This window comes from Variovorax sp. S12S4, from assembly GCF_023195515.1.
Classification (GTDB): Bacteria; Pseudomonadota; Gammaproteobacteria; order Burkholderiales; family Burkholderiaceae_C; genus Variovorax.
Genome location: NZ_JALPKR020000002.1, coordinates 2,229,025 through 2,283,970 on the forward strand (window position 1 = coordinate 2,229,025; position 54,946 = coordinate 2,283,970).

At 67.3% G+C, this 54,946-nt stretch carries 54 protein-coding genes and 1 pseudogene (2 of these 55 running past the window's edge); 24 read left to right on the forward strand and 31 right to left on the reverse strand.

Going from position 1 to position 54,946, the window contains the following annotated elements; translation table 11 throughout:
• Positions 1–39, forward strand: partial view of a glutathione synthase gene (gshB, locus tag M0765_RS11010; protein WP_258503676.1) — the 3' portion only. 921 nt of this gene lie to the left of the window's left edge; the window shows 39 of its 960 coding nt (coding positions 922–960); its start codon lies off the left edge, out of view; the stop codon is at positions 37–39.
• Positions 40–48: 9 nt separating this feature from the next.
• On the opposite strand, the gene M0765_RS11015 is transcribed toward gshB, so the two are convergent.
• From M0765_RS11015 to M0765_RS11035, 5 genes are all read right to left on the reverse strand, one after another.
• A complete protein-coding gene (locus tag M0765_RS11015) occupies positions 49–1,335 on the reverse strand; it encodes a PepSY-associated TM helix domain-containing protein (RefSeq protein WP_258503677.1) in 1,287 nt (428 codons plus the stop codon).
• A 1-nt stretch (position 1,336) separates the two neighbouring features.
• Positions 1,337–3,547: a TonB-dependent receptor gene (locus tag M0765_RS11020; RefSeq protein ID WP_258503678.1), complete on the reverse strand. Its 2,211-nt coding sequence runs from the start codon at positions 3,545–3,547 to the stop codon at positions 1,337–1,339.
• A gap of 106 nt (positions 3,548–3,653) precedes the next feature.
• Positions 3,654–4,421: a class II glutamine amidotransferase gene (locus M0765_RS11025; protein WP_157611715.1), complete on the reverse strand. Its 768-nt coding sequence runs from the start codon at positions 4,419–4,421 to the stop codon at positions 3,654–3,656.
• A gap of 50 nt (positions 4,422–4,471) precedes the next feature.
• Complete coding sequence (locus tag M0765_RS11030; RefSeq protein ID WP_258503681.1) at positions 4,472–5,611, reverse strand: ABC transporter substrate-binding protein; 1,140 nt, start codon at positions 5,609–5,611, stop codon at positions 4,472–4,474.
• A gap of 71 nt (positions 5,612–5,682) precedes the next feature.
• The gene (locus M0765_RS11035; RefSeq protein WP_258503682.1) at positions 5,683–7,110 is read right to left on the reverse strand and encodes an MFS transporter; all 1,428 of its coding nucleotides are present in this window, start codon (positions 7,108–7,110) and stop codon (positions 5,683–5,685) included.
• Between the two features lie 189 nt (positions 7,111–7,299).
• On the opposite strand from M0765_RS11035, the gene M0765_RS11040 reads away from it, so the two are divergent.
• Positions 7,300–8,739 carry a zinc-binding metallopeptidase family protein gene (locus tag M0765_RS11040; RefSeq protein ID WP_258503685.1) on the forward strand — a complete coding sequence of 480 codons (1,440 nt, stop codon included), beginning with the start codon at positions 7,300–7,302 and terminating at the stop codon, positions 8,737–8,739.
• 24 nt (positions 8,740–8,763) lie between these two features.
• Here M0765_RS11040 and M0765_RS11045 read toward each other — a convergent pair whose 3' ends face one another.
• The 6 genes from M0765_RS11045 to M0765_RS11070 form a co-directional block, all read right to left on the reverse strand.
• Positions 8,764–8,988: a cysteine-rich CWC family protein gene (locus M0765_RS11045; RefSeq protein WP_258503686.1), complete on the reverse strand. Its 225-nt coding sequence runs from the start codon at positions 8,986–8,988 to the stop codon at positions 8,764–8,766.
• A 5-nt stretch (positions 8,989–8,993) separates the two neighbouring features.
• Positions 8,994–10,250 (reverse strand): 6-phosphofructokinase, encoded by a 1,257-nt coding sequence (locus tag M0765_RS11050; protein WP_258503687.1) that lies wholly within the window; start codon positions 10,248–10,250, stop codon positions 8,994–8,996.
• 47 nt (positions 10,251–10,297) lie between these two features.
• Positions 10,298–11,461 (reverse strand): acyl-CoA dehydrogenase family protein, encoded by a 1,164-nt coding sequence (locus tag M0765_RS11055; RefSeq protein WP_258503688.1) that lies wholly within the window; start codon positions 11,459–11,461, stop codon positions 10,298–10,300.
• A gap of 7 nt (positions 11,462–11,468) precedes the next feature.
• The gene (locus M0765_RS11060) at positions 11,469–12,275 is read right to left on the reverse strand and encodes an enoyl-CoA hydratase-related protein (protein WP_258503690.1); all 807 of its coding nucleotides are present in this window, start codon (positions 12,273–12,275) and stop codon (positions 11,469–11,471) included.
• On the reverse strand, positions 12,275–13,453 hold the full coding sequence (locus tag M0765_RS11065) for an acetyl-CoA C-acetyltransferase (RefSeq protein WP_258503692.1): 1,179 nt from the start codon (positions 13,451–13,453) through the stop codon (positions 12,275–12,277). The genes M0765_RS11060 and M0765_RS11065 overlap by 1 nt, the downstream gene beginning before the upstream one ends.
• Before the next feature lie 130 nt (positions 13,454–13,583).
• Entirely contained in the window at positions 13,584–13,904 is a 321-nt protein-coding gene (locus M0765_RS11070) for a DUF2917 domain-containing protein (RefSeq protein WP_258503694.1), read from the reverse strand.
• Positions 13,905–13,986: 82 nt separating this feature from the next.
• On the opposite strand from M0765_RS11070, the gene M0765_RS11075 reads away from it, so the two are divergent.
• Entirely contained in the window at positions 13,987–14,922 is a 936-nt protein-coding gene (locus M0765_RS11075) for a LysR substrate-binding domain-containing protein (protein ID WP_258503696.1), read from the forward strand.
• A gap of 23 nt (positions 14,923–14,945) precedes the next feature.
• Here M0765_RS11075 and M0765_RS11080 read toward each other — a convergent pair whose 3' ends face one another.
• Complete coding sequence (locus M0765_RS11080) at positions 14,946–15,452, reverse strand: fasciclin domain-containing protein (protein ID WP_258508209.1); 507 nt, start codon at positions 15,450–15,452, stop codon at positions 14,946–14,948.
• A gap of 663 nt (positions 15,453–16,115) precedes the next feature.
• On the opposite strand from M0765_RS11080, the gene M0765_RS11085 reads away from it, so the two are divergent.
• Positions 16,116–16,898, forward strand: coding sequence for a hypothetical protein (locus M0765_RS11085; protein WP_258503697.1), 783 nt, complete (start codon positions 16,116–16,118; stop codon positions 16,896–16,898).
• Here M0765_RS11085 and M0765_RS11090 read toward each other — a convergent pair whose 3' ends face one another.
• Both M0765_RS11090 and M0765_RS11095 read right to left on the reverse strand, forming a co-directional pair.
• Entirely contained in the window at positions 16,899–17,549 is a 651-nt protein-coding gene (locus tag M0765_RS11090) for a L,D-transpeptidase (protein WP_258503698.1), read from the reverse strand. It lies immediately after the preceding gene.
• Between the two features lie 7 nt (positions 17,550–17,556).
• Positions 17,557–17,856, reverse strand: a complete 300-nt coding sequence (locus tag M0765_RS11095; RefSeq protein WP_258503699.1) for a proteophosphoglycan ppg4 — start codon at positions 17,854–17,856, stop codon at positions 17,557–17,559.
• 371 nt (positions 17,857–18,227) lie between these two features.
• Here M0765_RS11095 and M0765_RS29205 point away from each other — a divergent pair, with 371 nt between their 5' ends.
• Both M0765_RS29205 and M0765_RS29210 read left to right on the forward strand, forming a co-directional pair.
• On the forward strand, positions 18,228–19,085 hold the full coding sequence (locus tag M0765_RS29205) for a hypothetical protein (protein ID WP_342456001.1): 858 nt from the start codon (positions 18,228–18,230) through the stop codon (positions 19,083–19,085).
• Positions 19,086–19,099: 14 nt separating this feature from the next.
• Positions 19,100–20,074 (forward strand): hypothetical protein, encoded by a 975-nt coding sequence (locus tag M0765_RS29210; protein WP_342456002.1) that lies wholly within the window; start codon positions 19,100–19,102, stop codon positions 20,072–20,074.
• A 31-nt stretch (positions 20,075–20,105) separates the two neighbouring features.
• On the opposite strand, the gene M0765_RS11105 is transcribed toward M0765_RS29210, so the two are convergent.
• Together M0765_RS11105 and M0765_RS11110 are read right to left on the reverse strand one after the other, a co-directional pair.
• Positions 20,106–22,280: a malate synthase G gene (locus M0765_RS11105; RefSeq protein WP_258503701.1), complete on the reverse strand. Its 2,175-nt coding sequence runs from the start codon at positions 22,278–22,280 to the stop codon at positions 20,106–20,108.
• A 189-nt stretch (positions 22,281–22,469) separates the two neighbouring features.
• Positions 22,470–23,210 carry an IclR family transcriptional regulator gene (locus M0765_RS11110; protein WP_258503703.1) on the reverse strand — a complete coding sequence of 247 codons (741 nt, stop codon included), beginning with the start codon at positions 23,208–23,210 and terminating at the stop codon, positions 22,470–22,472.
• Positions 23,211–23,410: 200 nt separating this feature from the next.
• Between M0765_RS11110 and M0765_RS11115 the strand changes: the two genes are divergently transcribed.
• The 5 genes from M0765_RS11115 (at position 23,411) to M0765_RS11135 (ending at position 29,014) form a co-directional block, all read left to right on the forward strand.
• Complete coding sequence (locus M0765_RS11115) at positions 23,411–24,289, forward strand: hydroxymethylglutaryl-CoA lyase (protein ID WP_258508217.1); 879 nt, start codon at positions 23,411–23,413, stop codon at positions 24,287–24,289.
• Positions 24,282–25,472 (forward strand): CaiB/BaiF CoA transferase family protein, encoded by a 1,191-nt coding sequence (locus M0765_RS11120; protein WP_258503705.1) that lies wholly within the window; start codon positions 24,282–24,284, stop codon positions 25,470–25,472. The genes M0765_RS11115 and M0765_RS11120 overlap by 8 nt, the downstream gene beginning before the upstream one ends.
• 51 nt (positions 25,473–25,523) lie before the next feature.
• Entirely contained in the window at positions 25,524–26,456 is a 933-nt protein-coding gene (locus tag M0765_RS11125; protein ID WP_258503707.1) for a LysR family transcriptional regulator, read from the forward strand.
• A 64-nt stretch (positions 26,457–26,520) separates the two neighbouring features.
• Positions 26,521–26,973 (forward strand): DUF2214 family protein, encoded by a 453-nt coding sequence (locus tag M0765_RS11130; protein ID WP_258503708.1) that lies wholly within the window; start codon positions 26,521–26,523, stop codon positions 26,971–26,973.
• Between the two features lie 7 nt (positions 26,974–26,980).
• A complete protein-coding gene (locus M0765_RS11135; RefSeq protein WP_258503710.1) occupies positions 26,981–29,014 on the forward strand; it encodes a fused MFS/spermidine synthase in 2,034 nt (677 codons plus the stop codon).
• A 77-nt stretch (positions 29,015–29,091) separates the two neighbouring features.
• Here the strand turns inward: M0765_RS11135 and M0765_RS11140 are convergent, their stop codons facing one another.
• Positions 29,092–29,472: a PsiF family protein gene (locus tag M0765_RS11140; protein ID WP_126748769.1), complete on the reverse strand. Its 381-nt coding sequence runs from the start codon at positions 29,470–29,472 to the stop codon at positions 29,092–29,094.
• 132 nt (positions 29,473–29,604) lie between these two features.
• Here M0765_RS11140 and argS point away from each other — a divergent pair, with 132 nt between their 5' ends.
• From argS to rpoN, 6 genes are all read left to right on the forward strand, one after another.
• Entirely contained in the window at positions 29,605–31,290 is a 1,686-nt protein-coding gene (gene argS, locus M0765_RS11145) for an arginine--tRNA ligase (protein ID WP_258503713.1), read from the forward strand.
• A 7-nt stretch (positions 31,291–31,297) separates the two neighbouring features.
• On the forward strand, positions 31,298–32,044 hold the full coding sequence (locus tag M0765_RS11150; protein ID WP_258503714.1) for an SPOR domain-containing protein: 747 nt from the start codon (positions 31,298–31,300) through the stop codon (positions 32,042–32,044).
• A 164-nt stretch (positions 32,045–32,208) separates the two neighbouring features.
• Entirely contained in the window at positions 32,209–32,856 is a 648-nt protein-coding gene (locus tag M0765_RS11155) for a thiol:disulfide interchange protein DsbA/DsbL (protein ID WP_258503716.1), read from the forward strand.
• Positions 32,857–33,007: 151 nt separating this feature from the next.
• Entirely contained in the window at positions 33,008–33,727 is a 720-nt protein-coding gene (lptA, locus tag M0765_RS11160; RefSeq protein ID WP_258503718.1) for a lipopolysaccharide transport periplasmic protein LptA, read from the forward strand.
• On the forward strand, positions 33,724–34,518 hold the full coding sequence (lptB, locus tag M0765_RS11165; protein ID WP_258503720.1) for an LPS export ABC transporter ATP-binding protein: 795 nt from the start codon (positions 33,724–33,726) through the stop codon (positions 34,516–34,518). Before lptA ends, lptB begins: the two co-directional genes overlap by 4 nt.
• Positions 34,519–34,535: 17 nt before the next feature.
• Positions 34,536–36,131, forward strand: a complete 1,596-nt coding sequence (rpoN, locus tag M0765_RS11170) for an RNA polymerase factor sigma-54 (protein WP_258503722.1) — start codon at positions 34,536–34,538, stop codon at positions 36,129–36,131.
• Between the two features lie 27 nt (positions 36,132–36,158).
• On the opposite strand, the gene M0765_RS11175 is transcribed toward rpoN, so the two are convergent.
• The gene (locus tag M0765_RS11175; protein WP_258503724.1) at positions 36,159–36,800 is read right to left on the reverse strand and encodes a LysE family translocator; all 642 of its coding nucleotides are present in this window, start codon (positions 36,798–36,800) and stop codon (positions 36,159–36,161) included.
• A 104-nt stretch (positions 36,801–36,904) separates the two neighbouring features.
• Here M0765_RS11175 and M0765_RS11180 point away from each other — a divergent pair, with 104 nt between their 5' ends.
• On the forward strand, positions 36,905–38,155 hold the full coding sequence (locus M0765_RS11180) for a THUMP domain-containing class I SAM-dependent RNA methyltransferase (RefSeq protein ID WP_258503725.1): 1,251 nt from the start codon (positions 36,905–36,907) through the stop codon (positions 38,153–38,155).
• 23 nt (positions 38,156–38,178) lie between these two features.
• On the opposite strand, the gene M0765_RS11185 is transcribed toward M0765_RS11180, so the two are convergent.
• Positions 38,179–38,769, reverse strand: a complete 591-nt coding sequence (locus M0765_RS11185; RefSeq protein ID WP_258503726.1) for a surface-adhesin E family protein — start codon at positions 38,767–38,769, stop codon at positions 38,179–38,181.
• On the opposite strand from M0765_RS11185, the gene M0765_RS11190 reads away from it, so the two are divergent.
• Positions 38,762–39,166 carry a putative toxin-antitoxin system toxin component, PIN family gene (locus M0765_RS11190; RefSeq protein ID WP_258503728.1) on the forward strand — a complete coding sequence of 135 codons (405 nt, stop codon included), beginning with the start codon at positions 38,762–38,764 and terminating at the stop codon, positions 39,164–39,166. The genes M0765_RS11185 and M0765_RS11190 overlap by 8 nt on opposite strands.
• 10 nt (positions 39,167–39,176) lie before the next feature.
• On the opposite strand, the gene M0765_RS11195 is transcribed toward M0765_RS11190, so the two are convergent.
• Complete coding sequence (locus M0765_RS11195; RefSeq protein ID WP_258503729.1) at positions 39,177–40,094, reverse strand: hypothetical protein; 918 nt, start codon at positions 40,092–40,094, stop codon at positions 39,177–39,179.
• On the reverse strand, positions 40,091–41,788 hold the full coding sequence (locus M0765_RS11200; protein WP_258503730.1) for an FMN-binding glutamate synthase family protein: 1,698 nt from the start codon (positions 41,786–41,788) through the stop codon (positions 40,091–40,093). Before M0765_RS11200 ends, M0765_RS11195 begins: the two co-directional genes overlap by 4 nt.
• Positions 41,789–41,844: 56 nt before the next feature.
• Here M0765_RS11200 and M0765_RS11205 point away from each other — a divergent pair, with 56 nt between their 5' ends.
• The gene (locus M0765_RS11205) at positions 41,845–42,627 is read left to right on the forward strand and encodes a UPF0149 family protein (RefSeq protein WP_258503731.1); all 783 of its coding nucleotides are present in this window, start codon (positions 41,845–41,847) and stop codon (positions 42,625–42,627) included.
• Positions 42,628–42,652: 25 nt separating this feature from the next.
• Here the strand turns inward: M0765_RS11205 and M0765_RS11210 are convergent, their stop codons facing one another.
• From M0765_RS11210 to M0765_RS11225, 4 genes are all read right to left on the reverse strand, one after another.
• On the reverse strand, positions 42,653–42,946 hold the full coding sequence (locus M0765_RS11210) for a GNAT family N-acetyltransferase (protein WP_258508218.1): 294 nt from the start codon (positions 42,944–42,946) through the stop codon (positions 42,653–42,655).
• An 18-nt stretch (positions 42,947–42,964) separates the two neighbouring features.
• A complete protein-coding gene (locus M0765_RS11215; RefSeq protein WP_258503733.1) occupies positions 42,965–43,459 on the reverse strand; it encodes a nuclear transport factor 2 family protein in 495 nt (164 codons plus the stop codon).
• 99 nt (positions 43,460–43,558) lie between these two features.
• Entirely contained in the window at positions 43,559–44,086 is a 528-nt protein-coding gene (locus tag M0765_RS11220) for a CinA family protein (protein WP_258503734.1), read from the reverse strand.
• Complete coding sequence (locus M0765_RS11225) at positions 44,080–44,664, reverse strand: phosphatidylglycerophosphatase A family protein (protein ID WP_258503735.1); 585 nt, start codon at positions 44,662–44,664, stop codon at positions 44,080–44,082. The genes M0765_RS11220 and M0765_RS11225 overlap by 7 nt, the downstream gene beginning before the upstream one ends.
• Positions 44,665–44,800: 136 nt before the next feature.
• Here M0765_RS11225 and M0765_RS11230 point away from each other — a divergent pair.
• Positions 44,801–46,278, forward strand: a pseudogene (locus M0765_RS11230) (MFS transporter).
• A 16-nt stretch (positions 46,279–46,294) separates the two neighbouring features.
• On the opposite strand, the gene M0765_RS11235 reads toward M0765_RS11230, so the two are convergent.
• Together M0765_RS11235 and M0765_RS11240 are read right to left on the reverse strand one after the other, a co-directional pair.
• Positions 46,295–47,998 (reverse strand): FAD-dependent oxidoreductase, encoded by a 1,704-nt coding sequence (locus M0765_RS11235; protein ID WP_258503736.1) that lies wholly within the window; start codon positions 47,996–47,998, stop codon positions 46,295–46,297.
• Positions 47,999–48,014: 16 nt separating this feature from the next.
• Entirely contained in the window at positions 48,015–49,028 is a 1,014-nt protein-coding gene (locus M0765_RS11240; protein WP_258503737.1) for a Bug family tripartite tricarboxylate transporter substrate binding protein, read from the reverse strand.
• Positions 49,029–49,128: 100 nt separating this feature from the next.
• Here M0765_RS11240 and M0765_RS11245 point away from each other — a divergent pair, with 100 nt between their 5' ends.
• Positions 49,129–50,025, forward strand: coding sequence for a LysR family transcriptional regulator (locus M0765_RS11245; RefSeq protein WP_258503739.1), 897 nt, complete (start codon positions 49,129–49,131; stop codon positions 50,023–50,025).
• A gap of 75 nt (positions 50,026–50,100) precedes the next feature.
• A complete protein-coding gene (locus tag M0765_RS11250) occupies positions 50,101–50,811 on the forward strand; it encodes a DUF3053 domain-containing protein (RefSeq protein WP_258503740.1) in 711 nt (236 codons plus the stop codon).
• Here the strand turns inward: M0765_RS11250 and thiL are convergent, their stop codons facing one another.
• Entirely contained in the window at positions 50,812–51,771 is a 960-nt protein-coding gene (gene thiL / locus M0765_RS11255) for a thiamine-phosphate kinase (protein WP_258503742.1), read from the reverse strand. It abuts the gene before it with no gap.
• Positions 51,772–51,816: 45 nt separating this feature from the next.
• Positions 51,817–52,443, reverse strand: a complete 627-nt coding sequence (locus M0765_RS11260; RefSeq protein ID WP_258503744.1) for an isochorismatase family protein — start codon at positions 52,441–52,443, stop codon at positions 51,817–51,819.
• Between the two features lie 104 nt (positions 52,444–52,547).
• Here M0765_RS11260 and M0765_RS11265 point away from each other — a divergent pair, with 104 nt between their 5' ends.
• The gene (locus M0765_RS11265) at positions 52,548–53,525 is read left to right on the forward strand and encodes a GlxA family transcriptional regulator (protein ID WP_258503746.1); all 978 of its coding nucleotides are present in this window, start codon (positions 52,548–52,550) and stop codon (positions 53,523–53,525) included.
• A gap of 21 nt (positions 53,526–53,546) precedes the next feature.
• Here M0765_RS11265 and M0765_RS11270 read toward each other — a convergent pair whose 3' ends face one another.
• Both M0765_RS11270 and M0765_RS11275 read right to left on the reverse strand, forming a co-directional pair.
• Positions 53,547–54,782, reverse strand: coding sequence for a YbdK family carboxylate-amine ligase (locus tag M0765_RS11270; protein WP_258503748.1), 1,236 nt, complete (start codon positions 54,780–54,782; stop codon positions 53,547–53,549).
• Positions 54,779–54,946, reverse strand: the end of a protein-coding gene (locus M0765_RS11275) for a cation:proton antiporter (protein ID WP_258503750.1). The gene runs 1,104 nt beyond the window's last position; 168 of the gene's 1,272 nt are visible here — the last part of the coding sequence; its start codon lies beyond the right edge, outside the window; its stop codon occupies positions 54,779–54,781. Before M0765_RS11275 ends, M0765_RS11270 begins: the two co-directional genes overlap by 4 nt.

Here is a 54,946-nt window from a genome sequence, read left to right on the forward strand (position 1 = left end):
GATGCGCTCGAGGCGCACCTGGCCGCGGCAGTTTCCTAGGTCTTTCTTTCAGCGCGGCGCCGGGGTGCCGAGGTGGTGCGGCTGTGCCGCCACTTCGCGCTGCCGCCGTGTCTGCAGCAGCCGCGCGCGCCGCTTGCGCCACCAGATCACGATGCCCGTGACGGACAGGCCCGCCACCACCAGCCCCATGAGCGACATCAGGATGCGTCCCGGCAGTCCCAGGATGCGCCCGCCGTGCAGCGGCAATTGCAGCTGCGCGAACACATCGGCTGCCGTGCCGTGCCATGGCCGGTTGCTGCTGATGACGCGGCCGTCGCGGCCGTCCAGGTAGAGGTTCGACAGGCCCATGCCGTCGCTGTCGTCGTGCGAGGCGTGGTCGAAGAACGACACGTTGTAGAAGCCGCCGCGCTGGTTGTAGAACACACCACCCAGCGGCGTGGTCCAGCCGCGCCGGCGCGCCTCGGCCTCGGCGTCGGCAACGATCTGGCGGAAGCCGATCGCGGGTTCGATGCGCGTGCCCAGCGGCGCGAGCGGCACCAGCGACGACGGCCCGGGCGTGGTCTTCGACACCAGCGACAGCATCGGGTGGAAGATCTCCTTGTAGAGATTCAGCGAGAACGAGGTGAAGGCGACGATGATGATCAGCGCCCACAACCACAGCCCGCCCGCACGGTGCAGGTCGAAGTTGAGCTTGTAGCCGCCGGCCGCCCAACGCACGGCCCAGGCCGGCTTCCAGCGCCGCCACCATTCGAGCGCGGCGCGGTGCTCGGGATGCGCGGCCTGCCGCTGGCGCCGCGGCGTGGTGAGGTACAGCGCAAAGAAGCTGTCGAGCAGCCACACCAGCGCCACGCCGCCCATGATCCAGTAGCCCAGCCGGTCGGTGCCCCAGACGGCCGGCACGTGCAGCATGTAGTGCAGCTTGCGCAAGAAGGGCATCAGCGTTTCGGGCTTGAGCGAGATCGCGGTCGAGTCGCGCCGGCCGCGGATCTCGGCCGTCACGGGATCGACGTACACGCGGTTGTAGCCGAGTTGGTAGGGCTTGCCGGTGGCGGGGTCGGTGCGCGGCTGCACGAAGTAGCCGGCCGCATGGCCTTCCTCGAAACCGAGCGGCATGTACGCGACCCGCGCGCGCGGGTCGTCGGCCTCCACCGCCGCGGCCAGCTCGAACGGATCGCGGAACGGCCCGCGCGATTCGGTGTCGTAGAGCTCGCTGTTGAGCCAGCCGTCGATCTCGTGGTCCCACGAGATCACGGCGCCGGTCAGGCCCGAGACAATGAGGAACAGTGCAACCGCGAGGCCCGCCCAGCGGTGCACTGTCGTCGCAAAGGCGCGCATCTCAGAAGTCGATGGTGCCGCTCACCGCAAAGGTGCGCGGTGCGCCGAGGACCAGGTAGTTGGAGCCTTGCGTGCCGCCCACCGACGCCCAGTACGACTTGTTGAACAGGTTGTCGATGCGCGCGCGCAGCGTGAGCGCGCGGCCGTTGCCCAGGTCGACCAAGTAGCGTGCGCCGATGTCGAAGCGCGTCCAGCCCGGAATCTGCTGCGTGTTGGTGGCGTTGGCGTACTGCTTGGAGGTGTAGAGCAAACGCGCGTTCAGCGACAGGTTGCGCACACCCGGCACGTCCCACTCCGCGCCCAGGTTGGCTTGCTGCTTGGCCACGCCGATGGCCGAGCGGCCATCGGTGGCGCCGCCTTGCGTGTCCTTCTGCTTGGCGTCGATCAGCGTCAGGCCGCCCAGCAGGCGCAGGCCCTTGGCAGGCTGGCCGAACACCGAGAATTCGAGGCCCTGGTTGCGCTGCTTGCCGTAGAGGCCGTAGGTCTGGCCCTCGTACTGGTAGGTCGGCTGGTCGGTGGTGAAGAAGGCAGCGCTCGCACCGATGGTGCCTCCGTCGTACTTGACGCCGACTTCCTTCTGCTTGGCCTGGTAGGGCGCGAACACCTCGCCGGCGTTGGTGACCGGACGGCTGTTGACCGTGCCGGGCGCCACGTTGCCCTTGACGAGGCCTTCGATGTAGTTCGCGTAGACCGAGGTGCTCGGCGTGACCTTGAACACGATGCCGGCCACCGGCGTGGTCTTGCTCTTGTCGTAGGTGCTCGTTTCCTTGATCGTGTTGTAGGCGAAGCTGGTCTGCTCGATGGTCTGGCGACGCACGCCGAGCGTGACCAGCAGGCGGTCGTCCATGAAGGACATGGTGTCGGCCACCGCAACGCTCGAGGTCTCGATCTTGTCGGTCAATCGCGGGTCTTCCAGCGTGTTGCCGGTGAAGCTGTTGGCCACCGGGAACGGCGACGCGTACGGCGCGTAGATGTTGTTGCGGATCCGGTCGCGCGAGATCGTGTAGGCGTTGTCGCGGTCGTTGCTGTATGTGGCGGCCGAAGCCACCACGGTGTGCTTCACCGGCCCGGTCACGAAATTGCCGCGCACACCGATCTCGGCGGTGCCGATGCGGTCCTTGCGCGTGTTGCTGAAACGCGTGCCGCTGGTGTTGCCGAACGCGTCGGCGAGCGTCGGGTTCGCCAGCACGTTGTCTTCGTCGCTGCGGCGTACGCCGCCCGCGGCCCAGGCCGTGATGTTGTCGGTGATGTCGACTTCACCGCGGAAGGTGGCGAACTTGTCCTTTTCCTTCGAGTAGGTCCAGGGCTGCGCAAAGTTGGTGCTGGCGTCGGGCGCGCTGGGGATCGGCAGCGTCGACGAGGGCGTGAGGCTCGGGCGGCCGTCCTTCAGGTCGTAGTCCTGGTAGCCGAAGTCGGCCGACAGGCGCACGTTGCGGTTGCGCCAGTCCAGGCCGACGGCAAAGGCGCTGAGCTGCTGGCTCTCTTTATGGACGCCGGTGCCGCCTTCGCGGCGCACGGCGTTCACGCGAACGCCCAGGCTGTCGTCGGGGCCGAAGCGCCGCGCCAGGTCGAGGTTCACGTAGCCCTGTCCGCCGGTCTGCACGCCGAAGCCGACGCGCGTGATCGGCTCGTTGGACGCGCGCTTGGGCAGCAGGTTGATCGCACCGCCGATGCCGCTGCCGCCGGGCGCCGCGCCGTTCAGGAAGGTGTTGGCGCCGCGGAACACTTCCACGCGCTCGAAGAATTCAGAAGCGATGTACTGGCGCGGCAGCATGCCGTACAGGCCGTTGTAGGCGACGTCGTCCGAGTACACGGGGAAGCCGCGCACCACGTAGAGCTCCTGGAAGTTGCCGAAGCCGCGCGCCTGGCGCACCGACGGGTCGTTGAGCAGCACGTCGGCAACGCTCTTCGCCTGCTGGTCCTGGATGAGCTCGTTGGTGTAGTTGGTGCTCGAGAACGGCGTGCTCATCATGTCCTGGGTGCCCAGGATGCCGACGCGCCCGCCGCGCGCCACCTGGCCGCCGGCGTAAGGCTTGGTCAGGCCTTCGGCCGAGGCGTCGGCGCTGGCTTCGACGGTGACGGTGCCGAGGGTGCCGGCGGCTTCAGCCGGCGCGGCGGTCTGGGCCGTAGCGGCCAGGGCGTGAATTGCGAGCAGCGTGGCGGCCGCGGTCGGGCGCAGGCTGGCGCGCAGGAAAGAGGAGGAAGAAGACATTGAAAGGTTCGAAAGGGGCGCAAATGAGAACCATTATTGTTACCCCGCCGAACCGGTTTGCCGATACTTTCTCTCAATGTTGCGAAAAAGTGTCAGTAGAAACGCCTCAGTGCCCGAAGCGCTGCCCGTCCACGAACACGTGCAGCTCGCCCGGCACGAAGGGCGTCCAGCTTTCGTTGCTGGTGAGCGGCGCGGTCACCACCACCGCCACGCGGTCGTTGGGCGTGGTGTGCCGCGCAAAGTCGATCTCGAGGTCTTCGTCCGCGAGCTGCGCGGTGACGAAGGGGTGGCGGCGTTCCACGTACCAGAGGTTGGTGGAGGCATGGGCCCAGAGCGCCTGGCCGTTCGAGAGCATGAAGTTGAAGGTGCCGTGGCGCGCAAGCTGCGGCGCCAGTTCGCGCAGCGTGAGCGTGAGCTCCTCGATGCTCGGCACGCCCGCATGCGACTTGGCCAGCTCCTGCATGAGCCAGCAGAAGGCGTGCTCGCTGTCGGTGTTGCCCACCGGGTGAAAGTTGCCGTGCAGGCGCGGCCGAAAGTCCTTCAGGTCGCCGTTGTGGGCAAACACCCAGTAGCGGCCCCACAGTTCGCGCACGAAAGGGTGGCAGTTCTGCAGGTTGATGGCGCCCTGCGTGGCCTTGCGAATGTGCGCAATGACGTTGCGGCTTTGAATGGGGTAGCGCCGGATCAGCTCCGCCACGGGCGATTCGCTCGCCGGCATGTGATCGACGAAGTGCCGCAGCCCCCGGTCTTCGAAGAAGGCGATGCCCCAGCCGTCGGCGTGGTGGTCGGTGCGGCCGCCGCGCTGGGCAAAGCCCGTAAAGCTGAAGGTCACGTCCGTGGGCGTGTTGCAGTTCATTCCGAGCAGTTGGCACATGGCGCTATTAAAGCGCGAGCGCAGCCGCCGCGGGCGAACCCGCCCAACGCTCAGCGAACGAAGCGGCCTTCAGGCGTGACGCGCACCATTTCGATGAAGCGCGAGCCGGTGGTGGCGCCGGTCGAAAAGTCGATGTCCATGCCGGCCAGGCGCAGCTTGAGCGCGCGCAGCGTGGCATGCAGGCGGGCGCGCGTGAGGTCGCGGCCGGTGCGCTTGATCGCCTCGATCATCACCAGCCCGTTCAGGTAGCCCTCGAAGCTGCCGTAGCCGACCGGCACCTGGGCGCGCTCGGCCAGGCGGCGGTAGTCGCGCGTGACGGCTTCCACCTCGCCCCAGGGGTAGGGCGTAACCTGCGAAATGGCCAGCCCGCCCGCCTGCAGCGGAACCACCTTGGCCGTGACTTCGCCCGAGACGACCGACATGCCGTAGAACATCGGCTTGCTGCCGGCGGCATACATGGCCTTGATCACTTCGCCGGTCACCGTGCCGGCCAGGTACATCAGCACGGCCTGGGGATGGCTGTCGGCAAGCGCCTTGCCCGCGGCGGCCGAGGTCGAGCCGTCGCCCTTCACCGCCACCACGGCCGTGGGAGCCTGCTTGTGGGTGGCCATGGCCGCCTCGATCAGCTTTACCGCTTCAAGGCCGCCGGGGTTGTCCAGGTGGGCAATCGCGATCTTGCTCACGCCGATGGTCGACAGGTGCTCGACCAGCGCCTGCGCCTCGCGGGCATTGCTGGCTCGCACGAAGTAGGCCGAGCCCGCCACGCGCTCGCGGGCGCTGTCGCCCACGCCGTAGCCGCCCACGCTGGGTGCGCCGCTTTGCTGCAGCAGCTTGGCCGCGGCGGAGGTGGTGCCCGATCCCACGCAGCCGAAGAAGGCGAACACGCGATGGTCGTTCAGAAGCTTGCCGTAGTTTTCGAGCGCCTTCTCGGGCTTTAGCTCGTCGTCCAGCGCCACCAGCTTGATCTTGCGCCCGCCCACGCCGCCTTGTTCGTTGGCGGCATCGAAGGCCAGCGCAGCGCCGTTGTGCACGACCTTGATCTGCGAGCCGAGCGGGCCGCTCAGCACGGCCGAGCTGCCGAGCAGGATCTCGGTGTCGGTCACACCCGCTTCGGCGGCCTGTGCGGAGGAGAGACGGGCCAAGCCCGCGGCGAAAACCGCCGTCGAAGCGACAAAACTTCTGCGCTGCATGAAAGACCCATCCCGTGAGTTAACAAATGCTAACAATTAGAAACGATGGGTGCTTAAGTATTACTAAGTGCTTACCCTTGCCGGGTGGGTTGCCGAAGCTGCCAAGCCGCGCAAATGGCAATCGCGCACAGCGCCGCCAGCATCAGAAACACCTCGTCGAAGGCCGCCAGCCGCGCGGCGCTGCTCGTCGGGTTGGCGAGCGAATCGCCATGCGCCGCCAGCCGCCACTCGAGCACGATGGCGCACAGGCTCACGCCCGCCGCACCGCCGAGCATGCGCAGGAAGTTGATGGCACTGGCACCCTGCGGAATCAGCGGCTTGGCCAGCGGCCGCATCGATCCCAGGTTGAGCGAAGGCAGGATGAAGCCCAGCCCGATGCGCCCGATGATGGCAAACGCCACCAGCAGCCACAGGGCGCTGTCGAGCCTCAGCACCACCATCAGCGCGAAGGAGGCCGCCAGCAGCGCCAGCCCGATGCTCACCAGCAGCCACGTCGGCTGCCGGTCGGCCAGCCGGCCCACGCCGGCAATGGCAACCGCCAGCACAATGCCCGCCGGCAGCAGGATGGTGCCGACGTGCGAGGCCGACAGCTGCAGCCCCACCTGCATGTACACCGGCAGCAGGTAGGTCGAGCCGAACAGCGCCGTGCCGTAGATGAAGGCGACCACGCTGCCCATGGCGAACTGGCGGTACTGGAAGAGGCCCAGGTTCATCAGCGGCGTGCCGCCCGAGGCCGCGAACCGGCGCTGCCACCAGATGAAGCCCGCCAAGGCTGCCAGCGCACCGCTCAGCAGCAGGGCGGCTTCGATGGGCGAGTCGCCGCGCAACTCGACCAGCCCGTTCAGCAGGCAGAGCGTGCCCGCCGTGCCCAGCGCCAGGCCCCGCCAGTCGAGCCCGCTGCCGCGCGTGGCCGCCACGCCGCCCGGCGCCGTGGTGGGCACGAACTTGTAGGCCAGCCAGAGCGAGGCCAGGCAGAACGGCACCACCATGAAGAAGATGGAGCGCCAGCCGAACAGGTCGACCAGCACGCCGCCGATGCTCGGGCCGATGGCCGGCGCCAGCACCACACCCATGCCGAAGATGCCGCTGGCGCGCCCCTGCTCGTGCGGCTCGAAGGCGCGCAGGATGATGATGGCCGGAATGGGCTGCACCACGCCGGCGGCAAGCCCTTCGGCCACGCGCGCCAGCAGCACCAGCGTGAAGTTGTTGGCCAGCCCGCCCGCCACGCCGCCCACAAGCAGCAGCACCATGGTGCCGACGTAGGTGCGCCTGTAGCCGTAGCGCGACAGCAGCCAGGGCGTGGTGAGCATCGAGACGGTCATGGCCACCATGAAGCCCGAACTCACCCATTGCGCCCGCTCCTGGCCAAGCGAGAAGTGGTGGCTCATGCCCGGAATCGCCACGTTGACGATGGTCGACGACATGATCGACGCCATCACGCCCACCATGACCGAGACCAGCAGGTACCAGCGGTAGCGCGGACCGTAGCGGTCGCGCATGGTGCCAAGGGTCGGCGGGGCCGGCGGTGCGGCTTCGGGCGGGGAGTGGGCATCGTGGAGCGGCGGCCCGGCTTGGGTGCGGGTCCGTCGTCCTACAAGCATATCGGTCTTTGCGCGAATGGGCGCCGATGCAACGGCCGCACAATGCACACGCTGTCCCGCACTGCTTTCCGAGAAAACAAAAACGACATGGCTCCCCAATCCGATCAACCCGTCGAGCATTCCGACGATCAAGCCGGCGGTCCAACCGGCGATCAAGCCGCTGTTCAAACCGGCGACCAGGCCGCAGCCGACCCGCAGGCCGCGCACGCGCCGCCCAACCTCGCGGCCGAACTGGCCGCGCCCACCGTCAGCCGCGCCTACCGCTGCCAGTGCGGCCGGCCGGTGTTCCTGCGCAACAGCCAGTGCCTGGCCTGCGGCACGCCGCTCGGATACGTGATCGACCGGCTCGGCGTGGTGCCGCTCGCGCCCGTCGCCGCCGAAGAAGGAAGCCAGGACGAAGCGGAGGGCGAGCGCCCCGCGCCCGACACCTTCACCGTGTTCGGCAATCCGGACGGCAAGAGATACCGCCGCTGCGCCAACCTCATGACCGCCGCCAGCTGCAACTGGATGGTGCCGGCCCCGCGCGAGGGCGACGACCCTTCGTTCAACACCGACGGCCTGGCGCCCGGCTACTGCCTGGCATGCAGCGTCAACCGCACCATTCCAGACCTTTCGGTGGAAAGCAACGGCGAGCTATGGCGCAAGCTGGAGCATGCGAAGCGCCGGCTCATTTCGCAGCTGCTGGCGCTCGGGCTGCCGGTGGTGAGCCGCCACGCCGATCCGGCGCACGGCCTCGCGTTCGACTTCCTGAGCAACATGCCGGGCAGCCCGCATGTGATGACCGGCCACGAGCACGGCGTGATCACCCTCAACGCGGAAGAGGCCGAAGATGCCGTGCGCGAGCGCATCCGCGCCGAAATGCGCGAGCCTTATCGAACGCTGCTCGGGCACTTTCGCCACGAGATCGGCCATTACTACTGGGACCTGCTGGTGCAGCCCACGCCATGGCTCGACGAGTTTCGTGCGCTCTTCGGCGACGAGCGCGCCGACTACACCGCGGCACTCCAGCGGCACTACGAGCAGGGGCCGCCGCCCGACTGGTCGATTCACTTCGTGAGCAGCTACGCGAGCATGCATCCGTGGGAAGACTGGGCCGAAACCTGGGCCCACTACCTGCACATGGCCGACACCACCGACACGGCCATGAGCTTCGGCGTCGATGCCACCAACGTCGAACTCGCGAGCGACCTGTTCACGCTCGAAGACCTGTGGCGGCCGGAACATCCCGGCGCAGCCAAATTCCTGGACTTCCTGAACGGCTGGGTGCTGTTGACCAATGTGCTGAACGAGCTGTCGCGCAGCATGGGCCAGCCTGATTACTACCCCTTTGTGCTGCCGCGCGCGGCCGTGGGCAAGCTGCAGTTCATCCACTGCGTGGTGACCGAGCAGCGCGACCGCGCGTCGTCTACGGCGGCTGCGCCGACTGTGCCGCTGCCTTCGGACTCGCAGCCTGCCGCCTCGGCGAACGAACCTGCGGCCGAGCAGTCGCAGGCGCAAAGCCAGCAGCAGAACTCAGCGCAGTTCTAAAAGGCCGGCAAGGCCCCTAGGGGCCTAGGATTCGACAGGCGTGCCTGCGGCGCAGCGCGCGCAGATGCAGGCCTTGCCGCGCATTTCCGGCGGCACCGCCGCCAACGGCGCATTGCGGAAGTCCGCCGCCATGCACCAGCAGGGCGCCTGCGGCTCGTCGGTTTCGCGCGCAACCTCCATCGCGCAGCGGTTCTGCTCGCCGCAGAGCGGGCAGCGCGTGGCATCGATCGTGTCCAGTACAGCAGCCATGGCCGTCAGGCGAGCTCGAAGGCCGGCAGCTTCTTCGCCACGGCCACATTCCGGAGCGTTGCGTACACCGGCAGGCCGTTGCGGTAGGCGGGGTAGTCCTCGCCCTCGATCAACGGCAGCAGATAAAGCCTGCACTTGTCGGTAATGCCGTAGCCGTCTTCCGAAATGAAGTCGCGCGGCATCGGCTTTTCGACGTTCGCCACCGCGTCGAGCGGCGCACTGCCGATGCGGTAGGTGTAGGGCGCATCGGAGGTGCGCTCGATGGTCGGCATGACCGCGTTGTGGCCTTCCAGCGCCAGCTCGACCGCGCGCTGCCCCAGCTCGTAGGCCTGCCGCACGTCGGTGGCCGAGGCAATGTGCCGTGCCGCGCGCTGCAGGTAGTCGGCCACTGCCCAGTGGAACTTATGGCCCAGCGCGTCCTTGACCATCTCCGCCACCACCGGCGCGGCGCCGCCGAGCTGCGCATGGCCGAAAGCGTCGCGCGTGCCTTGCTCGGCCAGGAAGGTGCCGTCGGGGTAGTGGCAGCCTTCGGACACCACCACCGAGCAGTAGCCGTGCTGCTTCACCAGCTCGTCGACCCGCGCGATAAAGCGCGCCTTGTCGAACTCGATTTCGGGGAACAGCACCACCACCGGAATGCCGTGGTCCGCAGCAAGCCCGCCCGCCGCGGCAATCCACCCCGCATGCCGCCCCATCACCTCGAGCACGAACACCTTGGTGGAAGTGGCCGCCATAGAACGCACGTCGAACGAGGCTTCGAGCGTCGACACCGCCACGTACTTGGCCACCGAGCCGAAGCCCGGGCAGCAGTCGGTCAGCGGCAGGTCGTTGTCGATGGTCTTGGGCACGTGGATGGCCTGCAGCGGATAGCCGAGCGACTGCGACAGCTGGCTCACCTTGAAGCAGGTGTCGGCCGAATCGCCGCCGCCGTTGTAGAAGAAGTAGCCGATGCCGTGTGCCTTGAACACCTCGATGAGCCGCTCGTACTCGCGCCGGTTCTTTTCGAGCGACTTGAGCTTGTAGCGGCATGAACCGAAGGCGCCCGAAGGCGTGGTGCGCAGCGCCGCAATGGCTTCGGCCGGTTCGGCGCCGGTGTCGATGAGTTCTTCGGTCAGCGCGCCGATGATGCCGTTGCGCCCGGCGTAGAGCTTGCCGATGCGGTCCGGGTGTTTTCGTGCCGTCTCGATCACGCCGCAGGCCGACGCATTGATGACCGAGGTGACGCCGCCCGACTGGGCGTAGAAGGCGTTGAGGATGGGCATGCGGCCATTCTCCCGCAGCCTCAAGCCAGGCGCCAGTGGCCCCGGTTTCAGCGCCCGCCAAGCCCCATCGCGCGCGTGATCACTTCCTTCATGATCTCGTTGGTGCCGCCGTAGATGCGCTGCACGCGTGCATCGGCGTAGGCGCGGGTGATCGGGTATTCCCACATGAAGCCATAGCCGCCGTGCAGCTGCACGCACTCGTCCATCACCTTGCACTGCAGGTCGGTGGTCCAGTACTTGGCCATGCTGGCGGTGGCGGTATCGAGCTTTTCGGCCATCAGCAGCTCGATGCATTTGTCGACGAACACCTGCGCCACCTGCACCTCGGTCTGCAGCTCGGCGAGCGTGTAGCGCGTGTTCTGGTAGTTGCCCACGGGCTGGCCGAACACCTTGCGCTCCTTCACGTAGGCCACGGTCTGGTCGATGGCGGCCTGCGACGCCGCCACCGCGCCGATGGCAATCTGCAGCCGCTCCCACGGCAGTTGCTCCATCAGGCAGACGAAGCCGCGGTTCAGTTGCGCGGCATCGCCGAGCAGCGCATCGGCCGGCAGCCGCACGTCGTTGAAGAACAGCTCGGAGGTGTCCTGCGCCTTGAGCCCGAGCTTCTTGAGCCGCTTGCCCTTCTCGAAGCCCGCCATGCCGCGCTCGACCAGGAACAGGCTGGTGCCCTTCGCGCCCGCGGCCGGGGCGGTCTTGGCGACCACGATCACCACGTCGGCATGCCAGCCGTTGGTGATGAAGGTCTTGCTGCCGTTGAGCTGGTAGCTGCCGTCAGGTTGTCGGATGGCGCTGGTCTTGACCGCCTGCAGGTCGCTGCCCGCGCCGGGCTCGCTCATGGCAATGGCGCCGACCATCTCGCCGCTCGCGAGCTTGGGCAGGTAGTGCTGCTTCTGCGCCTCGGTGCCGTAGCGCAGGATATACGGCGCCACGATCTCGCTGTGCAGCCCGAAGCCGATGCCCGTGAAGCCGCGCGCCCAGAGCTCTTCGAACTGGATCACCGAATAGAGCAGGTCGGCGCCCGCGCCGCCATATTCCTCGGGCAGCGCCATGCAGAGAAAGCCGTTCTCGCCGGCCCTGGACCACACGCCGCGGTCCACATAGCCCTGTTCTTCCCACGCCTCGTGGAAGGGCGCGATCTCCTTGTCCATGAAGCGGCGGAAGCTGTCGCGAAAGGCCTCGTGGTCGGCGCTGAAAAGCGTGCGTTCGATCATGGCTGCCTCAGCGCCCCGGGAACGTCGGCGGGCGCTTCTGCAGGAAGGCGCTCACGCCTTCGCGGAAGGTGGGGCGGTCGATCAGCTCGCGCTGGCGCTCGCTTTCGTAGTGCAGCTGTTCGGCCAGCGTGTGGCGCTCCGAGGCTTCGAAGGCTTCGCGTGCTTCGACCACTGCATGCGCCGGCAGCCGGGCGAGACGCTGCGCAATGGCGCGTGCTTCCTCGAGCAGCTGTTCGTCGTCGGCGCAGGCCCAGATCAGGCCCCACTGCACCGCACGCCCCGCGCTCAGGCGCTCGTCGAGCAGCGCCATGCCCATGGCCCGTGCCTTGCCGGCCCGCCGCGGAATGGCCCAGGTGCAGCCCAGGTCGGGCACGATGCCGAGCTTGGGCAAGAAGGGCAGGTAGAAGTAGGCGCTGCGCGCCGCAATCGTCACGTCGGCCGCCAGCGCCAATCCGACGCCCGCGCCCGCCGCGGCGCCGTTGACCGCGGCGACCACCGGCACGGGCAGCGTGCGCAGCGTCTCGATGAGCGGGTTGCTGAGCGACTGCATCCACTCGGCTGTCTGGTCGCCGAGCGACTGGCCTTCTTCACCGGGCGTCATGGCGCTCAGGTCCGCGCCCACGCAAAAGGCCTTGCCGGCCCCGGTCAGGATCACCGCACGTACTTCGCGATCGTCGCGGATGCGCTCCAATGTGTCGCGCAGCTCGATCTGCAATTCGCGCGCAATCGGGTTCAGCTTGGCCGGCAGGTTGAGCGTGAGCGTGGCGATGCCGTCGGCCAGCTCATAGAGCACGTAGGGTTGCTGCGCGGTCATCAGAGCCTTTCCACGATGGTGACGTTGGCCATGCCGCCGCCTTCGCACATCGTCTGCAGCCCGTAGCGCTTGCCGCGCCGGCCGAGCGCATGGATCAGCGTGGTCATGAGCTTGGTGCCCGAGGCGCCCAGCGGATGGCCGAGCGCAATGGCACCGCCGTTCACGTTGAGCCGCGCCGGGTCGGCATCGAGCGCCTGCAGCCAGGCGATGGGCACGGGCGCGAAGGCTTCGTTCACTTCGTACAGGTCGATGTCCTGGATGCGCATGCCGGCCTTCTTCAGTGCGCGCTGCGTGGCGGGCAGCGGGGCTTCCAGCATGATCACCGGGTCGTGCCCCATCACGCTCATGTGGTGGATGCGCGCGAGCGGCTTCACGCCCAGCGCCTTCAGGCCGCGTTCGTTCACCACCAGCACGCCGCTCGCGCCATCGCAGATCTGACTGGCGGTGGCGGCGGTGCAGCGTCCGCCCTCGGCAATCAGCTTCACACCCGCGATGCCCTCCAGCGTGGCGTCGAAGCGAATGCCTTCGTCCACTGTATGGCTTTCGCCGCTGCGCGCGCCGTCGGCCAGCAGGATCTCGATAGGCACGATCTCGTCGTTGAAAGCGCCTTCGCGGCTCGCTGCAATCGCGCGCCGATGGCTTTCGAGCGCATAGCGGTCGAGCTGGTCCTTCTCGATGCCGTAGTTCTTCGCAATCATCTCGGCGCCGGTGAACTGGCTGAACTCCACGCCCGGGTAGCGCTGCTTCATCGCAGGGCTCATGTAGGTGCCCAGGCCCGCCTTCGCGGGCAGCGCGTTGGGCGTGAACATCGGCACGCGCGTCATGCTTTCGACGCCGCCCGCAATCACCGAGTCCATGCTGCCCGACATCACGGCCTGCGCCGCGAAATGCAGCGCCTGCTGCGACGATCCGCACTGCCGGTCGATTGAAGTGCCCGGCACCGATTCAGGCAGCTTCGACGCAAGCACCGCATTGCGCGCCACGTTGGTCGCCTGCTCGCCCACCTGGCTCACGCAGCCAAGAATCACGTCTTCCACCGCCGCCGGGTCGATGCCGCTCCTGGCCACCAGCGCGTCGATCACCTGCGCTGCCAGGTCGGCCGGATGCCAGCCCGCGAGCCTGCCGCCGCGCCGGCCGCCGGCCGTGCGCGCCGCGGCCACGATGTATGCCTCTGCCATGGTCATGTCCTTCCTCGAAAGAAAACAGCGTGAATCGGGCGCCCAACGCAAAAAAGCCGCCCGTCACAACGGCGGCGCTCGATGCTTGGAAAGTCCATGGCATCGAGGTTCGATGCCGGGGGCGCTCAGGTCAAGCCGGGGACAACCCGAGAGAAGGCAGTCGCCAAGGCGACCGGCGGCCCGACCGCGCGGCCAGCGGCATGGCGGCCGGCTGAGCGTCCGAGACGGTGATGCACGAAGACTCCAGCGCCGAGACCAGCACGCGCCGGTGTTCGGTGCCTTCGAATCGCTCCCCCGGCGCAAGCACGATGTCGCGCGTGTCGTGGTCGAGCGTCACCCAGACCGAGCCGCTGCGGCATTCGATGCCCACCCCGGCGCCATCGGGAACGGCAAAGATGGAACGGACCGGAAGGCTGACATGAAAGCGGGAAGAGTGGTGTTGGGTGCTCATGGCAAGCTCCATTGCATTCGTGATACGAATGAATATAGTGAGTTGATCCTCCTCTTACACGCGGTGATTCGGAACTCGTTGCATGCATCCAGAGAATGTGAAGACCCATGGCGCCTTGGGCGGCGAGCTCCCGCCGCTGGAGTTGCTGCGCAGCTTCGAGGCCGCGGCGCGCCGGCTGAGCTTCACGCTCGCGGCCGGCGAGCTGCACCTCACGCAGTCGGCGGTCAGCCGCCAGATCCAGCAGCTGGAAGCCAGCCTGGGCGTGCTGCTGTTCGAGCGCCGGCACCGCTCGCTGATGCTCACCGAGGCGGGCGGTGTCATGCAGCGGGCCGTCACCGACAGCCTGGAGCGCCTGCGCGACGCCACGGCGCGGCTGCGCGCGACCTCCGCGCCGCGGCAGGTGGCCATCACCAGCACGCCCGGCTTTGCGTCGTTCTGGCTCATTCCAAGACTGGCGCGCTTCACCGGCAGCCATCCGCAGGTCGACGTTCGCGTGTCGGCCACGCTCGAGGTGCTCGACCTGGAGAGCAGCCGCATCGACTTGGCCGTGCGCTTCGTGCCGATCGGCCGCGGCATCGGCACGGCGCTGTTCGAGGAATCGGTGATCCCGCTGTGTTCGCCGCAACTCGCCGCGTCGCTGCGCGACCCGTCCGATTTTTCGAAGCTCACCTTGCTGACCGTGGACTACCCCGATCACGGCGATGCCCCCACTGTCGATTGGGAGCCCTGGCTTCGCGTGATGGGGCTCGACCAGCTGCGCATGAAGAGCACGCTGCGCTTCACCCTGTACACCGATGCCGTGGCCGCCGCGGTGGCAGGCCAGGGCGTGGTGATCGGCCGCCTGCCGCTGCTGCGCGATCTGGTGCAGGCGGGCCGGCTCGTCGCGCCGCTCGGCGAAGGCGTGGCCTCGCACCGCGGCTACTTCATCGAAACATCGAGGCGCGCCGCGGGCAACCGCGACGCGCTGGAGTTCGCGCAGTGGCTGCGCGAGGAAGCCGAGGCGGCGCAGCGAGGCTGAGCGGGCCGCCGGGGGCCGGGTGATCAGCCCGGCAGCAGCACCTTGTCGACCACGTGGATCACGCCGTTCGACTGGTAGACGTTGGCAATGGTCACCGTCGCCGTGCCGCCGGTGGCGTCGCTCACCCTCACGTTGCTGCCGCTCATGGTGGCCGTCAGCGTGCCGCCGCTCGCGGTCTTCAGCGTGGCCTTGCCGCCGCCCGCCTTGATGGCGCTCATGAGCGCGGCGCCGTCCATCTTGCCGGGCACCACGTGGTACGTCAGCACCTTCGTGAGCGTGGGCTTGTTCTCCGCCTTGAGCAGCGTGTCGACCGTGCCGGCCGGCAGTGCCGAGAAGGCCGCGTTCGTCGGTGCAAACACGGTGAAGGGGCCGGGGCTCTTGAGCGTGCCCACCAGGTCCGCGGCCTTCACCGCGGCCACCAGCGTGGTGTGGTCCTTCGAATTCACCGCGTTGTCGACGATGTCCTTCGTCGGGAACATCGCGGCCCCGCCCACCATGGGGTTGGGCGCGGTGGCGCCGCTCATGCCCATGCCGCCCGCGCAAGCGCCGAGCAGAACCGAAACTCCGATTGCGATCACGAGTTTTTTCATTGAGGACTCCTGGTAAGAATGTTCTGGAAGACAGCTGTGGAAACCGCCGGCAGCTCGGAGGCGCGATGCGCTCGACACCTATACGGCGCGTGGGCGCATTTGGATTCACGTGGGCTTTGCGCCACATCGGCGCGCGCGGCACTTGCGCGCCGCACGCGTGCTCGCCAGAATCCGCCTTCCTTTTTCAGCAACAGTTTTTTATTCGCGCCCGGCGACGACCAACCTCCCGGGCGGCAACTCACTCAATGAACCGTTTTCTGAACACCTGATCCGCACACCGACCGCCCCGGCCGGACGTGCATCCATGCATCCGCCGAGGCCCATCGACAAAGGCCCCGCGCAGCCATTCGCCGGGGCCTTTTTGTTTTTGGAGTGTGCGCACATGAGTGCTCAACGAAAGGCCCGCGACGACGAGAAGCGTCTGGGCCGGTTTTATTTTTCGGTGCCGAGCGCGGCACCTCGCAACCCCGTGGTGGCCGCGATGGCGCGCCGCGAAACCAGCCAGGGCGCGGGCGCGCCACTTGCGCACGCACCGTGCCGAGCGCCGCGCGCAGAAGGTTGCATTGCAGAAGGCCGCGCGCGGCTTCGCGGGGAGGACCGACGATGCGTGACGACATGGACAAGGTCATCGTCGAGAGGCCGCGCCGCGGTGGTAGCTGGCAGGGCGACGGGCGTGCCTGGCGCAACAGCAAGGAGGCGGGTTCGCGCCTGGGCATGAAGCGCGGTTACCACCGCACGAAGGGGCTCAACGAAAACCTCGCGCCGCTGAAGCGCTGGCTGCACAAGCAGGTGCATCGGCCGTGGAACAAGGTTTACGCAGAGCTGTGCAGCGGCATCGACCGCCGAAGCACGGTGCAGGCGCACATCTTCGAGCACATCGACGACTTCGTAGCGCGCAACGCCGAGCTGCGCGACAGCCAGGTGTGGGTGCCCGCCGAACGGTGGCGCAGCCACCTTCGCGCACCGTTGAGCGAAGCTGCGCATGTGGAGCTCTTCGTGCATCCGGTGACTGGCATCCTGTTGCCCAACCGGCGCTTGCATGAGGCGCGCGAGGCCAGGAAGGAGGCATACCGCGCGTCAAGGAGCAAACCGCCGGCGCGTGCGCCGCACGTTTTTCACGTGATCGACGAAGTCATTCAATGGCACCGCATCCAGGGCTGCTGGTTCGAGGTCATCATTGCGCCGATGCCCGAGCTGAGGCGAACGATGCTGGACGTGACGTATTACGACGTGCTGCGCCGCTGCCCGGTCACGCGCCGCGGCGGTTGCGAGAAGCCGGCCTTTGGTTCACCCGATCATCGGGAGATGTACGGGCGGGACCACGTCTATGCCGCGTCGATGCGCAGGCTCAACCAGCAAGAGGTGCGGGAACGCTTCGGCGATTGATCAGCGCGCCTGGGCGGTCGGGGTTTCAAACAGCGTGCTTGCCGGTCTCGTTTCCGGCAGCACGTAGATCACGGCCTTTGCAGTGCCGAACGACGGCTTCACATGCGCGTCGTAAAAGGCTGCCGGCACGTTGATGCAGCCGTAGGAGATGCGGTTGTCCGCCGCAGTTGGCGTGGCCAGGCGTTCGAGCCGGCGCTCGGCCTTGTTGGTTGCGCGCACGCGGTGCATCGACACGGCCGCGTCGTAGTCGACCCAGACGATGTCCTCGCCTGAAAGATTGCGGCCCGGCTCGCTGACGAAGCGGCCCGCGGGCGTGGTGCGCTCGTCGTCGCGGATGTCGGCCATCTGGCGCTCGCCGATGCCGGGCACCGAGTGGTCGCCTTTCGCAAGGCCGAGCAGGATGGGCGAGGACGCCCGCCGCTTGCCGTCCGCATCGAAGATGTGGACCGCCGCGGCTTTCTTGTCGACGATGGCGAAGGGCGTGCCCTGGTTGTCGCCGGTCGTGCGCACCCAGCCGGCCACGGTTTCGGTGTCGCGCGAAACCGCCGGCGACGAATGCGCCGGCGGTGCCGCAATCAGCAGCGAAGCGAGCGCAGCTACGGCGATGCCGGAAGCGAAGCTGCGCCCGCGGCGCTCAGAGCTGACCCGCATCGCGCGATCAGTTGCGGTCGGCACGTGCCACGCGCATCGAACCGCTCTGGTTCGACATGTCCTGGCTGGTGCTCGGCGATGTGGTCGCCTGGTTTGTCGTGGTGCTGCCGGTCGAGCCCGACATCGTGCCTTGGTTGGTGGCCGGCGTGCCGGTGGTGCCCATCGGGGTGTTCTGCTGCGTCTGCTGGCCGGCACCGGTGGCGGGATTCGGCGAGCTGGTGGTCGGCGGATTGCCCTGTGCAATGGCGAAACCTGCGGCGCTGGTGAGGGCGATGGCGGCCATGGTCATCTTGATCGAACGGGTCATGTGTATCTCCTTGGATGGAATGAGTGAATCGATCGCTCGATGGAGCAACCGATGCTCAAGCTAGCCTTGGTACACGCCCGCGCGGTCGGTGGGCTGCGCGGTCAACTGTAGGACGATGGGCGAGCCGTTCCGCCGTGATTGGCTTGCACGGCCGAAGTCCCGAGCCGACGCGGCCGGGAAAGGTGTTTAGACGTTCCAGGGCAGCATGAAATTCAGCCTGTACTGAAGCTCGGCGTGCGCGTTTTGCCGGGCTACCAGGACCGGCCCTTACCGAGTAGTGGCCAAATGGCGCCGCTGATGCCGCGGCTGGCTATCCGCCTGAGATCATCACTGGTGACAACTACGAAGAGCGAGCACAGGCACTGGGCGACTTGCTCTCGCCGGTAACAATCAACATCTTCAATATCTCGAAGATCAACTCCGAAGTGCGCGGCGGCAAGCCTTTCATGCTGGTGATTGCGCGTGACACCACCCATGCGGGCATGTTGATGGATCATCTGCAGTCTGACGCATTCTTCAGCGGGCGCTATCGCGGCAAGGTGATCCAAGTGGACAGCAGCAAGACGGGCGCCGAAGAAGAAGTGATGGTGCGTCGCTTGCTGGCCGTGGAAAGTGTGGACGAGCCAACCGAGATCGTCATTCACGTCAACATGCTCAAAGAGGGCTGGGACGTGACCAATCTCTATACGATCGTTCCGCTGCGCGCTGCCAACGCGCGCACGCTGGTGGAGCAGTCCATCGGCCGCGGGCTGCGTCTGCCCTATGGCAAGCGCACCGGGGTAGCAGAGGTCGATCGACTCAGCATCATTGCGCATGATCGCTTCCAAGACATCATTGACGACGCGAACCGGGCGGACTCACCAATTCGGATCAAGGAGTTCTACTTGGATCCGTTGGGTGGAGAGGCTAGCGGCATGCCACGCAGCTTGGTGGTGCAGCCGAATTGGGAACGTGCCCTTGGCAGTCTGGTGGCGCCGAGTTCCATTGATGCCAAGCCTGGGACGGCTAGTTCACCGGTAACGCCGCTCTTCACGACGGAGCCGGAACGGCAGGCGGCAGTCCTGGCAATGGAGGCGGCCGCCAGCTACGAATCGCGCCCGCAAGATGCGCCCAGTCGTCAAGCCCTACTCACCCCCGAATTTCAAGCACGCATCACAGAAGCTGTGAGGGCCAAACTTCCGCCGCAGCAAGCCACGCTGCTGGAGGGGGCGACGCGCCCCCAGAGATAGATCTTGTAGACGTTGTGCGGCGTGCTGTCGAGAATCTCGTTCAGCAAACGATCGATATCCCGCGCATCGTCGTAGCGCCAAAGGGCGATGTGACGAGCGGATTTCGACCCTTCACGCTGGACGTGTCGGGCCTGCATCTGCAACCCAAGGACCGTTCGCTCGTCGGCCAGACGCTCCGCACGCACGAGCAGTTCACGCTGTCTGCTCAGGGTGGGCGCACCGAGCGGCGGCTGGAGGACTACATCGTCCATGCGCTGATCGACTTCGACGACATTGATTACATGACACACGCGGGCTTGCTGTATGACCTCGCAGGACAAATGGTTTCACATCTGCGCAGCTATCTGTCCGATGAGACCGAGGTGCGTAATGTCCTAGACTTAGATCGAGAGCGCATCGCAAGAAATATCCATGCACAGATGGCACAGCATTTCTTTGAAACAGCAACGCAGTACGAAGTGGAAGTGCGTAGAGGGTTCACCGCGCTCAAGGCGCCGATGTACACCGCTACTGCAGGGCAAGCACCGCGGGACTATCGTCTGACCGTCGATGAACCGAGCCGTATCAAGCAAATGCTGTTCGGCGGCTTCTCGCGGTGCCTTTATCCGATTCAGAAGTTCGACTCGGATACCGAGCGTCGTTTCGCCGTGATTCTGGAGCGCGATTCAGAAAAGTGGTTCAAACCGGCGAAGGGGCAGTTCCAGATTTTCTACAAGCTCGGGACCGAACATCCCGAATATGTGCCCGATTTCGTAATAGAGACTACCCGTCACCTGGTGCTGTGTGAAACCAAGGCACGAAAAGACTTGGAAGCCGAGGATGTTAGGGCAAAGGCCCAAGCCGGCGCACTTTGGTGTCGACACGCCTCGGAGCATGCATCCCGCATCGGGGCGAAGCCCTGGCTGCATCTGCTCGTGCCGCACGAGCAAGTGACGGAAGACAAACGACTGATGGATTTCTTCCAGTTCGCGGTGACGGCACATCATTAAAAAAACGGCGCCATCGACGCCGTTGATTTGATCAGGCCTCGCCCTTCACCTTCAGCCGCCATGCATGCAGCAGCGGTTCGGTGTAGCCGCTCGGCTGCTCGATGCCCTTGAACACCAGGTCTTGCGCGGCCTTGTAGGCGGCCGAGGCCTCGAAGTTGCCGGCCATCGGCTGGTAGGCGGGGTCGCCCGCGTTTTGTTCGTCGACCACCTTGGCCATGCGCTGGAAGGTCTCGTCGACCTGCGCCTTGGTCACCACGCCGTGCAGTAGCCAGTTGGCGATGTGCTGGCTCGAGATGCGCAGCGTGGCGCGGTCTTCCATCAGGCCCACGTTGTGGATGTCGGGCACCTTGGAGCAGCCCACGCCCTGGTCGATCCAGCGCACCACGTAGCCGAGGATGCCCTGCACGTTGTTGTCGATTTCCTGCTGCTTCTCGGCATCGGTCCACTTGGCTTCGCGCGCAATGGGCACTTGCAGCAGCGCGTTCAGGATGTTGTCGCGTTCGGCGTCGGCGTCGATCTTCTCGAGCTCTTGCTGCACGGCCGTGACGCTCACCTGGTGGTAGTGCAGCGCATGCAGCGTGGCGGCGGTGGGCGAGGGCACCCAGGCGGTGTTGGCGCCGGCCTTGGGGTGCGCGATCTTCTGCTCGAGCATCGCGGCCATCAGGTCGGGCATGGCCCACATGCCCTTGCCGATCTGCGCTTTGCCACGCAGGCCGCACGAGAGGCCGACCAGCACGTTGTTCTTTTCGTACGCGCCGATCCAGGCGCTCGACTTCATGTCGCCCTTGCGGATCATCGGGCCGCCCTGCATGGCGGTGTGCATCTCGTCGCCGGTGCGGTCGAGGAAGCCGGTGTTGATGAAGGCCACGCGCGCGGCGGCCTCGGCAATGCAGGCCTTGAGGTTGACGCTGGTGCGGCGCTCCTCGTCCATGATGCCGAGCTTCACGGTGTTGGCAGGCAGGCCGAGCAGCTGCTCGACACGGCCGAACAGTTCGCTGGCAAAGGCCACTTCGGCCGGGCCGTGCATCTTGGGCTTGACGATGTAGATGCTGCCGGTGCGCGAGTTGCCCTTGCGCTTGAGGTCGATCATCGCGATGGTGGTGGTGACCACGGCATCGAGAATGCCTTCGGGGATTTCCTTGTCGCCGGCGTACAGCACGGCGGGGTTGGTCATCAGGTGGCCCACGTTGCGCAGGAACATGAGCGAGCGGCCGTGCAGCTTCAGGGGCTTGCCGTCGGCACCGGTGTATTCGCGGTCGGGGTTGAGGCCGCGCGTGAAGGTCTTGCCGCCCTTGGCCACTTCTTCGGTGAGCGTGCCCTGCACGATGCCGAGCCAGTTTGCATACGCCAGCACCTTGTCGGCCGCATCGACCACGGCCACCGAGTCTTCGAGGTCGAGAATGGTCGAGAGCGCGGCTTCGAGCACCAGGTCGCTCACGCCGGCCGGATCGGTCTTGCCGATGGGCGTGCTGCGGTCGATGCGGATGTCCAGGTGAATGCCGTTGTGCTTCAGCAGCACAGACGACGGCGAGGCTGCATCACCCTGGTAGCCGACGAAGGCGGCCGGGTCGCGCAGCGTGGTGCTGCTGCTCTGCAGCGCAATGTGCAGCTGGCCGTCTTTCACGCTGTAGCCGGTCGCCATCTTGTGCGAACCGTTTTCGAGCGGCGCGGCCTGGTCGAGCACGTTGCGTGCAAATTCGATGACCTTGGCGCCGCGCACGGCGTTGTAGCCCTTGCCCTTTTCGGCGCCATCGGTCTCGGGAATGGCATCGGTGCCGTAGAGCGCGTCGTACAGCGAGCCCCAGCGTGCATTGGCGGCGTTGAGCGCGTAGCGCGCGTTCAGGATGGGCACCACCAGCTGCGGGCCGGCCTGCAGCGCGAGTTCGGAATCGACGCTCGCCGTGGTGGCCTTCGCGCCCTTGGGCTGCGGCAGCAGGTAGCCGATTTTTTCGAGGAATGCGCGGTACGCCGGCATGTCGGCAATCGGGCCGGGGTTCTTCTTGTGCCAGGCGTCGAGCTCGGTTTGCAGGCGGTCGCGCTCGGCCAGGAGCGCAATGTTCTTCGGCGCAAGGTCGCTCACGATGGCGTCGAAGCCCTTCCAGAAAACATCGCTGGCCACACCGCTGGCGGGCAAGACCTTGTCTTCGATGAAGCGGTGCAACTCGGTCGCGACCTGGAGTCCGTGGGCGGTGGTGCGGGCGGTCATGTTTTTCTCCTGGAGAACGATTCAATGTGGGCGGAACAGGAGGCGGTGTCTGTCAGAACAGCGCTGCGCCGTGGTTCCATGCAAGGACTTTATTCGATACTTTGCTGGCCTGTAAGAGCCGAAAGCGTGATTTATCAGTGACAAAAATGGGGGTAATCACACGCCTTCGACGCTCGCTCCGTCGCGTTTTCAGCTCATTCCGCTGAGCTGGCGGGCCGCGGTGCGCACCGGCTCTATGTGGCGCGCGTCGTAGCGGTGGGCGGGCATGGTCAGCGTGACCGCGGCGGCCAGACCGCCATCGGCATGGAATACGGGCGCCGAAATGCCCGCCAGCTCGGCCGTGCGGTCGCCCACCAGCGCGCAGTAGCCCTGCGCGCGAATGGTGTCGTACAGCTTCCGCTCCTTGGGGCTGCGCGGCTGTTCGGCTTCGGGGCCGAAGGCGATCAGCACGCGCGCACCGGCGCCGCGGTCATTGGGCAGCAGATCGCCCGCGTGCACGTGGTCGCGCACCACATGCGACGAATCGACGCGAAACTGGCACAGCCGCACCCAGCTGTCGCCCTGGCCCTGCCGCACGTGGTACGCCGCGCTTTCTCCAGTGGCCGCCGCGAGCGCGCGCAGCACCGGCAGCACGATGCGGTCGAGCGAGAGCGACGCCGCATAAAGGCCGTGCAGGCGAGCGATCTCGGCGCCGAGCGCATAGCGCCCGTCGTCCTGCCGGCGAATTAGCCGTGCATGTTCCAGCGAAGCCAACAGGCGCAGCACCGTGCTCTTGTAGAGCTGCGTGCGCTCTGCAAGCTGCGCGAGCGACAGCGCCTCGTCGCCGGGCTGAAAGGCTGAGAGCAGGCTCAGCGCGCGGTCGACCGCAGCGGCGCCACCTGGGGCGGCATTGAGGTCTGAAACCGATTCGGTCTGGGCTTTGCGGGGCATGGCGTTGGCTTGACAGGGAAAGTCGTTCGGCGGTCTAATTCTGTTTAATGGAATTTAGTTCTGCAAGATAGAACTGTCAAGCGAGTGCCGCCCGCCAAGTGGCCAGCCAACCGCTCAAGGAGACAAGAGTCGATGACACCCCCGATGTTGTGATCAGCGAGGTCGGCCCACGCGACGGCCTGCAATCGGTCAAGGCCACCATGCCCACGGCTGACAAGCTGCGCTGGATCGACGCGCTCTACGCCGCCGGCGTGCGCGAGATCGAGGTGGCCTCCTTCGTGCCCGCCAGGCTGCTGCCGCAGATGGCCGATGCGGCGGAAGTGGTGCGCCATGCCGCTACGCTGCCCGGTCTGGTGGTGATGGCGCTGGTGCCCAACCGCAAGGGCGCGCAGGCCGCGCTCGAAGCCGGCGCGCACAAGCTCACCATGCCCGTATCGGCCAGCCTGGCGCACTCGCTGGCCAACGTGCGCAAGACGCCGGCCGAGATGGTCGACGAAGTGCGCGCCATCACCGAACTGCGCCGCGAAACGGCGCCCGGGGTGCTGCTCGAAGTCGGCATTTCCACCGCCTTCGGTTGCACGCTGCAAGGGCTGGTGCCCGAAGACGACGTGATCCGCCTGGCCGCGCAATGCATCGAAGCGGGCGCGGAAGAAGCCGGCCTTTCGGACACCGTGGGCTATGCCAACCCGGCGCAGGTGCGCCGGCTCTTCAAGCGGTTGCGCGCCGAACTCGGCACGCATGCCGGCGCGGCGCACATGCACAACACGCGCGGCCTGGGCATTGCCAATTGCCTTGCGGCGTGGGACGAGGGCGTGCGCACCTTCGACGCTTCGCTCGGCGGCCTCGGCGGCTGCCCGTATGCGCCAGGGGCTTCCGGCAACGCAGTCACCGAAGACCTCGTCTTCATGTTCGAGGCCATGGGCGTTCGAACCGGCATCGACATCGAAAAACTCATTGCGGCGCGCGCGCCGCTCATGGCCGGCCTGCCGGGCGAGCCGGTCTACGGCATGACGCCCGAAGCCGGCCTGCCCAAGGGCTTCGTCCAAGGCCCTGCCCAGGAAACCAACCCACATGCCTGAATCCAATCCGCTTCCCTATGCCGGCGTTCGCGTCGTCGAGTTCACCCACATGGTCATGGGCCCGACCTGCGGCCTGCTGCTGGCCGACCTCGGCGCCGAGGTCATCAAGGTCGAGCCCATCGAGGGCGACAGCACGCGCCGCCTGCTCGGTTCGGGCTCGGGCTTCTTCCCCACGTTCAACCGCAACAAGAAGAGCATCGCGCTCGACCTCAAGACGCCAGAGGGCGTGGAGGCCGCGCTGCGCCTCGTCGCCACGGCCGACATCGTGAGCGAGAACTTCAAGCCAGGCACCATGAAGAAGCTGGGCCTGGACTACGACAGCCTGAAGCAGCTCAACCCGCGCCTCATTTATGTGAGCCACAAAGGCTTTCTGCCGGGGCCGTACGACCACCGCACCGCGCTTGACGAGGTGGTGCAGATGATGGGCGGCCTGGCCTACATGACCGGCCGCGCCGGCGACCCGCTGCGTGCGGGCACCAGCGTGAACGACATCATGGGCGGCATGTTCGGCGCCATCGGCGCGATGGCCGCGCTGCGCCAGCGCGAACTCACCGGCAAGGGCTGCGAGGTGCAGTCCGCGCTGTTCGAGAACAACGTGTTCCTGGTCGCGCAGCACATGATGCAGTTCGCCGCCACCGGCAAGGCGGCCGACCCGATGCCCAGCCGCATCTCGGCGTGGGCCGTGTACGACGTGTTCACCGTGAAGGACGGCGAGCAGATCTTTCTCGCGGCCGTGAGCGACAAGCAGTGGGCGATCTTCTGCAAGGCCTTCGGGCTGGAAGAAATGCTGGCCGACCCGCGCCTGAAGACCAACAACGACCGCGTGCTGGCGCGCGAGTGGATGATGCCGATCCTGCGCTCGCACCTGGCCGGCTACAGCGCGGCCGAACTCAGCGCGGTATTCGAGCAGAACGAGCTGCCCTTTGCGCCCATCACCAAGCCGCAGCAGCTGTTCGACGACCCGCACCTGAATGCCACCGGCGGCCTCGCGCCCGTGCGCATGAATGACGGCCACATGGCCAAGGTGCCGCTCATGCCCTTCACGCTCGACGGCGAGCGCCCCGGCATTCGCCTGCAGCCGCCGCACATCGGCGAGCACACCGCCGAGCTGCTGAAGGAGGTGGGCTACAGCGACGAAGAAATCGCCGCCTTCGAGGCGCGCCGGGCCGGCGCTGCCGGTTGAACCCAAGACAAGGCTCGGGACAGAAAACCCGGGCGATATAGTTCTTGCGCCATGGACCGCCTGAAGCAACTCGAATCCTTCGTCTCGGTGGCGACCCGCGGCGGCCTCACGGCCGCGGCCAAGGCCGAGGGCGTCGCGCCCGCCATCATGGGGCGGCGCCTCGACGCGCTGGAGGCCAGGCTGGGCGTGAAGCTGCTGGTGCGCACCACGCGGCGCATCACGCTCACGCACGAAGGCAGCGCCTTTCTCGAGGACTGCCAGCGCCTGCTGACCGAATTCGCCAATGCCGAGGCCAGCGTGAGCGCCGGGGGCATCAAGGCCAGCGGGCACTTGCGCGTGACGGCGCCGGCGGGCTTCGGCCGCCGGCATGTGGCGCCGCTGGTGCCGCGCTTCCATGCCATGCACCCGGAAGTCACGATCTCGCTCAACCTTAGCGACCGCGTGGTCGACGTGCGCGGCGAAAGCTTCGATTGCGCGGTGCGCGTGGGCGACATGCCCGATTCGTCGCTGGTGAGCGTGCGGCTGGCCGACAACCGGCGCCGCTGCGTCGCCACGCCGGAATTCGTGCGCCGCCACGGCATGCCCAAGCACCCGAGCGAGCTGTCGCGCTTTGCCTGCCTCACGCTCTCGAGCGATGCTTCTCAAACGCGCGGCTGGGCATTTCGCCTGCCGGCCGAAGAGGGCGAGGGCGGCGAAGAACTGATCTACCTCCGGCCCGAGGGTCCGCTCGATTGTTCCGACGGGCAGGTGCTGCACGACTGGTGCCTGGCCGGCCACGGCATTGCCTGGCGCAGCACCTGGGAGGTCGAGGCCGAAATCGATGCGGGTTTGCTGGTGCCGCTGCTCGACGAATTCGCCGCGCCGCCCAACGGCATCTACGCCGTGTTCACGGGCACCAAGCACCTGCCGCTGCGGGTGCGGCTGTGGCTTGATTTCCTCAAGGAGCAATACGGACGCCCCGAATTCTGGGGCGGAAGAGGGTAAAGCCGTCCGAGCGGCGGCACAATGCGCAAGCATTTGCAACCCCATTGAAGAAGAAAGCCATTCGATGACCCTCGAAGCCATCCTCGCCTACCTGCACTTGCTGGCCATCCTCACGATGGTGGTGTTCATCTCGAGCGAAGCGGCGCTGTGCCGCGTGCAGTGGCTCAATGCCGCCGTGGTCGAGCGGCTCGCCAAGGTCGACCTGGTCTACGGCATTTCCGCCATTGCCGTGCTCGCGACCGGCATTGCCCGCACCGTGTGGGGCGTGAAGGGCACCGCCTGGTACTGGACCAACCCGCTCCTGCACGTGAAGCTCGGCCTGTTCATCATCATCGGCGTGCTCTCGATCTTCCCGACGCTGACCTACTTCCGCTGGCGCAAGGCGCTGCGCGCCAACGGCACGCTGCCGACCGAAGACGATGTGCGGAAAACGCGCAAGCTGGTGATGGTGCAGGCCCACCTGATCGCGGTGATTCCGCTGGTCGCCGTGTTCCTTGCGCGCGGCTTCGGCAAGTAGGGCCGGCATGGAACGCGCCGGCATCCAGCTCCTGTTTGCCGGCACCATCTTCAGCAGCGCGTTCCTGCTGTTTCTCGTCCAGCCGCTCATCGCCAAGCAGATCCTGCCCTGGTTCGGCGGCTCGGCCGCCGTGTGGTCGATCTGCATGGTGTTCTTCCAGGCCGTGCTGCTCGCGGGCTATGCCTATTCCGATTGGGTGACGCGGCACCTGCGCGTGAGAGTACAGGCCGCATTGCATGTCGGTCTTCTGCTCGCGAGCCTGGCCTTCCTGCCGCTGGTGGTGGCCGCGCGCTGGAAGCCCACGGGCGCCGAAGACCCCACGTGGCTGATCCTGGGCCTGCTGCTTGCGACCATCGGGCTTCCCTACTTTCTGCTTTCGACCACCGGGCCGCTGGTGCAGTCGTGGGTGGCGCGCACACCCTGGAGCGCGCGGGTGTACCGGTACTTCTCGCTGTCGAACCTGGCCTCGCTGCTGTCTCTCCTGAGTTATCCGGTGCTGATCGAACCGCGCAGCTCGCTGCTCCAGCAGGCGCAGGGATGGTCGTGGGGCTACGGGGCGTTCGTGGTGCTTTGCGCAGGGACGACCTTGCTCGTGGCGTACCGCTGGTCGGAAGCCGTGCCGGCATCAACGTCAACGGCGACGGCGGGCGAGGAGACGCCTCCGCGCTGGTCCGACGCGCTGCTCTGGCTCGCCTTGCCGGCGCTCGCATCGTGGCTGCTGCTGGCGGTGACCAACCACATCACCCAGAACGTCGCGGCAGTGCCGTTTCTCTGGATCTTGCCGCTGTCGCTGTACCTGTTCACCTTTGTGCTGTGCTTCGAAAGCGACCGCTGGTACCGGCGCGGCGTTTTCCTGCCGCTGGCGGCGGGTGTGCTGGTGCTGTGCGCCTTCGGCCTGCAGCACCACATCGGCTCGGACGTGCGCACGGGGCTGCCGATCTATGTGGGCGGCCTGTTCGTGCTGTGCATGTTCCTGCACGGAGAAACCGCAAGGCTGCGGCCGGCACCGCGCTATCTCACGCGCTTCTACCTGATGCTGTCGCTGGGTGGCGCCATTGGCGGCGCCCTGGTGGGGCTGGTCGCGCCGCACGTGCTGCCCGCGTACTACGAACTGGGCATCGGCCTCACGCTCACCGCGCTGGCGGCGGTGGCCGTGCTGCGTCATCGCCTGTGGCTGCGGCTCTCCGGCGTGGCCCTGGCGGCCTGCTGCGTCTTTTTCCTGGTGGCGCAGATCCGCAGCGACAGATTGGGCGCGCGCCATCTGGTGCGCAGCTTCTACGGCGCACTGATCACCTTCGACGTGCGCCGCGCCAATCCTCCGAGCTACGTGCGGCTGCTGTCGCATGGTTCCATCAAGCATGGCGAGCAGTTTCTCGACCCGCTCAGGCGGCGCGAGCCCACCACCTACTACGGCGCCACCTCGGGCATCGGCCGGGCCATGGCCGCCGCGCCAGACGGGCCGCGTCGCGTCGGGCTGATCGGCCTCGGCGCGGGCACGCTTGCGACCTACGGCCGAAGCGGCGACGTCTACCGCATCTACGAGATCAATCCGCAGGTGTTCGAACTGGCGGACAGCGAGTTCACCTTTCTGCGCGACAGCTCCGCGCAGACCGAGCGCGTGCTCGGCGATGCGCGGCTGGCGCTGGAGCGCGAGGCGCCGCAGGGCTTCGACCTGCTGGCAGTCGATGCATTTTCTGGCGATGCGGTGCCGGTCCATCTGCTCACGGCCGAGGCGCTGGACGTCTACCTGCGCCACATGAAGCCCGACGGCATCGTGGCCTTTCACGTGTCCAACCGCTACCTGGAGCTCGCACCCGTGGTCGCACGAATCGCGGCTTTGAAAGGGGTGCATGCGGTGCTGGTGAGCGACGACGCCAAGGAATCGAAGTGGCTCAACTCGACCGACTGGGTGCTGGTTGCGCGCGATCCCGCCGTGCTGGTGCGTGAGCCGCTGCGCGGCGCGGCTTCGCCCATCGCGCTTCCGGCTGACACCCGCCCCTGGACCGACGACTTCAACAACCTGCTGGGCGTAATCAAGTAGCACCCATGTAGCGCCCATGAAAAAGCCCCGCCGGCGAGGGGCCGTGCGGGGCTCGATTCAGAAAAGCGCGGCCGGTGTCAGGCCTTGGCGCTCAGGCATTCCTTCATGAACGCCTTGCGGGCGTCGCCCTTGAGGGTCTTGGCCTTTTCGTCGGCGTTGCAGGTCTTCATTTTTTCCTGCTGGGTCTGCTTGGCGGTCATGGCGGGCTTGGCGCTCAGGCAGTTCTTCATGAACGCCTTGCGCTCGTCGCCCTTCTTGTCGCCCGCTTCCTGGTTGCAGGTCGTCATCTTGCTTTGCTGGGCGGTGGGGGCCTTGGCCGCGGGTGTGGCCGGTGTAGCGGGGGTGGCGGGCGTCGCGGCCGGAGCAACGACGACAGGCGCGGGCGCCTTGTCTTGCGCCTGTGCGGCGCCAAAGGAAAGGCAGGCGCCCAGGGCGACCAGGGAAAGGAGCTTTTTCATGGTGATATGTCCTTGCAAGGTTGTGTTGTGACAGGTGCCCCGCCCCCGGGGCCGCTCATCCTAACGGGCGGGGGCATGCATTCGATGACCGCCGGCGCCGCCGAGCGGGTTTGCCCCCGGTAAAATCCGCAGATGCTATTGGTCAAACAGGAGCTGCTCGCGGCGCTCGCGAACACGCTCGAATCCCTCTCACCCGGCGCCGGCTCCAAAGCCGCGTTCGAGTCGCCCAAGGTGGCCGCCCATGGCGATTTCGCCAGCACGGCCGCCATGCAACTCGCCAAACCGCTCGGCCGCAAGCCACGCGAACTGGCCGAGGAGCTCAGCGCCGCGCTGCTCGCCACCCCCGTGTTCGGCCAGTGGGTCGAAGCCATCGAAATCGCCGGTCCCGGTTTTCTCAACATCCGCCTCAAGACCTCCGCCAAGCAGCAGATCGTGCGCGAAGTGCTGAATGCGGCCGACGCCTTCGGCCAGCAGCCCGCCACCGGCGAAAAGGTGCTGGTCGAGTTCGTCTCGGCCAACCCGACCGGTCCGCTGCACGTCGGCCACGGCCGCCAGGCCGCGCTCGGCGATGCCATCTGCAACCTGCGCGCCTCGCAGGGCGACACGGTCTGGCGCGAGTTCTATTACAACGACGCCGGCGTGCAGATCCAGACGCTGGCCAACAGCACGCAGCTGCGCGCCCGCGGCTTCAAGCCCGGCGACCCCGAATGGCCGAGCGGCGAAAAGGCGCCCGCCTACAACGGCGACTACATCGCCGACATTGCCGAAGACTTCAAGGCGAAGAAGACCGTCAAGTCGGACGACCGCGAATACACCGCCAGCGGCAACATCGACGACCTCGATTCCATCCGCGAATTTGCCGTGGCCTATCTGCGCCGCGAGCAAGACCTCGATTTGCAGGCCTTCCGCGTGCGCTTCGACAATTACTACCTCGAATCGAGCCTCTACACCAGCGGCCGCGTCGAGGCGGCGGTGCAAAAGCTCGTGGCCGCCGGCAAGACCTACGAGCAGGACGGTGCGCTGTGGCTCAAGTCGACCGACTACGGGGACGACAAGGACCGCGTGATGAAGAAGCAGGACGGTACGTACACGTACTTCGTGCCCGACGTCGCCTACCACATTGCAAAATGGGAGCGCGGCTTCCACAAGGTGGTCAACATCCAGGGCACCGACCACCACGGCACCATCGCGCGCGTGCGCGCCGGCCTGCAGGCGGCGGGCGTCGGCATTCCCGAGGGCTACCCCGACTACGTGCTGCACACCATGGTGCGCGTGATGAAGGGCGGCGAAGAGGTCAAGATCAGCAAGCGCGCGGGCAGCTACGTCACGCTGCGCGACCTCATCGAATGGACCAGCACCGATGCCGTGCGCTTCTTCCTTTTGAGCCGCAAGCCCGACACCGAATTCCTCTTCGATATCGATCTGGCGTTGGCTCAGAACAACGATAACCCGGTCTACTACGTGCAGATGGCGCACGCGCGCATCTGCAAGATGCTGCGCGATTGGGGTGGCGAAGTCGCATCGTTGAGCACGAGTGATTTGTCCTCATTGGAGGCGCCGCAGGCACAGACCATCATGCTGCAGCTTGCCAAGTATCCCGAGATGCTGTCAGCGGCGGCGAAGGACTTTGCGCCGCACGACGTGACCTTCTACCTGCGCGAGCTTGCGTCCAATCTGCACAGCTACTACGACGCGGAACGCGTGCTTGTTGACGACGAAACGCTCAAGAAAGCCCGCCTCGCGCTTGTCGCCGCCTGCGCGCAGGTGCTGCACAATGGCCTCGCGATTCTCGGCGTCAGTGCGCCGAGCAAGATGTGAAATCACTATGAAGAAGACAACCAGACAACGCGGCAACATCGTCATCGGCCTCATCATCGGCCTGGTGCTGGGGTTGGGTGTCGCGCTGGGCATTGCGGTCTACGTGACCAAGGTGCCGATTCCGTTCGTGACCAAGACCCAGCGCGGCGGTGCCGAGCAGGACGAAGCCGAGGCCCGCAAGAACCGCGACTGGGACCCGAATGCGCCCCTGGCCGGCAAGCCCGGCACGCCCGCCAAGCCGCCCGCGGCGGCAGGTGGCCCGGTGGCTCCCGCCGCCGGCGACAACACGGCCGTGGCGCCGGGAGCCGCGCCGCCCGCTCCGCCGGTGCCGGTGGTCGTAGCGCCCAAGCCCGCGCGTCCGGCGCCCGTGCCGGCCGAAGCCAATTCGCTGCCGCCGTCGAACGATCCGCTGGGCGATCTGGCCCGCGCGCGTGCCGGCGGCAACAGCGGCAGCACCACCACGGCCGCCGCGCCAAGCAGCAGTAGCAACAGCGCGGCACCGTCGTCCGGCCCCGATCCATTCATGTATTTCGTGCAGGCCGGCGCCTTCCGCACCACCGACGACGCCGAGGCCCAGCGCGCCAAGCTGTCGCTGATGGGCGTGGAGGCCCGGGTTACCGAGCGCGAGCAGGCGGGCCGCACGGTCTACCGGGTGCGCGCCGGTCCGTTCAACAAGAAGGACGACGCCGATCGCCTGAAAGAGCGGCTCGACAGCGGCGGCCTCGAATCGGCGCTCGTGCGCGTACAGCGCTGAGGTGTATTCCCGCGGCGGCTGCGGCCTTGCGGCAGCCGTCATGAATAATCCCTAAGCTTTGCGGCACGGGCCGCCGCCAAGATCGCGTATTGGGCATGCCGCATGCGGGAACTCCGCGCGGCGCCCCGGCTCTGTCTGCCGTACCCAACAGGAGAACTTTTTCAATGAAACGTCGTGACTTTTCGCTGGCCGCCACTTCGCTCGGTCTGATTTCGCTGGCTGGCAATACGGCGCACGCCCAGGCGCGCGCGCCCAAGGCCGGCACCGAGTACCTGGTGCTCGACAAGCGCGTGCCCGTCGACGCGCCCGCCGGCAAGGTCGAAGTGATCGAGTTCTTCTCGTACAACTGTCCGCATTGCAACGATTTCGAGCCGCAGCTCGACGCCTGGCTCAAGACGGCTCCCAAGGAAGTGGCTTTCCGCCGCGTGCCGGTGCCCTTCGTGGGCAACGACGTCGAAGCCAAGCAGCGCCTGTACTACGCGCTCGAAGCCATGGGCAAGGTCGAGGAATTCCAGCCGAAGATCTTCAACGCGATTCACAGGCAGCGCCAGAACGTCAACGGCGACACCAACATCGTTGCCTGGGCCGCGGCCAACGGCCTCGACGGCGCCAAGTTCAAGGAAGTGTTTACCTCGTTCAGCGTGGCCAGCAAGGCCAAGCGCGCCACGCAGTTGACCGAAGCCTACAAGGTGGCCGGCGTTCCGGCTCTGGCCGTGGGCGGCCGCTGGTACGTGGACGGCGAGCTCGCCGGTAACATGACCAAGGCGCTCCAGGTCACCAATTACCTGATCGGCGAAGCCAAGAAGGGCTGATCGCCTTCAGGGGCAAGACAGCGGCCCGGCCACGCCGGGCCCGCAGTGTTCCCGGATCGGATGTCAAGCCCGCTTTGGCGGGCTTTTTCATCTCTGCGCGCTGGGCTGGCGCGATCCGCCGCATACAATGCAGAGCAAGTTTCGTGCCTCTATGACATCGCACTCCTACTCCAACACCACTCCTCTTCTGGGTCGCATCGGCCGCTTGGCCCGCCTTGGCATTGGCGCGCTGTGCCTGGCCGGCGCCGCTTCGGGCGCGCTGGCCGAGACGGCCGACCGCACCAAGCCGATGAACATCGAGTCGGACGCCATGCGGTACGACGACCTCAAGCAGACCAGCGTGTTCACCGGGAACGTGCTGGTCACCAAGGGCACCATCATCATCCGCGGCGCGCGGATCGACGTTCGCCAGGACGCCGAGGGCTACCAGTACGGCGTGGTCACGGCGGCGCCCGGCAAGCGGGCCTATTACAAGCAGAAGCGCAACGCCCCCGACGAGTGGATCGAGGGCGAGTCGGAAGTCATCGAGTACGACAGCCGCGCCGACAACGTCAAGTTCATCCGCAATGCCGTCATGCGCCGCCTGATCGGCGCTACGCCCAACGACGAAAGCAGCGGCGCGCTCATCGTCTACGACCAGAGCAACGACACCTACACGGTCAACGGCTCCACCGTGCCGCCGAATGCGGGCGTGAATGCTCCGTCGGGCGGACGCGTCAGGACCATCCTCACGCCCAAATCGGCCACTGCGCCCGGTGCTGCCGCGCCTGCCGCGGGTGCACAGCCCGCGCCCGCGGCAACCCAGCCGGCGCCCGGAACGGGCCTGCGCTCGACCACCACCCTGGGTGGCGAAGGGGAAGGGCGCAAGTGATCGAAAACGCCGGAAACCAGAACGCCGATGGCACGCCGGGCAGCCGCCTGGTGGTGCGCGGCCTGCAAAAAAGCTACGGCAGCCGCAAGGTCGTCAAGGACGTCTCGCTCGACGTGCAAAAGGGCGAGGTCGTGGGATTGCTCGGCCCCAACGGCGCGGGCAAGACCACCTCGTTCTACATGATCGTGGGCCTGGTGCGGGCCGACGCCGGCGAGATCACCATCGACGGCGAGCCCATCGCGCACATGCCGATTCACCGCCGCGCCCGCATGGGCCTGAGCTACCTGCCGCAGGAAGCGTCGATCTTCCGCAAGCTCAGCGTCGAGGAAAACGTGCGCGCCGTGCTCGAGCTCCAGCGCGAGCCCGACGGCAACGGCAAGCCCGCGCCACTGACCAAGCAGCGCATCGAAGAGCGCCTTTCCGCGCTGCTGGCCGACCTGCGGGTGGACCACCTCCGCGATTCCCCGGCGCTCGCGCTTTCGGGCGGCGAACGGCGCCGGGTCGAGATTGCCCGCGCGCTGGCCACGCAGCCGCGCTTCATCCTGCTGGACGAGCCCTTTGCCGGCATCGACCCTATCGCGGTGATCGAAATCCAGCGGATCATCAGCTTTCTCAAGGAGCGCGGCATCGGCGTGCTCATTACCGACCACAACGTGCGTGAAACGCTGGGCATCTGCGATCACGCGTTCATCATCAGCGACGGGCATGTGCTGGCACAAGGCACACCCTCGGAGATCGTCGACAACGCCGAAGTACGCAGGGTGTACCTCGGCGAGCACTTCCGGATGTAAGGGAGGAGTCGGTCTCCATGAAGCAAGGGCTGTCCCTTCGCGTCTCGCAGCACCTGGCGCTCACGCCCCAGCTGCAGCAGTCGATCCGGCTGCTGCAGCTCTCCACGCTCGAACTGAGCCAGGAAGTGGAGCAGATGCTCGACGAAAACCCGTTCCTCGAACGCACCGCGGAAGAAGCGGCGCGCGAGGAATTCGGGCTCGACGCCGTCGACACCCCCGCTCCGCGCGATGAAGCGGCGGAGGCCGGCGAGGGCGACTTCGCTTCGCTGCCGGCCAGCAGCGCGACCACCTCCACCGCCGAAACCAGCACCTCCGCCACCGACGCCGACACCCCCGCTGCCGACATTGCCGAGCGCGAGCCCGACTGGGAAGGCGACGGCACCGTCGACATGGCGCCCGACGACAGCGAGTGGGGCGGCGATGCGCCCGCGCGGCAGAACAACCTCGGCGACGACGAGCGTGCCGACGCCACCGAACTCGCGCGCAGCCAGGAGTCGCTGCAATCCTTTCTGCACCGTCAGGCGCTCAGCCTGCGCCTGAACGAAAACGACAGCGCCGCGCTGCGCTTCCTGATCGAATCGCTCAACGACGACGGCTACCTCGAAGATTCGCTGCCCGCCCTGGCCTCGGGCCTTGCGGGCGACGACAACGACCAGTTCGACGAACTGGTCCACCACTTTCAGGTGGCGCTCGGCCTGCTGCAAAGCCTGGAGCCCGCCGGTGTTGGTGCGCGCGACCTGGGCGAATGCCTGAGCATTCAACTGCGTGCGCTGGCCGGCAAGGACGAGACCGAGGAACAGGCGCTGGTCCGCAAGACCGCCATAGCCATCTGCAAGCAGCCGATGGAGCTGCTCGCGCGGCGCGACTTCAAGCGCCTGGCCACGCTCACCCGCACCAACGAAGACCTGGTGCGCTCGGCGCTGCAGATCATTTCGCGCCTGGAGCCCAAGCCGGGCCGCCGTTTTGTCGACGTCGAGCGCAACATCGTGATTCCCGACGTCATCGTCACCAAGATCGGCCGCGGCACCAACGTCAAGTTCCGCGTCATGCTCAACCCCGAGGTGATGCCGCGCCTGCGCGTGCACGACATCTACGCCGGCGCGCTCAAGTCGCACAAGGGCGAGGGCAGCCAGGCGCTGTCGCAGCGGCTGCAGGAAGCGCGCTGGTTCATCAAGAACATCCAGCAGCGCTTCGACACCATCCTGCGCGTGAGCAATGCCATCGTCGAGCGGCAGAAGAGCTACTTCGTGCACGGCGAACTCGCCATGCGGCCGCTGGTGCTGCGCGAGATTGCCGACGAGCTCGGCCTGCATGAATCGACCATCTCGCGTGTGACCACGGCCAAGTACATGGCCACGCCGTTCGGCACGGTCGAGCTCAAGTATTTCTTCGGTTCGGCGCTCGGCACCGAGACCGGCGGCAACGCGTCGAGCACCGCCGTGCGCGCGCTGATCAAGCAGTTCGTGAGCTCCGAGAGCATCAAGAAGCCGCTGTCGGACAGCCAGATTTCCGAGATGCTGAAAGAGCAGGGCATCGAGTGCGCACGCCGCACGGTAGCCAAGTACCGCGAAGCGCTGCGCATCGCGCCGGCCAACCTGCGCAAGGCCTTGTAGGCCGAAGCTTGCCGGCCGGAGGGCCGCTCAGCCGCCCCGCGCCCCGGACAGCAGCTTGACGCCCAGCAGCACCATCACACCGCCCGCCGCGCGGTCGATCCAGGCCTTGTAGCGCAGGTAGGCCGAACGCGGTGCCGCCGACGAGAGCGCCAGCGCGACGATCGAATACCAGCCCGTCTCGATGCAGAAGATCACGGCCGGCACCGCGAGCGCCAGCGCCAGTGGCACTTCGCGCGGCAGAAACGCCGCGAAGATGCTGGCGTAGACCACGGCGGTCTTCGGGTTGCTGATTTGCGTGCCCATGCCGAGCAGGAACGCACGCCATCCGTTGCCCCGGGTGCCGGGCGAACCCTCTTCCTGCGAAACGGCCAGCGGCTCGCGTGCGCCGCGCCAGATGCGGATGCCCAGGTACACGAGGTACGCCCCGCCGAGCAGCTTCACCCCCAGGTAGAGCGCGGGAACCGCGAGGAAAGCCGCCTGCAGGCCCACGAGCGCGGCAATGGCGAACACGATGCCCCCGGCGCCCATGCCGAGCGCGGCGGCCAAACCGTCGCCGCGCGACGCCGACACGGCGGTGCGCGCGACCATGACGAAGCTCGGGCCGGGGCTCATGGCCCCGACGATCATCGCGCCCGCAATGCCCAGGAGGGGAACCGTGATGTCGTTCATGATTTCGGTGGCTGTACGTTGATTCGGGCCACTATATAGAGAAGCGCCGCGAGGGCGGCGACAATGGCATTCCCCCTGCAGCCGATGACGATGGCGAACCCCTTGTGAACGATCTTTCCCTTTTCCTGCCTTGCGCCGCCGGCGTCGAGGAACTCCTGGCGCAGGAAGTCCATGCGCTCACCGGCCGTGTGGGGCAAGACCTGCTCGCGCTGCGCGGCGGCGTGCGGGTACGCGCCGAGTGGCGCGACATGCTCAAGCTCAACCTGCACAGCCGGCTGGCCCAGCGGGTGCTGGTGGAGCTGGCCCATGCGCCCTACCGCAGCGAAAACGACCTTTACGCCATTGCGAGCGGCGTGGCGTGGGAGATCTGGTTCACGCCCAAGCAGACCTTCAAGATCGAGACCACGGCGCAGCACAGCCCGCTGCAGAGCCTGAACTTTGCAACGCTGCGCATCAAGGACGCCATTGCCGACCGCTTTCGCGCCAAGGCCAACGGCGTGCGCCCGAGCATCGAAACGCAGTGGCCCGACTGCCGCGTGTTCGCCCACCTGACCACCGACCACTGCACGCTCTACATCGACACCTCGGGCGAGCCGCTCTTCAAGCGCGGCTGGCGGCAGGACAAGGGCGATGCGCCGCTGAAGGAAACCCTGGCCGCCGCGATGCTGGCCGCCAGCGGCTGGTGGAACCCCGAAACCGGCGCGGTGGCCGGCGAACCGCTGTACGACCCCTGCTGCGGCAGCGGCACCATCGCCATCGAGGCAGCGCAGATCGCGCGCGGCATTCCGGCCGGGTGGCTGCGGCGCTTCGGCTTCGAGAAGCTGCTGCCGTTCCAGCCGCACGTGTGGGACGCAATCAAGAAAGAAGCCGAATCGGCGGCCACCCCCAAGGAAGTCGCCATCTTCGGCTCCGACGTTTCGCACCGCATGGTCGACTTTGCCGAGCGCAACGCGGAGCGCGCCGGTGTTGCCGATGCCATCGAGTTTCGCGGCGGCGACGCACTGCAGCGCATGCCGCCGGCCGAGGGCGGCGTGATCATGCTCAACCCGCCCTACGGCGAGCGGATCGAGGTGGGCGGCGTGGCGCGCTTCGGTGCCCGTGAGGCCGCGCAGACCTCCGGCCAGCGGGAGGGAGACGAGGGCGGCCAAGGTGGCGATGGCGGCGAGTTCTTTCCGCAGCTTGCGACGCACTGGAAGAAGAACTACGCCGGCTGGACCGCCTGGGTGCTCACGCCCGACCTGAAGCTGCCCAAGCAGATGCGGCTCAAGGAATCGCGCCGCGTGCCGATGTGGAACGGGCCCATCGAGTGCCGGCTGTTCCGCTTCGACATGGTGGCCGGTTCGGCCCGCAAGTAGCCTGGGGTCAGGCGGCGGGCAGGCTACTTCGTCGCGCCCACGCCGCACGCGGCGTTCACCGTCCGCACGGCCAGGTCGCCTGGCAGGCCGGCAAAGTTCATCGGACGGACGTCGGCTTCATCGAACTCGCGCACCGACAGCGGTGGCCCGACGAAGTTCGGCTGCCCGAAATAGGTGGCGCTCACATAGCGCGCCTTGCGCGCGTCACAGTCCACGCTCGCCTTCGCCGCGACGGACCGGAACTTCAGGCCGTCGTCGCCGGTGCGGGGCTCGGCCAGGCTGATCCGCACCGCCACCAGGCGCTTGCTTCCTTCCACCACCACGCTGGTGGGGTCGACCTGCACATAGGTGTTGCCCGCTTCCCCGGCCGAACCGGTCAGGGTGAGCCATTCCGCATGGGCGAGCGGACTGGCGCAGAGGGCGAGCAGCAGGAAAATTCGTTTCATGGTCAGGGGTTGAAGGACGCGGCGCACGGGGTCGGGGAGCAGATTGTGAATGGACTGCGTCGTTTGCGTTTGCGATAGCGCATGGTGCAACATCGGGGTTATTCCAAACGCACAAATTTCCATTTCTCCGGCAGCAGCAAACGCCGCGCCCGACGCCTTCGTGGTCATCGACACCAACATCGCGCTCGACCTGCTGGTGTTCGACAACCCCGATTGCCTGCCGCTGGCCGCCGCGCTTGCCGCAAGCGAGTTGCGCTGGCTGGCCACCGCCTCCATGCGCGACGAGCTCGAGCGGGTGCTCGGCTACCCCCTCATCGCAGCCCGCCTGGCGCGCGGCAACCTGGCGCCGCAAGGCGTTCTGGCGGCGTTCGATGCCCGCGTGCAGCTGGTTGCCGAAACGCCGCCGCGCGCGCCCTGCGTCTGCAAGGACCCGGACGACCAGGTCTTCATCGACCTGGCGGTCGCCCGGCGCGCACGGCTGCTCAGCAAGGACCAGGCCGTGCTGACGATGCGCAAGCGGCTCGCTGCGCAAGGCGTGGTGGTGCAAGCGGTGCTGGCGTTCTAGCCGGCCAAGGCTAGCGGTTGGTCGAAGCCGCCCCGGCCCCGTGCCATCGCCCCAGGAGTCGTGCCACCGCGCGCACGCGCTGCGTGTCGCGGCCCCATCGGCGGCTGGCGGGCAGGCGCTGCGCCCATTTCATGCGCCGGGCCGCCTCGGCGATGCGCCCGCGGACTTCATCGCTCACCTCGGCCAGCGCGGCGTGCCAGTGCACGCCCGCGGCTTCGGGCGCCGCGGCCTCGAGCATCATGGCCGTGGAGTGCAGGTAGCTCAGCCAGTCGCGCGCCTGGCACTCGGCCAGCGTCATGACTTCGGAGGGGTCGTCCTCGAAGTCGATGTAGCCGATGACTCCGTCGGGGCACTGCACCAGGTTGCGGTCGAAAGCCTGGCTCAGGTGCTGGCCGTGCACATGCACCCTGGCAATGGCGGCCAGCCCCTCGCGCCACACGGCCAGCAGCGCCGCCGGCCCGGCCGCCGCGGCCTGGTCCAGCTTTTCCTGCAGCACCACGGTGTTGCGGCCGCTCTCACCCAGGTCGGAAATCAGCAGGCCGTCCGGTTGCTGCGCCAGCACCGCGGGCACGCGCAGGCCCGCCGCCGCCAACTGCCGCAGGCGCCGGGCCTCGGTGGCAATGGCCGCTTCGCCGCCCGGATTGGGCACCGGCTTGATGATGTCCAGCCGCGCCATGCGCGCGACCGCCGCCATCACGCGGTAGCCCCACTTGCCGTGGCGCGGGCCGGCCTTCTTGAGCCACACGCGCTCGCTGCCCAGGCGGTGGCTGGCGACGTTCTTCTGCTGTTTGGGCAAGGCGGCGCGCAGAAACTCGGCGTAGTCGCCCGGCCCCGGCACGAATGGCTGGGCATCCAGCGGCGCCGGCGCCGAGGCCGCACCCTTGGCGCTTTGCAATCGCGCCGACCCGCCGCGTCGCAACGGGTTCATGCGGCGAGCGCGAGACTCGACACCAGGCCGTGCGGCCCCTGTGTCACGGGCTGGAAGCTCTCGGCGCTGGCCAGAGGCCAGTAGGTTCGGAACACGTTGTGCTGCTTGTCGAGCGGGCCGAGCAGGGCGCCCGGCTGCACCTGCATGACCAGGTTGCTCAAGAGCCGCACCTCGGTGTCGGAGATGCGCCGCACGATGTGGTGCGCGGTGATCTGCTGCGGATGGTCCAGCCCCGCGGCCTGCACCAGCTCCTGCAGCGCATGCAGGGTGCTGCGGTGGAAGTTGCGCACGCGCTCGGCCTTGGTGGGCACCACCAGCGCCTGCTGGCGCACCGGGTCTTGCGTGGTCACGCCGGTGGGGCAGTGGCCGGTGTGGCAGCTTTGCGCCTGGATGCAGCCCAGCGCCATCATGAAGCCGCGCGCCGCATTGCACCAGTCGGCACCCAGCGCCATCATGCGCGCCACGTCGAAGGCCGTGATCACCTTGCCGGCGCAGCCCAGCTTGATGCGGTGGCGCAGGTTCACGCCGATGAGCGTGTTGTGCACCAGCAGCAGGCCTTCCTGCAGCGGCGCGCCCACGTGGTCGCTGAACTCCACCGGCGCGGCGCCCGTGCCGCCCTCGGCGCCGTCCACCACGATGAAGTCGGGCGTGATGCCGGTCGCCTGCATGGCCTTGACGATGGCGAACCACTCCCACGGATGGCCCAGGCAGAACTTGAAGCCCGTGGGCTTGCCGCCCGAAAGCTCGCGCAGCCTGGCGATGAAATGCATCATCTCGATGGGCGTGCCGAACGCGCTGTGCGAGGAGGGCGAGATGCAGTCCACGCCCACCCGCACGCCGCGCGCGGCCGCGATCTCGGGCGTGACCTTGGGGGCAGGAAGCACACCGCCATGGCCGGGCTTGGCGCCCTGGCTCAGCTTGATTTCGATCATCTTCACCTGCGGATCGCGCGCATTGGCGCTGAAGCGCTCGGCGTTGAAGGTGCCGTCGTCGTTGCGGCAGCCAAAGTAGCCCGAGCCGATTTCCCAGATCAGGTCGCCGCCGTGCACGCGGTGGTGCTGCGAAATGGAGCCCTCGCCGGTGTCATGCGCAAAGCCGCCCATCTTGGCGCCCTGGTTGAGGGCGAGGATGGCATTGGCCGACAGCGCGCCGAAGCTCATCGCAGAAATATTGAACACGCTGGCGCTGTAGGGCTGTGTGCAGACCTGGGCGGGATTGGCCTCCGTCGGCTGCGGCGTGCCGCCGATCACGATGCGGAAATCGTGGTTGTCAAGCCTGGTCGGCTGCATCGAGTGGTTGATCCACTCGTAGCCCGCAATGGTCACGTTCAGCTGCGTGCCGAAGGGCCGGTTGTCGGGGTCGCCCTTGGCGCGCTGGTACACCAGCGAGCGCTGGGCGCGCGAGAACGGCGCGGCCTCGGAGTCACTCTCGATGAAGTACTGCCGCATTTCCGGCCGGATGAATTCGAGCAGAAAGCGCAAATGGCCGATGACCGGGTAGTTGCGCAGGATCGCGTGGCGCGTCTGCCGCAAGTCGTGCACGCCGGTGGCGCTGAGCGCGCCGAAAACCACCAGCGCCACCCAGGCGAACCACAGGTGCGGGGACACCAGCACGGCGGCCAGGCTGGCGACAAGGCCCGCCACGCACAGTGCAAAGGCGCTGTAACGCGTCGGAAACGGAATAATCGTGGACATGGGGTGAAATGACTGCCGGAGCCTGCTGCATCATAGAGGGCTGCCCGGAACTTGCCATGACCAACACCAACGACACTCCCCAGGCCGCAGCGCCCGCTTCCGCTCCCCTCGGCCCCGACGATTTCGACGCCCTCGATCAGGCGCTGGACGCCATGCGCGAGCACGACGAGGAAATTCCCCAGTGGGAGTTCTGCGAAGGCTTCATGGCCGCGCTGATCTGCACCCGCCGCCCCATCGAACCTTCCGAATACTGGCCCGTGCTGCTGGGCGACGGCTTCGTGCCCGCGCAGCACATGGAATTCGTCTGGAACTGGAAGCGCCGCTGGCTCGAAATCGAGCAAGGCCTGGATGCCGACGTAGAGTCGCTCGAGGACGAGCGCAGCTGGCAGCCCGAGGTGCTCGACACCCGCGGCGCCATCGCCTCGCTGCCGGACGAAGAGCGCGCCGAGATCGAGGGCGAGGAAATCCCCTCGTTCGCCCAGGTGTGGGCGCTGGGTTTCATGTACGCGGTCGAGAACTGGCCCGAAGACTGGGCCGCGCCGCGCGACAAGGAAGCCGCGCAGATGCTGAACGACGCGCTCGACAACATCGTTGCGCTCACCGAGGACGACAAGGCCAAGCCCACGCTCTCGATGTACAGCGACGATGCCCCGCCCAGCGTGAGCCAGCAGCGGCTGGACGACTTCGGCGCCGCCATCTGGGCCGTGTACGACCTGCGCCAGCTCTGGAAGAGCCTGGGGCCGAAGGTCGAGACCATCCGCAAGGAAGCGGAGCCCGGCCGCAACGACCCGTGCCCCTGCGGCAGCGGCAAGAAGTACAAGAAGTGCCACGGCGCCTGACCCAGGCAGCCGCCGCACGCCGCCTTCAGATCTTGAAGGCGCGCTGGACGTCCGCCCGCACCAGGTCCGCGTATTCGCGGTGCTTGCGGATGTAGCCGGCAATGAACTGGCACACCGGAATCACGTGCAGGCCCTTGGCGCGCGCCTCATCGAGCACATGCCGCGCAATGCCCGAGCCCACGCCCTTGCCCTCGTGCTCGGGCAGCACCTCGGTGTGGGTGAACATGATGGCGTCGGTCAGCAGGTTGTATTCGGCGTAGGCCGCAAGCTGGCCCTCGAGCGCGGCTTCGTAGCGGTGCTGGGCTTCGTTGTTGGTGATGGCGAGATTGGTTGTTGCTCATGGTTGGCGTGCGAGATAGGTGGCGAGATTGGTGGCTGCGGTGGCGCGCACTTTCTTGCGCAGCATCGGCGTCCAGCCGAGAAGGAGCCCGGGTGCGCCCAGCGCCTGGCGCGACCACGCCCAGAAATTGAAGCTGTCGCGGTGCGCGGCAATCAGCCCGTCGGGCGTGAAGCCGAAGCGCGCGTCGATGCTGTTGTCGACCAGCCGGCCGGTGGCGCTGAAACGGTAGTGCGCGTCCCAGTGCGCCTGGCCGCTGGTGTCGTCGGCATGCACGTCGCGCCACGTCAGCTTCCACACGTCGGCACCTCCGGCCTTGGTTGCGCTGCAGAGCATGCGCCACATGCCGCCCACCTGCTGGCGCCCGCGCAATGAAAAGGCTTCGTCGTCGAATTGCGCATCGCTTGCATAGCAGGCGGCCATGGTGGCGGCGTCCAGCCGCGAGAACGCCTCGTAGAAGCGCTCGATGGTCTGGGCATTGGCTGCTGCTGTCATTGAAGTGTCTTTCTTATGGATGACGTGCGATGGCTGCGTGGCCGAAATGCGGCGCAGCGCGAAATCATAGACGGCGGCATTCGCGGCGCGCGTTCTGGTCTAGGGGCCGAGCAGTCCGGCCAACGTTTGCAGCGCGTAGTGCACCGTGGCCGCGCGCACCGCGGCGCGGTCGCCGTCGAAGCGGCGCCGCTCGGTGCGCACCTGCCCGTCGACCGACCAGCCGAACCACACAGTGCCCACCGGCTTGTCGGGGCTGCCGCCGGTCGGGCCGGCCACGCCGGTCACGGCCACCGCCACGCGTGCGGCCGAATGCGCGATGGCGCCCATGGCCATCGCGCGCGCCACGGGTTCGCTGACTGCGCCGTGGGCTTCGATCAGCGCGGCATCGACGCCCAGCAACTCGGTCTTGGCGGCGTTCGAATAGGTGACAAAGCCGCGCTCGAACCAGGTGCTGGAGCCCGCCAGTTCGGTGCAGGCGCCGGCGATGAGCCCACCGGTGCAGCTTTCGGCCGTGGCGAGCATCCAGCCTTTTTTCAGCAGCAGCCCGGCCGTGGCGGCGACGAGGGCGGGCGTGTCCAGGTCGGCAAGAAAGTTGAAGGGGGCCGAGGGTTCCATCGAGTTCACCATGCGCGCCAGAGCGCAATGACCAGCAGCGTGCAGAACGCCGCCACCAGGTCGTCGAGGATGATGCCGAAGCCCGCGCGCCACCAGCGCACCTCGGCGGCATCGCGCTGCTTGAACAGCCCGTCCGCCCAGGCCACCGGCCCCGGCTTGGCGGCATCGAAGAAGCGGAACAGCCCGAACGCCACCGCCTGCGCGACAAGGCCGGCCGGCGTAACCAGCCAGAGCACGATCCAGAACGCGACCACTTCGTCCCACACGATGCTGCCCGGGTCCGCCACGCCCATGTGGCGCGCCGTCACGCTGCAGGCCCACCAGCCGATGGGCAGCGAAGCGAGGATCACCCAGCCGATGGTGGCCGGCGTGAACCACAGCTGCATGACCACGAAGGCCGCCCAGGCCCAGAGCGTGCCGACCGTGCCCGGTGCCACGCGCGGCAGCCCGGAGCCGAAACCCAGGGCAATGAAGTGCGCAGGGTGCGAGAGCAGGAAGGCCTTGGTCGGCCGGCCGGGCGCTCCCACCGGAATGGGGCCGGACGATGAAGGAGACGAGGAAGAAGAAGGAGGCGGAGGAACGGCTTGCATCACGGCGAAGTGTCGCGCATCCGCGGGCCGGCTTAAGCCCTCTATTTATCAAAGCTTTATCTTGTTTAATTGATCGGCGCGGCCTAGTATCGAGCCCTCTTTCGACATTCGCCTCCTTTGCCGGGGCGCCGCCCCCATGCCTGCCGCACCCGCCGCACCCAGCTCCGCCGCCGATTCCGCTTTGCCGGTTTCCGATCCCTCCACTGCCGCGTGGGGCGACCTGTTCCGGGGCCGCAACGGCTGGCGCGCCGTTGCGCTGACGGGCGGCGTGGCGCTGCATGCGGTCAATGTGCACATCGTGACCACGGTGCTGCCCTCGGTGGTCGCCGAAATCGGCGGGCTCGACTGGTATGCCTGGAGCACCACGCTCTTCGTGGTCGGATCGATCGTCGGCGCCACGCTCTCGGTGCGCCTGCTCGCCGCGTTGGGGCCGCGCGGTGCATGCCTTGCGGCGCTGGCGGCATTCACCGCCGGGTCGATCGGCTGCGCGCTGGCGCCGGCCATGCCGTGGCTGCTCGCGGGCCGCACGGTGCAGGGGTGGGCGGCGGCCTGCTGGCCGCGCTGAGCTATGGGCTGATCCAGCTGGTGTTCGCGCCGCGGCTGTGGTCTCGCGCGGTGGCGCTGGTGTCGGGCATGTGGGGCGTGGCCACGCTCTGCGGCCCGGCGGTCGGCGGCCTGTTCGCACAGGCGGGGCACTGGCGCTGGGCGTTCTGGTCGCTGTTGCCGCTGGCGGCGCTGCAAGCGCTTTTGGTCGCGGTGCAGTTGCGGCCCGCTGCGGGCGTGCGGCATGTGCGCCCCGCCGGCATGCCGCGCATCCCCGCATTGCAGATCGGCTTGCTGGCGGCGTCGGTGCTGCTGATCGCGGCGAGCGAGTTCGCGCCCGTGCTGGCTTGGCAGGCCGTCGGCGTGGCGGCGGGGCTCGGGCTCGGCGTCGCCGCCACCCGGGTGGACGGGCGCGCCGCGGTGCGGTTGCTGCCGACCGGCGCCTATGCGGTGCGCGCGCCGATGGGCGCCATCTATGCCGGCGTGGTGCTGCTGATGATCGGCACCACCACCGAAATCTTCGTGCCGTACTTCCTGCAATTGCTGCACGGGCACTCGCCGTTGCTGGCGGGCTACCTCACCGCGGCCATGGCAGGCGGCTGGAGCGCGGGTTCGCTGCTGTCGTCGGGGCGCAGCGGCGCGGGCGCCGATCGCATGCTGCGCGCGGGGCCGGTGGCTTGCGCGCTGGGCCTGGCGGCGCTGGCCGTGCTGATGCCGGGGCATGGCCGCCTTGCCGCGGGTGCCGAAACACTGCTGGTCGCCATCGCCTTGGGCGCTGTCGGGCTGGGCGTGGGCATCGGCTGGCCGCACCTGGTCACGCGCGTGATGTCGCTCGCGCCGGCGGGGCAGGAAGGCCTGGCCTCCGCCTCCATCACGACCGTGCAGCTCTACGGCATGGCCGTGGGCGCGGCGGTTGCGGGGCTGGTGGCAAACGCGGCCGGCCTCACCGCTCCGGGCGGCGTGGCGGGTGCGCGCTCGGCTGCCTTCTGGCTGTTCGCGAGCTTCGCGCTCGCACCGGCGCTCGCGGCATGGCTCGTCGCCCGCTTCGCGACCGCCGCACGCAGTCGATGAGCGCGCGCGGCGCGGCTCAGGCAATCACGCCTTCCCACCTCAGCAGCCGCCTGCGGCCCTGAAGATGCCGCCTCTCGCCGCGCAGCTGCGCCACCAGTTCATAGGCGTCGGGCGGCACATAGGCACCGCGCCAGGCCACGTGCTGGTCGGCGCGGCACAGCACCAGCCGGTGCATGTACGCGGCCGGCACCTCGGCCGCCTCGATGTCGACCACGGTGAGCGGCATGTCATAGGCGCGCGCCGCGCGCTCGAGCGCCGATACATCCGCGCTGCGATCGAAGCGCAGCAGCGTGTAGCCCGGCCCGAAGGCGTCGTAGAGCGAGCGCCCATCGCCAAGCCAGAAGTGCGGCGCGCGGCAGCCCGGCACGGTGGAGGGCGTGAAGCCGCCCATCGAATAGGCCGGCGCGGTGTGCTCGCCATCGGCCACGATGATCGGCGAGCCGGTGTAGAAGTAGCCGAAGTTCAGGCCCGCGCAGCAGAACTGCTGCACGTTGAGTTCGTACGCCTCGCGGCCGATCTCGGCGCGCAGCGCATCGCCCTCGGGGCCCGGTGCCTCGATGTCGTGCGGCACGGCGCGGCGTGCGCGAATCATCTTCTGCGCATGTTCCATCGCAAAGTTCGACACTTGCTCGGTGATCGGCAGGCGCTCGGCTTCGTAGGCATCGAGAATGCCTTCGTCGCCCCAGCCGCGCACGCAGGCCGCGAGCAGCCACGAAAGGTTGAGCGCATCGGCAATGCCCGCGTTCATTCCGTATCCCGCGTAGGGCACCCACAAATGCGCCGCGTCGCCCGCAAGGAACACGCGGCCTTCGCGAAAGCGGTTGGCCACAAGTCGGCGCCCCACCCAGTCTTCCTTGCTGATGATCTCGTACGAAAAATCAGGCCCCACACCCAGGATTTCGCGCAGCGACCTGTCGCGGTCGACCGAATCGAACTCGGGCTCGTCGGCGTTCAGGTGGTTGTGCACCAGCCAGGTTTCCTGCCCGTCGATGGCAAACATCGTGCCGCAGCGGCGCGGGTTCATTGCGTAATAAGACCACGCGGGCTTGCCTGGCATGAGCGCGCGCAGCTGCGGCGCGCGAATGAAGGTCGACTGCACGCGCTGGATCACGGCCGTGCCTTCCAGTTGCGCGCCGATCTGCTTGCGCACGGCGGAGCTGCCGCCGTCGCAGCCCACCATGTAGCGGCATCGAATGGTGTGCGTCGCGTGGCTGTCCAGATTGAGGGCTGCGGCGCTCACACCGCCGCTGTCTTGCGTGAGCGCCGTGAACTGCGTGCGGTTCAGCAACCGCACGCCGGGCAGCGCCGCCGTGTGCCTGAGCAGGATCGGCTCCAGGTAGATCTGGTTGATGCGGTGCGGCGGCTCGGGCGTGGGCCAGCGCGCATCCGGTCCTTCGGTTTCGGTATACCGGTCGCGCCGGCACGGAATGGGAATGCGCGCGAGCTCCACGCCCGTGGCGCTGGTGCGAAACACCACGTCGTTGGGATAGTCGGCCGGCAGCCCCGCGTCGCGCAGCTTCTGCGCCACGCCCAGGCGGCGAAACTGCTCCATGGTGCGCGAGGACACGTGGTTGCACTTCACGCTCGGCGCCTCGGCGAACCGGCGGGTTTCGCAAATGATGACCGAGAGGCCGTGCGAGACCAGGTCCATGGCCAGCGTAAGGCCCACCGGGCCCGCACCGACGATCAGCACGTCGGCTTCGAGATTCTTGTCTGTCATGGTCTGTTGAACCCCTTCAGTCAAGCTTGATGCGGGCGTCCTGGATGACCTTGGCCCACTTCTTCGTTTCGGTGCGGATGTAAGCGGCAAAGGCCTCCGGCGTGCCCGGCGAGGGCTCCACGCCAAGGTTGCGCATCGCGGCCTTGTTCTGCTCGTCGGCCAGTGCGGCATTGATTTCGGCATTGAGCCTTGCCACCACATGTGGAGGCGTACCGGCTGGCGCCACCACGCCGAACCAGCCGGTCGAGTCGTAGCCGGGCAGTCCGCCCTCGGCCACGGTCGGCACGTCGGGCAGCATGGGAAGCCGCTCTGGGCTTGTCACGGCGAATGCCACCAGCTTGCCGGCCTTGATCTGCTGCAGCGACGAAGGCAGGTCGACCACCGCAAGCGGTATCTGGCCCGCCAGTGCATCGAGTGCCGCCGGCCCCGAGCCGCGATAGGGCACCTCCACCAGCTTGATGCCCGCCATTTGCGAGAACAGCGCGGCCGAGAGATGCATGGCCGTGCCGTTGCCACCATGGCCGATGGAGAGCGAGCCCGGCTTTTCTTTTGCAAGTGCAATCAATTCGCGCTGCGTCTTTGCAGCCACGGAAGGGTGTCCGACGATCACGAACGGAATGGCCGCAAGCATGCCCACCGGCCTGAAGTCCTTCAGCGGATCGAAGGGCATCTGCGGATACAGGCTCGTGTTGGCCGACAGCGCGCCGGCCGCGCCCACACCCAGCGTGTAGCCGTCGGCGGGCGCCTTGGCCACCAGCGCAAGGCCCACGTTGCCTCCGGCACCGGGCCGGTTGTCCACCACCACCTGCTGGCCGAGCTTCTCGTTCATGCGCGGCACCAGCATGCGCACCACGCCGTCGGCGCTGCCGCCAGGCGGAAAGGTCACCACCATGCGAATGGGCTTGTCGGGAAAGTCGCCGGCGGCGGGTGCCTGCGCGTGGGCGGTAACGGTCAGCAGTGCGCAGGCCGTGCCCAGCAGCAGTAGCTGCCGGCGAAGCGCATGTGCCTGGCAGGCCATGGTTGCAGTCATCGAATCACTCCTTGAATATTGGTCTTGTTTGATGCCGATTGGACGATGCCAGCATTCATCCGTAAATCAAGGAATTCCGCATCAAATATCATCTTTTCTAATGAACGCGAACTTCAGTCCTACGCTGCGCCAGTTGCGTGCATTTCTTGCCGTCTACCAGATGCGACAGCTCAGCGCGGCGGCGCAAAAGCTCTTCGTCACGCAATCGGCGGTGAGCATGCTGATCCGCCAGCTGGAGGAAGGGCTGGGCACGCGGCTGTTCGACCGCACCACGCGTTCGCTCAAACCCACCGCCGCCGCGGAAGAAATGCTCTCCACGGTCGAGCGCGTGCTGCGCGATGTCGATTCGCTCTCGGCCGATTTCCGCGAACTCAGCACGCTCGAGCGCGGGCGCGTGACGCTGGCCATCACACCCACCCTTGCGGCGCTGCTCCTGCCCGATGCGATGCGCGTGTTTGCCGAGCAGCATCCCAAGGTGCGCGTGCTGGTGAACGACTGCGCGCCCGACCAGTTCATTTCGCGCATCCTCGGCGAGCATGTGGATTTCGGCATCGGCACGCCCGAGCGGCCCGGCGCCGAGGTCGAGACGCAGCGGCTCATGCGCGACCATCTCGCGCTGGTGTGCCGCAGCGATCATCCGCTGGCCAATGCGCGCGTGGTCCGCTGGAGCGATCTCGGGCGCCACCCCGTCATTACCGTGCGGCCGGGCTACGGCGTGCGGCCGCTCATCGACGGCACCGCGGCCGATGCCGGCGTGGCGCTCGACGTGGTGAACGAGGTCTCGTTTCTTTCAACGGCCCTGTGGATGACCGCCAGCGGCATGGGACCGTCGATCATGCCCTCGGCCTTTGCCCGCGCCGCGAACGATCCGACGCTGGTGATCAAGGTGCTCAGCGCGCCGCGCGTGGCGCGCGACATCTCGGTGGTCACCAAGCGCGGGCATTCGCTGTCGGCGGCGGCGCGCAGCTTCATCGACGTGCTGAAGCAGTCGTTGTAGTTCTTTTCTCTTCCTTCCGCGGCAGGCACGGGCCGTATGCTTGGCGCCTCATTCAAGCGCGAAAGCCCACTCATCATGAAAACAACCCTGGTCCGTTTCAACGCGTTGTGCCTGTGTCTCGCATTCAGTCTGTTGCTTGCCGCCTGCGGCAACAAGGAGGCCGAGCAGCGCACCGCATTCATCGGCTTCTTGCAGACCCGCGTGCTCGACAAGCCGGGCCTTCGCGTGCCCGCGCCCAACGCCGACGAGAAGGCCTCCTTCGGCGACTATGCGCAGCACTACGCGGTGATTGCCGACTTCAACGAAGGCATGAACAAGTCCGTCAGCCAGCCCATGACCCAGGTCATGGCCAAGGGCTCGCTGCGCTCCGTTGCCGACCTGGCATCGCGGCGCGACGACCTCAAGGCCGCGAAAGACGGCCTCGGCGGCTTGCGCACCGCGCTCGACCAGGAGCTTGCCAAGGCCGACGCCGCGCGCGCCAAGCTCAAGCAGCCCGACGACCTGAAGCAGGTGTACGACAAGGCCTATGAAAAGACGGTAACGGCGCCGGCCGCCACCTTCAAGGAAGTGTTCCCCGCTCTCGACGCGGTGTTCGACGGCGCGTTGGCCGTGGGCGACTACATCGAGCAGAACAAGTCGAAGATCCAGGTCTCCGGCTCGACCATGGCCGTGACCGACCCCGCGGTGCAAGCGCAGCTCAACAAGATGCTGCAGGACCTCAACGGCCACTCGAAGGCCATCAATGCCGCGCAAACAAAAATGCAGGCAATGGTCCGCGGGGGCTGATCAGACGAAGTGGTCGAACGAGCCGAATCGCTGCGCGACCGGTGAGCCGCTCGCGTCCACGATGCGCAGGCCCGCTTCGGCATCGATGCGGCCGATGCGCGTCACGCGCGTGAAGCTCTCCTTGCCGGCTTGTTCGACCGCAGCGCGCGCGGAGGGCGCGGCGGTAAAAACCAGTTCGTAGTCGTCCCCGCCCGAAAGCGCGCAGGTGCGCAGTGCTTCGATGCCGAGGCCGGGCGCCGATGCGGCGGCCACCGTGCTCGTGGCCGCGTCGGCATCGAGCGTGGCGCCCACCCGGCTCGACGCGAGGATATGGCCCAGGTCGCCGACGAGCCCATCGCTCACATCCACCGCCGCCGAGGCGATGCCGCGCAAGGCCTGCCCCAATGCGACACGCGGCGTGGGCTGCTCCATGCGCATGCGTGCCTGCGCGAAGACATCGGCCGGCAATGCGAGCGTGCCGCGAAAAACTTCAAGCGCCAGCCGCGCATCGCCCAGCGTGCCGCTGACCCATATGTCGTCGCCCGCGCGCGCGCCAGAGCGCAGCAGCGCCGCACCGGCCGGCACTTCGCCGAACACGGTAATGCAGATATTGAGCGGGCCGCGCGTGGTGTCGCCGCCCACAAGCTCGCAGCCGTGCGCATCGGCCAGCGCGAAGAGCCCGCGCGAAAAGCCTTCGAGCCAGGGCTCGTCGATGCCGGGCAGCGCGAGGGCAAGCGTGAAGGCCAAGGGCTTTGCGCCGCAGGCCGCAAGGTCGCTGAGGTTCACCGCCAGCGCCTTGTGCCCGAGCCGCGCCGCATCGACCGTCGAAAGAAAGTGCCGGCCTTCGACCAGCATGTCGGAAGACACCGCCAGTTGCATGCCCTGCCCGGGCGCGAGCAATGCGCAATCGTCGCCCACGCCGAGCGGGGAGCGCTTGGCGGGGCGCTTGAAGTAGCGTGTGATCAGGTCGAATTCACCCATGGGGCGAGCATAAGCGCTGCGGCGTCCGCGAACGCCGGGCGGTGCTCACCCCCGCGCGCGGCGGTTCGACATCACCACGTTGTCCTTCTCGATCGGCTGGCCGGCCTGCAGGGCGGCCATCCATGCCTCGGTGCTCGCCACGGCCGCAAAGTTGCTGTGGAACACGACGCTGAACACGCGGTGGATTTCCTCGGCACTGACCTTGCCGGCCGCGTTCTCGTAGGGCAGCGCGCCGGTCGCGTCCGAAAGAAACTCCACGTTCAACCCGCGGTGCATGGCCTCGAACACGGTGGACGCATGGCAGTTCTGCGTCATGTAGCCGGCCACGCTGAGCGTGTCGATCTCATGGCGCGCGAGCCAGTCGGCAAAGTCGGTGCCGGTGAACACGCTGGGGAACGTCTTGGTGATCAGGTGGTCGCGCGGGCGCTTTGCAACTTCAGGATGCAGTTCGCCGTTGTGGGTGTCGGCCTGGAACACCGGCGCTCCCTTGGGTGCGTGATGGCGAACCACCACCACGGGCGTGCCGGCCGCCCGAGCGGCGTCCATGGCCTTGGCGATGTTCGGCAGCGATTCTTCGACGGGCGGATATTCGATCGGCAGGCCGCCGCCTTCGAAATACTCGTTCTGCACGTCGATCACGACGAGGGCGCGACGCGGTGTGGGGTTGCTCATGGTGTGTGGCTCCTGGCTGTGGTTGTGTTGCGATGGCTTGATTCTTCCCGCTTGGGCGCGCCGGAGAAAGTGGCCCGAAAGCCATTCATCGATAAAATCGGGCCATGGCTCAAAAATCTGCGGAAACCATCGCCGTCGTCGCCTTCGACGGCATCAGCCCCTTTCACCTGTCGGTGCCGTGCATGGTCTTCGGCGAAGACCGCACCGAGGCGGGCGACCCGCGCTTTCGCCTGCTGGTGTGCGGGGTCGAGCCGGGGCCGCTGCGCACCAATGCCGGCTTCACGCTGACGGTGCCGCACGGCCTGGAGGCGATCCGCAAGGCACAGATCGTGGTGGTTCCTTCATGGCGCGACGACATGCGGGCCGCGCCGCCTGCGCTGATCCACGCGCTGCAGACGGCGCACCGGCGCGGTGCCGTCGTGGTGGGACTGTGCCTGGGCGCGTTCGTGCTGGCCGAAGCGGGCCTGCTCGACGGCCGGCCGGCCACCACGCACTGGAACCTGGCCGAGGCCTTTGCCAGGCAATACCCCAAGGTCACGCTGCAGCCCGAAGTGCTGTATGTCGACGACGGCGATGTGCTCACTTCCGCCGGCACGGCCGCAGGCATCGACTGCTGTCTTCATCTGCTGCGGGTGCGCTACGGCGCAGAGGCGGCAAACCGCGCCGCGCGGCGCATGGTGGTTGCGCCGCACCGCGAGGGCGGGCAGGCGCAGTACATCGAGCGGCCGGTGCCCGCCGCCGCGGAAAGCGACCGCCTTGCGCCGCTGCTCGAATGGCTGGGCCGCCATTTGCACAGCCCGCATGAGCTGGACGAGCTTGCCAGTCGCGCGCTGATGAGCCGGCGCACCTTCACGCGGCGCTTTCGCGAAGCCACTGGCACCACGGTCGGCCAGTGGCTGCAGAACCAGCGCCTGGCGCTCGCGCAGCGGCTGTTGGAGACCACCGGCAAGCCGGTCGAGCGCGTGGCGACGGACGCCGGCTTCGGCTCGGCGGTGTCGCTGCGAAAGCACTTCGTCGCGGCCTTCAAGATTTCTCCCACGGCGTACCGCAGGCAGTTCTCGCAGGAGGCGGTGGCCGCCTGAACAGCGCTCCCTGCGGCGCGCTCAGGCCGCGCCGCGAAAGCGCAGCGCCGCCTGCCGCACCACCTCGGCCAGCAGGCGCTCCTTGCCTTGCTTCTCGCGCAGCCACCGTGCATCGTTGCGGTTGGCTTCCACGCTGGTGCGCAGTTCGCCGAGCGCCTGCGTGGCGTTGAGCGCCTCGCTGTGCCATTCGAGTTGCGTCATGGTCATGAGGATGTGGTCGCGCAGCGGCATGTGCTGGCCGCTGGCGGGATCGACATACACCGCGTCGAGCCCGAAGCGGCAGGCCTGGAAGCGGTTGTAGGTGTACACCAGGTAGTCGTCTTCCGTCGGCTCGAAGGGCTGCTCCTGCAGGAACCACGCGGCCAGCGACTGCACGTAGCCCGCCAGCGCCGCGGCGCGCTCCACCGTGAGCGGCGTGTCGAACACGCGGATCTCGATGGTGCCGAACTCCGGCTTGGGCCGGATGTCCCAGTAGAAGTCTTTCATGCTGCGCACGACGCCGGTGCGGGTCATGCGCTCGAAATACGCCTCGAATTCTTTCCAGCTCAAGGTGAAGGGCGCGCGGCCCGAGAGCGGAAACGCGAACACCGAGTTGAGCCGGGCCGAGTCGAACTGCGTGTCCTGCCCCTGCACGAACGGCGACGAGGCCGACAGCGCAATGAAGTGCGGGATGTAGCGCGACATGCGGTGCAGCATCAGCAAGGCCGCGTCCGCATCGGGGCAGCCGATGTGTACGTGCTGGCCGAAGATGGTGAACTGCTTGCTCAGGTAGCCGTACAGCTCCGACAGCTCGCGAAAGCGCGGCTTGTCGTAGATGCGCCGCTCATGCCATTGCTGGAACGCATGCGTGCCGCCGCCCACCACCGCGATGTTGAGCTTGTCGGCGTTCTTGATCAGCGCCTCGCGAATGGGCGAAAGCTGCTTGATGACGTCCTGCGCCGAATGGCAGATGTCGGTCGAGATCTCGATCATGCTCGAGGTCATCTCGGGCACCACGCTGCCGGGCAGGGGCGTTTGCGCCATCAGCCGCAGCATGTCCTCGGCATAGGGCGCCAGGTCGTAGTCGTGCGTGTTGACGAGTTGCAGCTCCAGCTCCACGCCGAGCGACAGCGCTTCGGAGCGGTTGAAGGGCTCCAGCTTGACCACGCGGCTCGCGGGGTCCGCGGGAAGCGCCGGCGAGCGGAAGTCGTCGCTGTCCACCGTGCCGGGAACGAGAGGGGCGTTGGAGCTGTCGGGAAAGCCAGTGGACGCGGTCATCGCTGCGTGTCCTCCGTGGTGCTGAAAGCCTGTGGCGCCCAGGGCACCGAGCTTTCGCCCACCGCGTGTATGGCCACGGTGGCGAGCACGGCGCCCATCACCTCCATGAGGAGAATCGAGGGCAGGGCCACCTGCGTGATCATGGTGCCGAGCAGTGGCGACGC

Bases quoted from the DNA above. Each gene is read 5' to 3' on its own strand.
- M0765_RS11080 (WP_258508209.1), bottom strand. From the start codon at position 15,452: ATGGGCATGAGCGGCGCCACCGCGCCCAACCCCATGGTGGGCGGGGCC.
- M0765_RS11105 (WP_258503701.1), bottom strand. From the start codon at position 22,280: ATGACCGCCCGCACCACCGCCCACGGACTCCAGGTCGCGACCGAGTTG.
- rpoN (WP_258503722.1), top strand. From the start codon at position 34,536: ATGAAGCAAGGGCTGTCCCTTCGCGTCTCGCAGCACCTGGCGCTCACG.
- M0765_RS11140 (WP_126748769.1), bottom strand. From the start codon at position 29,472: ATGAAAAAGCTCCTTTCCCTGGTCGCCCTGGGCGCCTGCCTTTCCTTT.
- M0765_RS11125 (WP_258503707.1), top strand. From the start codon at position 25,524: ATGGACCGCCTGAAGCAACTCGAATCCTTCGTCTCGGTGGCGACCCGC.
- M0765_RS11265 (WP_258503746.1), top strand. From the start codon at position 52,548: ATGGCTCAAAAATCTGCGGAAACCATCGCCGTCGTCGCCTTCGACGGC.
- M0765_RS11065 (WP_258503692.1), bottom strand. From the start codon at position 13,453: ATGGCAGAGGCATACATCGTGGCCGCGGCGCGCACGGCCGGCGGCCGG.
- M0765_RS11015 (WP_258503677.1), bottom strand. From the start codon at position 1,335: ATGCGCGCCTTTGCGACGACAGTGCACCGCTGGGCGGGCCTCGCGGTT.
- lptA (WP_258503718.1), top strand. From the start codon at position 33,008: ATGACATCGCACTCCTACTCCAACACCACTCCTCTTCTGGGTCGCATC.
- M0765_RS11030 (WP_258503681.1), bottom strand. From the start codon at position 5,611: ATGCAGCGCAGAAGTTTTGTCGCTTCGACGGCGGTTTTCGCCGCGGGC.
- M0765_RS11250 (WP_258503740.1), top strand. From the start codon at position 50,101: ATGAAAACAACCCTGGTCCGTTTCAACGCGTTGTGCCTGTGTCTCGCA.
- argS (WP_258503713.1), top strand. From the start codon at position 29,605: ATGCTATTGGTCAAACAGGAGCTGCTCGCGGCGCTCGCGAACACGCTC.
- M0765_RS11110 (WP_258503703.1), bottom strand. From the start codon at position 23,210: ATGCCCCGCAAAGCCCAGACCGAATCGGTTTCAGACCTCAATGCCGCC.
- M0765_RS11225 (WP_258503735.1), bottom strand. From the start codon at position 44,664: ATGCAAGCCGTTCCTCCGCCTCCTTCTTCTTCCTCGTCTCCTTCATCG.
- M0765_RS11075 (WP_258503696.1), top strand. From the start codon at position 13,987: ATGCATCCAGAGAATGTGAAGACCCATGGCGCCTTGGGCGGCGAGCTC.
- M0765_RS11200 (WP_258503730.1), bottom strand. From the start codon at position 41,788: ATGTCCACGATTATTCCGTTTCCGACGCGTTACAGCGCCTTTGCACTG.
- M0765_RS11040 (WP_258503685.1), top strand. From the start codon at position 7,300: ATGGCTCCCCAATCCGATCAACCCGTCGAGCATTCCGACGATCAAGCC.
- thiL (WP_258503742.1), bottom strand. From the start codon at position 51,771: ATGGGTGAATTCGACCTGATCACACGCTACTTCAAGCGCCCCGCCAAG.
- M0765_RS11175 (WP_258503724.1), bottom strand. From the start codon at position 36,800: ATGAACGACATCACGGTTCCCCTCCTGGGCATTGCGGGCGCGATGATC.
- M0765_RS11260 (WP_258503744.1), bottom strand. From the start codon at position 52,443: ATGAGCAACCCCACACCGCGTCGCGCCCTCGTCGTGATCGACGTGCAG.
- M0765_RS11135 (WP_258503710.1), top strand. From the start codon at position 26,981: ATGGAACGCGCCGGCATCCAGCTCCTGTTTGCCGGCACCATCTTCAGC.
- M0765_RS11235 (WP_258503736.1), bottom strand. From the start codon at position 47,998: ATGACAGACAAGAATCTCGAAGCCGACGTGCTGATCGTCGGTGCGGGC.
- M0765_RS11090 (WP_258503698.1), bottom strand. From the start codon at position 17,549: ATGCGGGTCAGCTCTGAGCGCCGCGGGCGCAGCTTCGCTTCCGGCATC.
- M0765_RS11035 (WP_258503682.1), bottom strand. From the start codon at position 7,110: ATGCGCGACCGCTACGGTCCGCGCTACCGCTGGTACCTGCTGGTCTCG.
- M0765_RS11150 (WP_258503714.1), top strand. From the start codon at position 31,298: ATGAAGAAGACAACCAGACAACGCGGCAACATCGTCATCGGCCTCATC.
- M0765_RS11270 (WP_258503748.1), bottom strand. From the start codon at position 54,782: ATGACCGCGTCCACTGGCTTTCCCGACAGCTCCAACGCCCCTCTCGTT.
- M0765_RS11185 (WP_258503726.1), bottom strand. From the start codon at position 38,769: ATGACCACGAAGGCGTCGGGCGCGGCGTTTGCTGCTGCCGGAGAAATG.
- M0765_RS11025 (WP_157611715.1), bottom strand. From the start codon at position 4,421: ATGTGCCAACTGCTCGGAATGAACTGCAACACGCCCACGGACGTGACC.
- M0765_RS11085 (WP_258503697.1), top strand. From the start codon at position 16,116: ATGCGTGACGACATGGACAAGGTCATCGTCGAGAGGCCGCGCCGCGGT.
- M0765_RS11195 (WP_258503729.1), bottom strand. From the start codon at position 40,094: ATGAACCCGTTGCGACGCGGCGGGTCGGCGCGATTGCAAAGCGCCAAG.
- M0765_RS11245 (WP_258503739.1), top strand. From the start codon at position 49,129: ATGAACGCGAACTTCAGTCCTACGCTGCGCCAGTTGCGTGCATTTCTT.
- M0765_RS11220 (WP_258503734.1), bottom strand. From the start codon at position 44,086: ATGGTGAACTCGATGGAACCCTCGGCCCCCTTCAACTTTCTTGCCGAC.
- M0765_RS11120 (WP_258503705.1), top strand. From the start codon at position 24,282: ATGCCTGAATCCAATCCGCTTCCCTATGCCGGCGTTCGCGTCGTCGAG.
- M0765_RS11155 (WP_258503716.1), top strand. From the start codon at position 32,209: ATGAAACGTCGTGACTTTTCGCTGGCCGCCACTTCGCTCGGTCTGATT.
- M0765_RS11060 (WP_258503690.1), bottom strand. From the start codon at position 12,275: ATGACCGCGCAGCAACCCTACGTGCTCTATGAGCTGGCCGACGGCATC.
- M0765_RS11095 (WP_258503699.1), bottom strand. From the start codon at position 17,856: ATGACCCGTTCGATCAAGATGACCATGGCCGCCATCGCCCTCACCAGC.
- M0765_RS11055 (WP_258503688.1), bottom strand. From the start codon at position 11,461: ATGATCGAACGCACGCTTTTCAGCGCCGACCACGAGGCCTTTCGCGAC.
- M0765_RS11240 (WP_258503737.1), bottom strand. From the start codon at position 49,028: ATGACTGCAACCATGGCCTGCCAGGCACATGCGCTTCGCCGGCAGCTA.
- M0765_RS11050 (WP_258503687.1), bottom strand. From the start codon at position 10,250: ATGCCCATCCTCAACGCCTTCTACGCCCAGTCGGGCGGCGTCACCTCG.
- M0765_RS11070 (WP_258503694.1), bottom strand. From the start codon at position 13,904: ATGAGCACCCAACACCACTCTTCCCGCTTTCATGTCAGCCTTCCGGTC.
- M0765_RS11115 (WP_258508217.1), top strand. From the start codon at position 23,411: ATGCCCACGGCTGACAAGCTGCGCTGGATCGACGCGCTCTACGCCGCC.
- M0765_RS11020 (WP_258503678.1), bottom strand. From the start codon at position 3,547: ATGTCTTCTTCCTCCTCTTTCCTGCGCGCCAGCCTGCGCCCGACCGCG.
- M0765_RS11215 (WP_258503733.1), bottom strand. From the start codon at position 43,459: ATGACAGCAGCAGCCAATGCCCAGACCATCGAGCGCTTCTACGAGGCG.
- M0765_RS11205 (WP_258503731.1), top strand. From the start codon at position 41,845: ATGACCAACACCAACGACACTCCCCAGGCCGCAGCGCCCGCTTCCGCT.
- M0765_RS11130 (WP_258503708.1), top strand. From the start codon at position 26,521: ATGACCCTCGAAGCCATCCTCGCCTACCTGCACTTGCTGGCCATCCTC.
- M0765_RS11045 (WP_258503686.1), bottom strand. From the start codon at position 8,988: ATGGCTGCTGTACTGGACACGATCGATGCCACGCGCTGCCCGCTCTGC.